The following is a 56781-nucleotide window of genomic DNA, read 5'->3' as shown; positions in this document are numbered from 1 at the left end:
ATGAGGAAGGGCGCAGCGTCAATCTGCGCCTGACCGCGCGGTTCTGAGCGGGGGGCATGTCATGAAATGCTGTCCCGCCCTCATCACCGCCACCCTCGCCGCCCTCGCGATGCTTGCGATGGTGGCCACCCCGCCCACGCTGGCCGCCGGACGACCGGTCACGATCGATGTCGGTGTGGTCGCGGGCGACGCCGCCATCGCCTGCGACGGGCCGGGGGTCGCCGTCGGCACGCCGCCAGTGGCCGTTGCGCTGCGCGACGCGCGGTTCTATCTGCACGACATCGCGATCGTCACCGATGACGGCCGCATCCTGCCGCTCCATATCGACGAGACGGTCTGGCAGCATGATGGTGTCGTGCTGATCGATGCCGAAGATGCCACGGCCGGCTGTCGCGATGGCACGCCCGACACCAACCCCCGCATCACCGGCCGGATCGACGGCGCGGCGGGCCCCGGTCCCTGGCGGCTGGCCTTCACGCTGGGGGTGCCCGAACGGCTGAACCACACCGCCACCGACCTCAGCCCGCCACCGCTCGACCTCGCGGCGCTGGGCTGGGGGTGGCAGGCCGGACGCAAATATCTGAAGCTGGAGGTCATGCCAGAGGGTGGCATCGCCCGCCCGGATGGCGGGCGCGCCGCGACATGGTTCCTGCATCTGGGCGCCACCGGCTGCACCGGCAACCCGGTGACGGGTGAGATCGTCACCTGCGCCCGGCCCAACCGGACGCGGATCGTGACCGCGCCGATCGATCCGGCGCGTCAGCGGCTGGTGCTGGATCTGGACAGGCTGTTCGCCGCCACCAATCTGGCGCGCGACCAGGGGGGTGCCGTCGGCTGCATGAGCGCGCCCGATGATCCCGATTGCCCGGCAGTGTTCGCAACGCTGGGTCTTGATGGCGGCGCGGGCGGGGCCTTCCGGGTGGTGGACAAATGATCCGCGCGGTTCTGGTCGCCGCCGTGCTCGGCCTTGGCGGCATGACTGGCCCGACAACGATGGCCGCCCCGCAGGCCACCGGCGATTGGGTGTGGGATCTGCCGGCCTATGTCCCACCGCCACGGGTGCCGGACGACAATCCGATGACGGTGGCCAAGGTCACGCTGGGCCGCCGCCTGTTTCATGATCCGCGCCTGTCGGGCAATGGCACCCTCGCCTGTTCGGGCTGCCATGTTCAGGCGCTGGGTTTCGCCGATGGCCGTGCCCATCCGGTGGGTGCCACCGGGGCGGTCGTGCGGCGCAACGCGCAAGGATTGGCCAATGTCGCCTGGCGTGCCAGCCTGACCTGGGCCAATCCGGCGCTGGTCACGCTGGAAGCCCAGATGGCCGTGCCGCTTTATGGCACCGATCCGGTCGAGATGGGGGTGACGGACGCCAACCGCGCGGCGGTGCTCGACCGTTTCCGCGCCGATCCCGAGGTGGTGGCGGGCTTTCGCACCGCCTTCCCCGACGATCCCCGGCCGGTCAGCTTCATCTCGATCATCCGGGCGATCGCCGCCTATCAGCGCAGCCTGATCAGCTTCGACAGCCGCTATGACCGCTGGCTTCAGGGGCGGGCAGATCTCACCGCCGCCGAACGTCGGGGCCATGACCTGTTCTTTGGCGAGCGCGCGGAATGCCATCACTGCCACGGCAGCTTCAACTTCGATGATCAGGTGGCGCATATCCTTAGCCGGGTGGTTGAGCGGCAATTTCACAACACAGGATTGTATAACATCGATGGCGAGGGCGCCTATCCAGCCACCGATCGCGGGCTGATCGAACACACCGGCCTTGCCGCCGATATGGGGGCGTTCAGGGCGCCATCACTGCGCAATGTCGCGGTCACCGGCCCCTACATGCATGACGGCGGGATCGACACCCTGGACGCGGTGCTCGACACCTATGCCGCTGGCGGGCGGCTGATCCCCAGCGGCCCTGATGCTGGGGACGGGCGATTGAACCGCTGGAAGAGCGACCTGATCGTGCGCATCGAGCTCTCACCGACCGAGCGGGCCGATATCGTCGCCTTCCTGAAGACCCTCACCGATGAGCGCTTCCTGTCAGGCCCGACGAACTCACCCCACCAGATTAGGTAGAAATAAAATATTCACTGATTTTTGAAGATTCGAATCGACTCATTCCGATTCAAATCATAGAGTCTGGCTGTCATATGGCGGCAGAAATGCCAATATATGGTCCATCAACACCGAATGAATACATCATTCGGAATGGTTTAATTTTGCCAAAAGGAGATAAATACATGTCGATCAAGATTACTAGCCGCAAGATACTTCAGGTTGCCGGCCGCGCTGGCGCGCGTTGCGCCACAGTCTGTGCGGTCGCCGGCTGAGGTTACGTCATCGGACGACGGCGGCCGTTCTGGCCGTCGTCGTCCGGATCAATCCCACCCGGCGCCACGACGTGAGACGGCATGCAGATCGGCTTCAACTTCACCCTGGGTGAGACAGCGCCCATGATCCGCCGCCTGATCGCCGGTGGCCGCATCGATTATGTCGAGCTGCTGATCGACAATTTCCTGGCCATCCCGGCCACGGAGATTGCCCGGGCCTTCGACGCGCCGGTGGGGCTGCATATCATGTTCTCGAAATTCATCGAGCGGCCCGAAGACGAGCTTCAGGCACTGGCCGGCCGGCTGCGGGCGATCATCCGCGCCACCCGGCCGCTCTATGTCTCGGACCACATCGCCCGTTTCACCCATCAGGGCCGGCACCTGCTGCATCTGGCCGAGATCGACTATGTGGCCGACTTCGAGCAGGTGGCCGGGCGGGTCGCGCGCTGGCAGGAGATGCTGGGCTGCCGGATCGCGTTCGAGAACTATCCCTCGATCATGGATGGTGGATGGGACGCGCCCGATTTCTTCCGGCGCCTGACCGCCCGGACCGGCTGCGCCGTGCTGTTCGACGTTTCGAACGCGATCTGCGCCAACCACAATTGCGGCTGTCCCATCACCGACTGGGCGCCGGTGATCCGCGAGGCCCGGCATTTCCATGTCGCCGGTTATCGGCCGTCCATCGGCCAGCCGGCGATCACCCTCGACACCCATGATCAGGCACTGGCCGACGACACCCGCGCCGCCCTCGCCACCTGTCGTGATCTTGGCCCCCCGCCGGATGCGACCATCACCTATGAGCGCGATGACGACATCGATGAAGAACGGATCGCCACCGACCTCGACATGCTGCGGGCGATCTTCCCGCGTGGTGGCCAGCCATGACCACGGATCGCATCATCGACACCGATCTGCTCGACCATCTGACCGTGCCCGCGCGCCATCACGAACTGGGCGAAGGCTCGCGGGCCTGGGTCAGGGTCGATACCAGCCTCAGAATCTATTGGCACACCCTGTTCGACATCTGCCCGGGCCTGCTGATGCTGGATGCGCCCGATGGCCGGCCCTCGGACGGGATGAGCATCTTCCGCCCGTTCATGGCCTTCGCGGCCGAACGCGCGCTTAGTTTCGACTGGAGCTATTATCTCTGGGTCGATGTCTGGCTCAGCGCCTCGCCCTTCCGCGACCGGATGACCATGGATCTGCGCCTGACCCTGATGGGCGCCGCCGCCGCGCGCTGGGCGATCACCGATCGCGGCCCGGATGTCGGCATCGTCCTGGCGGCGCGCGACCCCTATGGCGCTGATCCTCTCGCCCTGCCCCTGGTCGCCGGCTGGAAGCCCGCCAGCATGGAGACCGGCCGCGAGATCGAGACCCTGGACCTGGATGAACCGCTGCCGGCCCCGGCCACGCCCTTCGGCTGGTTCACCACCCGAGGCCGCGATCTCGACAGCTTCCCCGGCTGGGCGGACCTGCCGCTCTGAATCAAGACGGGCGCCGCATTGCCACGGCGCCCGTTGCAGCGATCAGGCGTCTCCGATCATTCGGCCCACGACATCTCGGTCAGCGGCGTGATCAGCTCCGGCGCGTTCTGCCAATAGCCGCGCAGTCGCGCGTCATAGACACCGGCCTGGGCAAGCTGGAACAGGAAGCCGTGGACCGCATCATCGGCCAGCTTGGTCTGCATGGCCTTCAGCTTGTCGGACTGGGCGGCCGGATCGACGGTCTTGCGGAAATCATCATACATCGCGCGGAAATCGGCACTGTCATAGCCATAGAAATAATCAAGGCCACGGATGTAGTTGTTCAGATCACGCGGCGAGACATGCGCGATGATCGTCATGTCATACAGCTTCTTCTTATAAACCTCCGACAGCCAGAACGGGAATTCCACGTTCGAAAGCTCCACGCGGATGCCGCCTTCGGCAAGCTGTTCGCGGATGATCTCGCCCGAGCGGCGGGCATAGGGCGGGGGCGGCAGTTGAAGGGTGGTCTCGAAGCCATCCGGGAAGCCGGCCTCGGCCAGCAATTCCTTCGCCTTGGCCACGTCATGCGGATAACGGCCGGTCAGGTCGACATAGGCCGGGTTGTGGGGCGGGAAATGGCTGCCGATCGGCGTGCCATAGCCGGACATGGCACCGTCGATGATCTCGCGGCGGTCGAGCAGATGGTTGATCGCCCGGCGCACGCGAATGTCATTGAACGGCGGCTTGGCGTTGTTCAGGGCCAGGATCACCTCGCCTTCGGTGGTGCCCGAGACCACGACGAAGCGCTTGTCCTGCTTGAACTGCTCCAGCGTCTCGGGCGCCGGGATCACCGGGAAGGCATCGATGTCGCCTGAAAACAGCGCGGCAGCGGCGGTGTTGGGATCGGGGATCACCCGGAACGATACCTCGCGCAGCGGCGCCTGCGCGGCCAGCCGGTTGGCGTCGTTGCGCTCCAGCACCACCCGGTCGCCCCGCACCCAGCCCTTGACCTTGTAGGGGCCGGAGCCGACTGGATCGGTCTTGTTGGTGGCGGCGCTATCGGGATGCACGATCGAGGCATCGCCCATCGCCAGATTCGACAGGAAATAGGCGTCGGGCTCCTTCAGCCGGATCACCACCGTCAGCGGATCGGGGGTCTCGATGGCGGTGATCAGCGCGAAGATGGTCTTGGTCGGGTTGACGCTGTCGGGCGCCATCGCCCGCTCGAAGGCATACTTCACCACCGAGGCATCCAGCGGCTTGCCGTCGGTGAAGGTCACGCCCTCATGCAGCTTGAAGGTGTAGACGGTGCCATCGGGCGAAATCTCCCAGGACTTCGCCAGCAGCGGCTGCACCGCGCCCGACTGGTCGGCCGTGGTCAGGGTCTCGAACACATTGCGGGTCAGGATGGTGTCGATCGAGGCAGTGGCATCCGCGGTCGGATCCAGCGAGGTCGGTTCCTGCTGAATGCCGATGACCAGGGTATCACGGGGTGCCGCCTGGACGGACATGACTGCGCCAAGGACTGCGAAGGCAGCCAATGCAGCAGCTTTGAGCGCGCGACGATGCATGCGGGTGCGATCCTGTTCCTGTCTTGTGGCGGCGTCCTGTCCGTGGCGCGGGCGCCTGCATACGGAAGCCTGCCTTATGGGTGCGCCGGGGGAGAGGCCGGTGAACGACGAGATGGTAGCGGATCACGACCGAAGTTTTGCAGAAATATGACGGTTGTATGACAACACCCGCATCGATTGAACGATGCGGGTGTCGCGGGCTTTGCGGATCTTGCGTGGCTGCCCGTGGGCAGCCACCCGGACGAGATTGCCCGGCCTAGAGGATGAACTTCGACAGATCCGAATCACGCGAGATGTCGCCGAGACGCGCCTCGACATAGGCGGCATCGATCACCACCGTGTCGCCGGAATGGTCGGTGGCGGCGAAGCTCACCTCGTCGAGCAGCTTCTCCATCACCGTGTGCAGCCGGCGGGCGCCGATATTCTCGACCCCGCGGTTGATCTCCGCGGCGATATCGGCCAGGGCCGCGATGCCGTCGGTGCGGAAATCGAGCGTCACTCCCTCGGTCGACAGCAGGGCCGCGTACTGCTTGACCAGGCTCGCCTCGGGCTCGGTCAGGATCCGGACCAGATCGTCGCGGTTCAGCGCATCCAGTTCCACCCGGATCGGCAGCCGGCCCTGAAGCTCGGGCAGCAGATCCGACGGTTTGGCGACATGGAAGGCGCCCGAGGCGATGAACAGGATATAGTCGGTCTTGACCGCGCCATGCTTGGTGGCGACCGAAGTGCCCTCGATCAGCGGCAGCAGGTCGCGCTGCACGCCCTCGCGGCTGACATCGCCGCCGGTGCGGCCTTCCCGCGCGCAGATCTTGTCGATCTCGTCCAGGAACACGATGCCGTTCTGCTCGACCTGGGCCAGCGCGGTGCGGGTGATGTCTTCCTGATCGAGCAGCTTGTCGCTTTCCTCGGTCAGCAGCAGTTCCATCGCCCGCCTGATCCCGAGCTTGCGGCGCGACTGCCGGCCGCCGAACATCTTCGACATCATCTCCGACAGATTGGCCATGCCGGCCTGGGGCGGCAGGCCCGGCACCTCGAACACCGGTGCGGCGCCGGCGCTTTCGGCAATCTCGATCTCGACCTCGCGGTCGTCGAGCGTGCCCTCACGCAGCATCTTGCGGAATTTCTGGCGGGTGTCGGCATTGGCGTTCTCGCCGACCAGCGCGTTCAGCAGCCGTTCCTCGGCGGCAAGCTCGGCCGGCGCGCGGACGTCGCGGCGGCGCTGTTCGCGCACCTGCACCAGCGCCACTTCCACCAGATCGCGGATGATCTGCTCGACATCGCGGCCGACATAGCCGACCTCGGTGAACTTGGTCGCCTCAACCTTCAGGAACGGCGCGTTGGCAAGCTTCGCCAGCCGCCGTGCGATCTCGGTCTTGCCGACGCCGGTGGGGCCGATCATCAGGATGTTCTTGGGCAGAACCTCCTCGCGCAGCGCCTCGGGCAGTTGCTGGCGGCGCCAGCGGTTGCGCAGTGCAATCGCCACCGCCCGCTTGGCCTGGCTCTGGCCGATGATGAAACGGTCGAGTTCCGAGACGATCTCGCGCGGGGAAAAGGCCGGGGTATCCATCACGCGTTCTCCAGGCTCTCGACGATGACTTCATGGTTGGTGTAGACGCAGATATCGGCCGCGACCTTCATCGCCTTGCGGGCGATCGCCTCGGCGTCCAGCCCCTCGATGTCGGCCAGCGCGCGGGCCGCCGCCAGCGCATAGGTGCCGCCCGATCCGATGCCTATGATGCCGTCCTGCGGCTCCAGCACGTCGCCATTGCCGGTCAGCACCAGCGACACCTTGGCATCGGCCACCGCCATCATCGCCTCCAGCCGGCGCAGATAGCGATCGGTCCGCCAATCCTTGGCAAGCTCGACGCAGGCCCGCGCCAACTGCCGGGGGTGGCGTTCCAGCTTGGCTTCAAGGCGTTCAACCAGCGTAAAGGCATCGGCGGTGGCACCCGCAAACCCCACGATCACGCTGCCGTCGCCGATCCGCCGCACCTTGCGGGCATTGGCCTTCATCACCGTCTGACCGAGCGACACCTGCCCGTCACCCGCGATCACCACCCGGCCGCCGCGGCGCACCGAAAGGATCGTGGTGCCGTGCCATGTCGTCGTCGTCTCACCATTGCTCATCTGTCTGGAGCCCGTCCTCGATAGACACCGGTGGCAAAGGCGGATGCCACCGGAATGCCCGCTCATGTGGTCTGGAACGGCGCGAGGGTCAAGTGCCGGGTGCCCGCACAAGGCCCGGCGGCGCCACATCGGCTCAGTGCGTATGGTCACCGATGGGGGCGGGGCGTCCATGATCGCGCGGATGGGGGGCGCCCAGCAGATGGCGGACGACCGGCGGCTCGGTGCCCCGGTGGAAACCGGCCACCCGCTCCTGATGGGCGACATCACTCAGGGTCACCCGGCGGTGATGGCGCAGATGTTCCAGCCAGGATGCGGCGAAGAAGATCTCCTCGAACCGGCCCGGATCCTCGGCATCCTCCAGCACCCGCCAGCCGAAGGCGCCGTCGCGGCGGCGGATGCGCGCCAGGGGCTGGATGGCGTGCAGAAATGCCTGCCGGTCGGCGGGGTCGATCCGATAGGTGATGGTCACCAGCACCGGCCCGCGATCCCCGGCGACCGGGCCCGCCTGCGCCGGCTCCGGCCAGTGCATCGAGGGCGTGAGGTCAGGCGTGCCGGCGGGCAGGGCAACCAGACGCGCGACGATCAGGGCCGCCAGACCGCCACCGGCGGCGGCGATCAGCAGCGCCACCTGGATCGACAGCGCCTGGGCGACGCTGCCCCAGATCGCCGATCCCGCGGTCATCGCGCCGAAGAACACCATCAGATAGATGGCAAGGCCGCGCGCGCGCACCCAGTTGGGCAGCACCGACTGGGCGGTGACGTTCAGATTGGTCAGAACCGCGATCCAGGCGCCGCCGGCCACGAACAGCAGCAGACCGGCAATCCAGGGCAGTTGCACCAGGGCGAGGGCTGCCGTGGTGGCGGCGGTGGTCAGGCTGCCGGCCAGCACCAGCATGGCACCGGGCAGCCTCAGCCGCGGCATCAGCAGCGCGCCGCTGACAGCACCGGCACCGATCGCCGCCAGCAGGATGCCATAGGTGGTGGCATCGGCATTCAGCCGCTCCCGCGCGATCAATGGCAGCAGCGCCCAATAGGCTGATCCGAACAGGAAGAAGGTGGCGGCGCGCAGCAGCACCCGCTTCAGATCGGCCGATCCGGCAGCATAGCGCAGCCCGGCGCGCATCGCCGGCAGAAAGGCCTCAGGCGGCAGATCGGCGGGGGCGGGCATCCGGCGCCACCAGACGAACACCGCGATCACCACCAGATAGGACAGGGCATCGAACAGATAGGCAGCGGCAACCCCGGCCGTGGCGACGATCAGCCCGCCCAGCGCCGGGCCGATGGCGCGCGACACATTGATGCCCAGCGAATTCAGCGCCACCGCCGGCCGCAGCTCCGCCTTGCCGACGATTTCGGGAATGATCGCCTGAAAGGCCGGCCCGGCCAGGGCGGCGCCGGCGCCGGCAACCAGGATCAGCGCCAGCAGCAGCCAGGGTGTCATCAGCCCCAGATGCGCCGTGGTGGTCAGGGCCAGCGCCACCAGCAGCAGCCCGGCCTGCACGCCGATCAGCAGCCGGCGCCGGTCGACGATGTCGGCGAGCGCGCCGGCCGGCAGCGACAGCAGGAATACCGGCAGCGTCGTCGCCGCCTGCACCATCGACACCAGCAGCGGCGAGGGCGACAGCTCGGTCATCAGCCAGCCGGATGCCACATCGCGCACCCAGGTTCCGGTGTTCGACACCAGCACCGCCAGCCAGATGAACAGGAACACCCGGTTGCGGAACGGCGCCCAGGCGCTGACGGGGGCGGGATCGGGGGCGGTGGATGTGGTCATGGCAATGGCTCACTTGGTCTGGAAGGGGGCCCCGTGTGGCGGTCAGACCGCCCAGCAGGAACAGCCGAACACGCCCCAGAAGCTGCGGTCATTCTCAGCCGGGGTGCGGGCGGCAAGCGCGCGTGCATGATCATGGCCATGCACGCCGCAGCCATTGGCACAGCCGCAGGCATGGGCCATGGCCGGGCTGGCGGCCGGCCCGTCAACCACGGGCCGGCGCTGATAGCCGCCGAACCGCCGGACCGGTGACCAGTCCGGCATCGCCGGCGGCAGGTCGGGGGCAAGCGGCGCGAAGTCATCGCTGGCATGCACCACCCGGCCACCAAGCAGGGTCAGCACGCTTTCGGTGTCTTGCAGCGCGTCGTCGGGCGCGGTCATGATGTCGCGATCCAGCACCGCCAGATCGGCAAGCTGGCCGGGCGTGATCCGGCCCTTCTTGCCCTCTTCGGTCGAAAACCAGGTATTGCCGGCGGTCCACAGATGCAGCGCCTCGTGCCGGTCCAGCCGGTTGGCCCGCGGATAAAGCTGCAAGCCGCCCAGGGTGCGCCCGGTCACCAGCCAGGCGAACGACACCCATGGATTATAGGAGGCCACCCGCGTCGCATCGGTGCCGGCCCCCACCGGCACGCCGGCTTCCAGCATCCGCCGCACCGGCGGGGTCCGCTCGGCCGCCGCGTGGCCATAGCGGTCGACGAAATCCTCGCCCTGGAACATCATCCGGTGCTGAACCGCAATGCCGCCACCCAGCGCCGCGACCCGGTCGATATTGCGGTCGCTGATCGTCTCGCAATGATCCAGCATCCAGTGCAGGCCATCGATCGGCATCTCGCAGTTCACCGCCTCGAAGGCGTCCAGCGCGCGGGTGATGGTCTCGTCATAGGTGGCATGCAGCCGCCAGGGCCAGCGGTTCTCCACCAGCACCCGCACCACGTCTTCAAGCTCGGTTTCCATGGATGGGGCTAAGTCCGGGCGCGGCTCGCGGAAATCCTCGAAATCGGCCGCCGAGAACACCAGCATCTCACCGGCGCCATTATGGCGCAGGCTGTCATCTCCCTCGCCGGGCCGGATCATCCCGCCCCAGCGCACAAAATCCTCGACCTCGCCGCCCGGCTTCTGGGTGAACAGGTTATAGGCGATGCGCAAGGTCAGCAGCCCCTCGGCATGAAGCTGGCGGATGATCGCATAGTCATCGGGATAGTTCTGGAACCCGCCGCCGGCATCGATCACGCCGGTGACCCCCAGCCGGTTCATCTCCCGCATGAAATGGCGGGTGGAATTCGCCTGATACTCCGGCGGCAGCGGCGGTCCCTTGGCCAGGGTCGCATACAGGATCATAGCGTTCGGCCGGGCCAGCAGCAGCCCTGTCGGCTCGCCGCGCGCATCGCGCTGGATCTCGCCGCCGGGCGGATTGGGGGTGTCTTTCGTATAGCCCACCACCCGCAGTGCTGCGCGGTTCAGCAGCGCGCGGTCATACAGATGCAGGATGAACACCGGGGTGTCGGGAGCGACCGCGTTCAACTCGTCCAGGGTCGGCAGACGCTTTTCGGCAAACTGGTGCAGGGTGAAGCCACCCACCACCCGCACCCATTGCGGCGCCGGGGTGTTGTCGACCTGCCGCTTCAGCATCGCCATCGCATCGGCCAGCGAGCGCACGCCGTCCCAGCGCAGTTCCAGATTATAGTTCAACCCGCCGCGAATGATGTGCATGTGACTGTCGATCAGCCCCGGCACCACCCGCCGCCCGCCCAGATCCAGAACCCGGGTATCCGCGCCGGCGCTGGCCATGATCGGCCCGGCATCGCCCACGGCGCTGAACCGGCCATCGGTGATCGCCACCGCCTCCGGGTCCGGCATCGACGGGTCCATGGTGGTGAAGCGGCCATGGGTGAGGATCAGGTCCGGGGCTGTGGTGCCGGTCATGGCGGATCTCCTGATGGATGCGGGCAGGGCGGGCGCGAGGGTCGGTCAGCCGCGAGGGTCGGGGTCGCAGGGCGGAGGTGTCGTGGCGCTGGTCGGGCCACCCGACGTGGTGCGGGCCTGCCGGGGCAGGCCCGGTGACGCGGGGGGGCGGGACGGTTCGGATCAGGCGGCGGCGACCGGGTCCAGGGTCGGCCCGTGGGTCACGCGCTCGGGCGCGCCATGAACCATGGTGTAGGCATAATCGACACCCATGCCATAGGCGCCGGAATGCTCGCGCACGATATCCATCACCGCGTCGTAGCTGTCCTTGCGCGCCCAGTCGCGCTGCCATTCCAGCATCACCTGCTGCCAGGTGACCGGCACCACACCGACCTGGATCATCCGCTGCATGGCATAGTCATGGGCGGTCTTGCTGGTGCCGCCCGAGGCATCCTCGACCATATAGATCTCGTAGCCGCCTTCCAGCATCGCCGACAGCGCGAACGAGTTGTTGCAGACCTCCGTCCACAGGCCCGACACCACCACCTTCTTCCGGCCATTGGCGGCCAGCGCGTCGCGCACCTTCTGGTCGTCCCAGGAATTCATCGAGGTCCGCTCAAGGATCGGAGCCTCGGGAAACACGCCCAGCAGTTCCGGATAGGTGTGGCCCGAAAAGCCCAGGGTCTCGACCGTCGTGATCGTGGTGGGGATGGCGAACACCTTCGCGGCCTTGGCGAGCGCCACGACGTTGTTCTTCAGCACCTGACGATCGATCGACTGCACGCCGAAGGCCATCTGCGGCTGCTGGTCGATGAAGATGATCTGGCAGTTATGGGGGGTGAGCAGTTCCAGCTTGCTGTCGGTCATGATCCTGGTCCCGGGATATCGATGATGATGGAAGACGTCGGGCGTCGAGACAGACGGCTCAGCCGCGCAGGAAGGCGAGCATGTCCTGGTTCAACTGATCGCTGTGGGTGTTGGTCAGGCCGTGGGGGGCGCCGGGATAGACCGTCAGCTCGGCATGCGGCACCAGGCGCTTCGAGGCGCGGCCAGCGGCATCGATCGGCACGATCTGGTCGTCATCGCCATGGACGATCAGGGTCGGCTTGTCGAATTTCGCCAGATCCTGGGTGAAGTCGGTTTCCGAGAAGGCCTTGATCGAGTCGAAGGTGTTCTTGTGACCGCCGGTCATGCCCTGGAACCAGAAGGCATCGATCATGCCCTGCGACGGCGTGGCACCCGGCCGGTTGAAGCCGAAGAACGGGCCTGAGGCGATGTCCTGATACAGCTTGGAGCGGTCGGCGAGGCTGGCGGCGCGGATGCCGTCGAACACCTCGATCGGCAGACCACCGGGATTGGCGTCGGTCTTCAGCATCAGCGGCGGCACCGCCGAAATCAGCCCCAGCCGCGCCACCCGGCCGGTACCGTGGCGGCCGACATAGCGGGTGATCTCGCCGCCGCCGGTTGAGAAGCCGAACAGCGACACATCATGCAGGTCCAGGGCCTGGATCAGTTGCGCCAGATCATCGGCGTAGTGATCCATGTCATTGCCGTCCCAGGGCTGGCTCGACCGGCCATGACCGCGACGGTCATGGGTGATCACCCGGAAGCCGTTATCGGCCAGGAACAGCGCCTGGATCTCCCAACTGTCGACGTTCAGCGGCCAGCCATGGCTGAGAATGACCACCGGCCCGTCCTTCGGCCCCCAATCCTTGTAATACAGCTCGACATTGTCGCGGGTGATGATGCTGGGCATGACATGGGTCTCCCTGGACTGAAGGTCGCACCGGCCCCGTCACCGCCAGACCTGATCCGGCCGGGTGGGGCATAGCGGCGTGGTGATCAATAGGAAAAGTCCAGATCACACAAGTCATGGCCATGTCATATGACCATTCCGACCCGGACGGACTTGAAGATCTGTTCGACATCACGGCAGGAAGATGTCTGTCACATCCGTGTCATCTGCATCCTGCCCGGTCTGTCCTCGTCCTGTGTCTTCAGAATACCGCCGGGTTAAAAAACTGCAAATTGCGTTACTGCAAAAGGATGTTTGCAGAAATGCGGGTGGTGGTGGCACGAACGCAAATGGACCGTAACGCCGGTCAGGGCGTTACGGTCCATCGGGCATGGACAACTGCCGGATCAGAGCAGATGTCGGTACTGCACGAAGCCTGAGCGGCTGGCGATGCGGTCATACAGCTTCATCGCATCGGTGTTGGTCTCGTGGGTCAGCCAGTGGACACGCGAGCAGCCGGCGGCGCGGGCGATGTCATAGACATGGGTGATCAGCCGGCGGCCGATGCCGGCGCCGCGGATGGACGGGTCGACGAACAGATCCTGGAGATAGCAGTAATCGCCGGTCGTCCAGCATGAGCGGTGGCGGACATGGTGGACCATGCCCAGCGCCTCGTTGCCCCGCCAGGCAAGCGCGCCGCCCATCGGCTCGGCCGGGTCAAGCATCCGCGTCCAGGTCACCGCCGAGACCGCGTCGGGGATGTCGACCTTGTAGAAGGCCTGATAGCCGCGCCACAGCGGCAGCCAGGCGTCGTGGTCGGCGGCGGTGAACGGCCGGATGGTGATGGTGGTGTTGAGACTGTCGGTCATGATGCGGGTCCAGATGTCGGAGGCGGGGAGGCAGGGGCCGGGATGGAAGCAGGGGCAGGGCGTGGTGCAGGCCTTGGCCCGGCGGTCGAGCCCAGCGCGCACAGCGCCGCGATGAAGATGAGAGCGAAGCCTGCGAGATCGGCCGCGGTCGGCCGTTCGCCCAGCAGAAGCACCGAGGCCAGCACCCCCACCACCGGCACCAGCAGCGTGCCGAGGCCGGCTGTGGCGGCCGGCAGCCGTGCCACGGTCTGGAACCACAGCAGATAGGCCAGCGCGCTGCCGATCAGGGTGTTATAGGCCAGCCCGATCGCCGGGATCAGGTGCAGGCCCTGGCCGATGCGGGCGCCGTCGATCAGGAAACCGATGGTCACCGCCACGGTGCCGGCGGCAAGCTGCCAGGCGGTGATCGCCAGCGGATGGCCATGGATGCGGGCGCGTTTCAGCCACACCGTGCCCGCCGCCCAGCTCACCGCCGAGCCCAGCGCGAACAGCACGCCCGCCGGCATCCCCTGATCCCACAGCGGCCACAGCAGCACGCCAAGCCCCGCCATGCCCAGAAGCAGGGCGGCACCCCGCCACCGGTCCAGCCGTTCCCCCAGCACGAGGCGGGCAAACAGTGTCGCCCAGATCGGCATGGTATAGGCACAGATCGCCGTGCGGCTGGTCGAGGTGCCAAGCTGCGCGAAGGCCGCCAGGATGCCGAAGCCGCCGGTGCTGAGCAGCCCCGCCACCATCAGGTGATATCGTGGCCGGCCCTTCTCGATATGAAGGCTGATCCCGCCCGCGCGGGCCACCGCCATCAGAATGACGGTCGCACAGCCGAACGACACCACCCGCAGCGCCCAGGGCGACAGATCCTGAAGCGCCGCCCGGCCCGCCGGCCAGTTCAGCCCCCAGATCACTGCCACCAGCAGCAGCGAGGCGCGGGCGGCCAGATCGCCGCGATGGTGGCTGCCGGCGGAAGCAAGGCCGGTCATCAGAAGCGCAGCCGCTGATGCTGGCGGCCGGTCTCGTCGAAGTTCTCCGGCCGCAGCCATGCCTGATAGCCGGCCTTCAGCCGCGGCCATTCGCCATCGGTGATCGAGAACCATGCCGTGTCGCGGTTCTGGCCCTTCACCACCATGTGCTGGCGGAAGATGCCCTCGAAGCTGAAGCCGAAGCGTTCCGCCGCGCGGCGCGAGGGGGCATTCTCCGCGTTGCATTTCCATTCGAACCGGCGATAGCCGCTGGCGAAGGCCAGATCGGCGAACAGGAACAGCGCCTCGGTCGCCACCCGGGTGCGGGCGATCGCCGGCCCCCAAAGGATGCTGCCGATCTCGATCACCCCATGGGTGGTGTCGATGCGCATCAGGGCCTGGCGGCCCTCGGCGCGGCCGGTCGCCTTGTCGATCACCGCGAAGAACAGCGGATCACGACCGGCCGCCGCCTTGTCGAACCAGGCGCCGAACGCGGCTTCATCGTCCGGCGGCGTCTCGAACAGCCAGCGGAAACGGTCGTCGGCGCCGGGTGCCGCCGATGCCTGGAACAGCGCGCGGGCATGGGCCGTGGCATCGAACGGCTCCAGCCGGGTATAGCGGCCATCCAGGGCCGCGCGCGGCGGCGGCGGCGCGCCGGCCCAGGCGGTGAGATCGGAAGATGGTGTGATGGTCATGGGCGTATGTCCTGCGGGTCTGCGGCACGATGGCTGGTGCTTGTCATTTGCGCGCCCGACAGGTCTGATGTAAACGTCCAGTTTCAGGATTATGACCAGACCGGTTTGACAGGGACATCATGCACCCGGCCCCGACATGGCTGATGCCCGACCGCGCGGCCGGGGATCTGGAAGGCCAGATCTATCGTGGCCTGCGCGACCGCATCCTGTCGGGCCAGATGGCGGCGGCGCAGCGCCTGCCGTCGACCCGCGCCATGGCCATGGCGCTGGGGGTGGCGCGATCGACCGTGGTTCATGCCTATGACCGGCTGAAGGCCGAAGGCTATCTGGATGGCCGGCCCGGATCGGCGACCGTGGTCGCGGCAATCGCACCGGCACCAGCGCCACGCCGGGCGCCGGTGCCGGTGGCCGTTGGCGCCGGCAGCGAGGCACCGCCCCGGCTCTATGCCCCCGGCATGCCGGATCTGGCCAGTTTCCCGCATGCCGACTGGGCCGCCTGCCTGAAGGCCGGCGCGCGGTCGTTCCGCACCAGCGATCTGGGCTATGCCGAAACCACCGGCCTCGCGGCGCTACGGCAGGCGATCATCGACCATGTCAGTGTGACACGCGGTGTGTCGGCGACCGCCGATCAGGTTCTGATCCTGCCCTCGACCCGCGCCGCGATCGATCTTCTGGCCACGGTTCTGCTGACCGGCCGGGGTGCCGGCCGCGAGGATGTCGTCTGGCTGGAAGAGCCGGGCTATCCCGCCGCCCGGGCGGTGTTCGCCGCCGCCGGCGCGCGGCTGGCGCCGGTGCCCTGCGATGCCGCCGGGATCGATGTCGCCGCCGCCATCGCCGTCGGCCAGCCGGCCCCGCGGATCATCTACACCACGCCCTCGCATCAATACCCGACCGGGGTGACGATGACGCTGCCACGCAGGCTGGCACTGCTGGAGGTGGCACGTTCGGCCGGCGCGATCGTGATCGAGGATGATTACGACAGCGAGTTCCATTATGGCGCCCATCCCATCGCCGCTCTTCAGGGCATCGACCGGTCGGATGTCGTGGTTTATCTGGGCACCTTCTCGAAGACCCTCGCCCCCGGATTACGGGTCGCCTACATGATCGTGCCGCAACGCCTGTGGGGCCCGGTCTCCACCGCCTTCCGGCGGCGGGGGGCGGCGGTGTCGGGCCATATCCAGGCGGGCCTTGCCCGGTTCATGCGCGATGGCCGGCTGCGCGCCCATCTGCGCCGCATGACGCCGGTTTATGGCGCGCGCATGCGGGCAACGGCCGACGCCCTGCGCCGCCATTGCGGGCCGGTGCTCGATCTTGGCGATGGGAATGACGGCCTGCAACTTGCCACCTGGTTTCGCGATCCCGCCTGCCCGGATATCGCCATCGCCGGCCGGCTGGCGGCACAGGGCTTCGGCATGCAGCCGATGTCGGGCTTCTTTCTGGGGCCGCCGCGCCCCGGGCTGCTGTTCGGGATCGCCGCCGTCGACCCTGCCCGCATCGATGCCGATGCCGCGCGGATCATGGGCTGCTGCGGCCCTCGATGAACGACCGCCGCCTGGCCAGCATGGTGGCGCAGTAATCCAGGAAGGTGTGCACCCGGCCGGATTTGCGCAGGTCCGGATGGGTCAACAGCCACAGCGCATCGGCCAGCGCCGGATCGGCCGGGCCGATGCGGACCAGATCGGCGATCATGTCGCCGGCCATGCAGGGCAGATAGCCGATCGCCACCCCGGCCGAAATCGCCGCCGCCATGCCCTGCACCGAATTGGTCCGGAACACGATCCGCTCGGGCGGCACGGTCGTGTCGATGAGCCGAGTGACCTTCAGTCCGGCCAGTTCGTCGCAGAAGGATGCCCACATTTGATCGGCCAGACGGTCGGGGCCAGGGCGGGCGGGGCCAGGGCGGTCGGGGCCAGGGCGGGCGGGATCAGGGCGGGCGGGATCAGGGCGGCCATCGGCGAAATCGCTCCGCCGGCCATAGGGTGCCCAGCCGATGTCGGCGATGCGCCGGCCGACCATGGTCTCAGGGGGGGTGTCGGTGGCGCGCACCGCGATGTCGGTTTCACCACGCGCCAGGTTCAGCGCGTCATTGCCGATCACCATCTCGATCCGCACCGCCGGATGCAGGCGGGTGAAGCCGGCGATCACCGGCATCAGCAGGAAGGTGGCGAGGGAGTCGCTGGTGGCGATGCGCAATTCGCCGGCCAGTTCCTGATCCAGCCCCGCGAGCCTGCGGGTGACGGCGACGATGTCGATTTCCAGCCGCTGGGCCAGGGCCACCACCTCGGCGCCGACCGGGGTTGCGACATAGCCCTGGCGGCGACGCTCGAACAGCGACAGCTCAAGCAGTTTCTCGATTTCGCCCAGCCGCCTGAACACGGTCGAGGCATTCACCCCGATCTGCGCCGCCGCCGCCGACAGGCTGCCCTGTTCGCCGATCGCCTTCACCACCCGCAGATCGTCCCAGCACAGCTTCTTCAGCGGATCGTTCATGTACAAGGCCCCTTCGCCCGGCGGCCGGCGGCCTGACCGATCATGGTTTCCGCCGGCATGATCGCCCATGGCCGGCGCCGATGTCATCGCGATTTGGCCGGCGCCCGATCCACGGCCGGGGCCGCACCCGACCGGCCGGCCGATTTTCTTTGGGTTTTCCCCCGGAATTTCATACATCTACCCCAGATCCTGATCCACCACCCAAGGCCCGGCAGAACCCGCCAGCGGAGACGAGATGAGCCAGCGCACCGCCACGGTCACGCGCAACACACGCGAGACGCAGATTTCAGTGACCGTCGACCTCGACGGCCAAGGCCGTTATGACGTGAAGACCGGCATCGGATTCCTCGATCACATGCTGGACCAGCTCTCGCGTCACAGCCTGATCGATCTGACCGTGCGTGCCGAAGGCGACCTGCATATCGATTTCCACCACACCACCGAGGATAGCGGCATCGCGATCGGCGAGGCGGTGGCCAAGGCGCTGGGCGACCGGCGCGGCATCACCCGCTATGCCCATGCTTATATCCCGATGGACGAGACCCTGACCCGGGTATCGCTCGACCTGTCCAACCGGCCCTATCTGATCTGGAAGGTGAATTTCACCCGCGACAAGCTGGGGGAGATGGACACCGAGCTGTTCAAGGAATGGTTCCAGGCCTTCGCCCAGGCCGCCGGCGTCACGCTGCACGTTGAAAACCTCTACGGCGAGAACAATCACCACATCGTCGAGTCGTGCTATAAGGGCCTGGCCCGGGCGTTGCGGCAGGCGATCGAGATCGATCCGCGCGCCGCCGGCGCCGTGCCATCGACCAAGGGCGTTCTGGGCGGATCGCTCTGATCGCCCGACCGCCATAGCCCCCGCCACAACCTTCTGCCATCATCACCATCCGGTTCCGGAGCCCATGCGCATCTATTCGGTTCACGTGCCCCCGCTGATCAGCCCCGTCGACCGCGCCCGGGTCGTGGCCGAGGGGTTTTCGTGGGCGGGGTTCGTGCTGGGGGTGCTGTTCGCGCTTTGGCACCGGCAATGGCTGGCCGCCGTGGTGCTGGTGGTGGCCGGCGTGGTGGTCTCGGCGGCGCTGGGCCTCGCCGGCGCCGGCGAGGTCGCGATCACCATCGCCAATCTCGCGGTCAGCGCGGTCTATGGCGTGGTCGCCAACGATCTGCGCCGCCGCCGCTATGCAAGGCTTGGCTGGCGCGAGATCAGCCCGATCGCGGCGGCCGATGGCGACGAGGCCTTGTACCGGGCGGCGATGCTGTATCAGCCGGCGGCCCCCGCTCAGCGACCGATGCACGGCTTCGGCCATGCCGGCAGCCATCTTGGCGGTCTCAACGCTTCTTGAGCCCGCCATCTGAAACCGGCCCCCGCCCTGCTTCCTGATCCGCACGTGAAGGCACCCATGAACATCGTCGTCATCGATTACGGCTCAGGCAATCTGCGCTCCGCCGCCAAGGCCTTCGACCATGGCGCGCGCGAGGCGGGCGTCGCCGCCACTGTCGTGGTCAGCTCCGATCCCGACCAGATCATGCGCGCCGACCGGCTGGTGCTGCCGGGGCAGGGCGCCTTCGCCGATTGCCGCGCCGGGCTGGACCAGATCGACGGGTTGGCCGAGGCGCTGGAGGTGGCGGTGCGCCGCAAGGGCACGCCGTTCTTCGGCATCTGTGTCGGCATGCAGTTGCTTGCCACCAACGGCTTCGAGCATCGCGTCACCGAGGGGCTGGACTGGATCGGCGGCCGGGTCGAGGCGCTGACCCCATCGGACCCGGCGCTGAAGATCCCGCATATGGGCTGGAACGGGTTGGACTTCACCCCCGGCTGCCATCCTGTGCTGGCGGGCATCAATCCGGGCGCCCATGTCTATTTCGTCCATTCCTATGCCATGCAGGTCGATGAGCCGCGCGATCTGCTGGCGACGGCCGATTATGGCGGCCCGGTGACAGCGATCATCGGCCGCGACAACATCATCGGCACCCAGTTCCACCCTGAGAAGAGCCAGCATGTCGGCCAGGCGCTGATCGGCGGCTTCCTGCGCTGGATGCCCTGAGCGCCCGTCTCCCGCCCCCGCACCGCCCTATCGCCGACACCGACCACCGACACACCGACACCGCGTCATACCAGTCGAGGACCGCTGCCCCGTGATCATCTATCCCGCCATCGATTTGAAGGACGGCGCCTGCGTGCGTCTGGTGCAGGGCGACATGGACCGCGCCACGGTGTTCGCCGACGACCCGGCGGCCCAGGCCGCGCGCTTCCAGGCCCAGGGCTTCACCTGGCTGCATGTGGTGGACCTGAACGGCGCCTTCGCCGGCCGGCCGGTCAATGGTGCGGCGGTCGACGCGATCATCAAGGCGGTGGATATGCCGGTGCAGCTCGGCGGCGGCATCCGCGATCTGGCGACGGTTGAAAGCTGGCTGGGCCGTGGCCTGTCGCGGGTGATTCTGGGCACGATCGCGGTGCGCGATCCGGCGCTGGTGCGCGAAGCCTGCCGGCTGTTTCCGGGCAAGGTGGCGGTGGGCATCGATGCCCGCGACGGCATGGTGGCGGTGGAAGGCTGGGCGGAGACCTCGACCATGAGCGCCGCCGATCTGGCGTTGGCCTTCGAAGATGCCGGCGCCGCCGCGATCATCTATACCGATATCGGCCGCGACGGCACCCTGGAAGGCCATGATGCCGAACAGACCGCCCGTCTGGCCGACCGCCTGACCACGCCGGTCATCGCCAGCGGCGGCGTTGCCGCCATCGACGATATCCGGGCGCTGAAGGCGGTGGAGGCACGCGGTGTCGCCGGCGTCGTCACCGGCCGCGCGCTCTATGACGGCCGGCTCGATCCGGCCGAGGCGCTGGCGGTCGCGGCCGGCGCCTGATCCACCCCCCCCCACCTCCGCATCACCGCACCTCCGCATCACCGCACCCACGCATCATCTTCCAGCCAGCGGACGCCCCGGACATGTTGAAGACCCGCATCATCCCCTGCCTGGACGTCAAGGACGGCCGCGTGGTCAAGGGCGTCAATTTCATCGGGCTGCGCGATGCCGGCGATCCGGTGGAGCAGGCGCGGGCTTATGATGCCGCCGGCGCGGATGAGTTGACCTTCCTCGACATCACCGCCTCGCATGAAAATCGCGGCACGATCCTGGATGTGGTGGCACGCACCGCCGAGCACTGCTTCATGCCGCTGACCGTGGGTGGTGGCGTCCGGGCGGTGGAGGACATCCGCGCGCTGCTGCTGGCGGGGGCCGACAAAGTGTCGATCAACTCCGCCGCGGTCAGCCGGCCGGAACTGGTGGCGGAGGCCGCCGGCAAGTTCGGCAGCCAGTGCATCGTGGTCGCGATCGACGCCAAACTGGGCGAGAGCGGCCGGTTCGAGGTCTTCACCCATGGCGGCCGCAAGCCCACCGGCATCGATGCGGTCGACTGGGCGATGCGGATGGCGGAACTTGGCGCCGGTGAATTGCTTGTCACCTCTATGGACCGCGACGGCACCCGCGCCGGCTTCGACCTGCCGCTGACCCGGGCCATGGCCGATGCGGTGACGGTGCCGGTGATCGCCAGCGGCGGCGTCGGCACGCTCGACCATCTGGTCGACGGCGTCCGGCTTGGTCATGCCTCGGCGGTGCTGGCGGCCTCGATCTTCCATTTCGGCCAGCACAGCATCGCCGAGGCCAAGGCCCATATGGCCGCCGCCGGCATCCCGGTGCGGATGCCCGGCCAGTGACGCGCCCCGCCGCCTTGTCCGCTTTATTCGAGGTATAATGCCGATGTGCGCCAGCCATGAGACAGACATGATGGACCCCCGCACCGGTGCCGCCGGTGGCATCGGCCGGTATGATGCGGTGCTCGCCCGGATCGCCTTCAACGCCGATGGTCTGGTGCCGGCGATCGCGCAGGATGAAGCCAGTGGCCAGATCCTGATGATGGCCTGGATGAATGCCGAAGCGGTGATCGAGACATTGGAGACCCGGCGCGGCGTCTATTGGTCCCGCTCACGCAACCGGATCTGGCGCAAGGGCGAAAGTTCCGGCCAGATGCAGCAATTGAAGGCGTTTCGCATCGATTGCGATGGCGATACTGTGCTGTTGCTGGTCGACCAGCAGGGTGTGGCCTGCCACACCGGCCGACGCAGTTGTTTCTATGACGAGGTGAACCCGGAGACCGGCGCCATCACCACCATCATGACCCCAGAGATCGACCCGGAGACGCTTTATGGCCGCTGACACCACGAAAACCGTCCAGACCCCGGCCAGCAGCACCGGTTTCAACGCCGCCGGCCAGACCGATTGGGAGGTTCTGGAACGGCTGGTGACCACCATCCGGTCGCGCAAGGGCGCCGACCCGTCATCCTCCTATGTCGCCAAGCTGCTGGGCAAGGGCCGGCTGAAGATGGCGCAGAAGGTGGGTGAGGAAGCGGTCGAGGTGGCCATCGCCGCCGTCGCCCAGGACAAGGCGGCGCTGGTCGATGAAAGCGCCGATCTGCTGTTTCACCTGATGGTGCTGTGGGCCGATGCCGGGCTGGACCCGGCCGATGTGATGGCGACCCTGGCGCGGCGCGAGGGCCGGTCGGGCATCGAGGAAAAGAAGAACCGCAAGGGCTGATGGCACCGCTGCGCCGCGCATGCGAATGGTTGACGCGGCGGGCAGGGCGCTGGAACATGGCGTCCGCCCTTCGTTCTTCATGCAAACCTCGTCTTTCGCGCAGACCCGGCAGCCGGAGCCAGCCCGCCATGGCCTATGACCAGACCAATATCTTCGCCCGCATCCTGCGCGGCGAGTTGCCCTGCGATACGGTCTATGAGGACGAGCATGTGCTCGCCTTCAACGACATCCGGCCGCTGGCGCCGGTGCATGTGCTGGTGATCCCCAAGGGCCCCTATACCTCACTGGACGATTTCACTGCCAATGCGACGCCTGAGGTGGTGGGCCACTACTTCAAGGTGGTGGGCGAGATCGCTCGCAAGGCCGGCGTGGCCGAAACCGGCTATCGCATCCTGTCGAATATCGGCGGCCACGGTCATCAGGAAGTGCCGCATCTGCATGTCCATGTGCTGGGTGGCCGGCCGCTTGGCCGGATGCTGCCCGACGCCCGTGGCTGACGGCGCAGGCGCGCCGAAGCGGTCGGCTCAGGCTGCCACTTAATCCATATTGCCTGCCGCTTAATCCATATTGACCAGCGGCGCGGGGGCGCTGATTCTGGCCGCGATCTTGGCCCCTCAGAGAAGCACGCCCATGCGCCGCAGCCTTGCCCACGTCCTCGGATCGCGAGGATGGGAATATTTCATCATCGCCGTCATCGTCCTGAACGCCATCACGATGGGGCTGGAAACCGATGCCGGCCTGCGCGCCGCGATCGGCGGCACGCTGGCGGTCATCGACCGGATCATTCTGGCGATCTTCGTGGTCGAAATCGCCCTCAGGCTGTTTGCCCACGGCTTCCGGTTCTTCCGCGACCCGTGGAGCCTGTTCGATTTCGCGATCGTGGCGATTTCGCTGATGCCGGCCAGCGGCCCATTCCAGGTGCTGCGCTCGCTGCGCATCCTGCGGGTGCTCAGGCTGATCTCGGTGGTGCCGTCGCTGCGCCGGGTGGTCGGCGGGCTGGTCGCGGCCCTGCCGGGCATGGCGTCGATCGTGGTTCTGCTGGTGCTGATGTTCTATGTCTTCGCGGTGATGGCGACCGGGCTTTATGGCGCCAGCTTCCCCGACTGGTTCGGCACGCTTGGCGCCTCCACCTATACGCTGTTCCAGGTGATGACCCTGGAAAGCTGGTCGATGGGCATCGTGCGGCCGGTGATGGAGGCCCATCCGCTGGCCTGGACCTTCTTCGTGCCCTTCATCCTGTGCAGCACCTATGCGGTGCTCAACCTGTTCATCGGCGTGATCGTCTCGGCGATGCAGGAACAGCATCAGGCGGCGGTCGATGCCGAACGCGTGGTGCCCGAAATGGATACCGCCGCCCTGGTGGCCGAGGTCCGCGCCCTGCGCAGCGAAATCGCCGAACTGAAGACCGCGATCACACCACCGGCCGCCTGATCGGCATCCGCCGCCCGGTCAGTCGCGCTTCTTGGGCGGCCGGCCCCGGCGGCGGCGCGGCGGCAGCGGCGGGCCGCTGCCCTCGGGCGGCAGGTTCAGGCCCTGGAAGGCGTCGGCGATGTTGCGGATGGCGGTGGCCAGCGCCCGCCGCCGCGCCGGATCGCTGATCCGGGCATAGGCGACCAGCAGATCCTGAAGCTGGCGATCCTCGACCGGCGACACCACCGGAAACGGCGTCGGCGCCTCGGCGGCATGAGGTTGCGACATCCAGTTGTCCAGCCGGGCGCCGGTGGGCAGGCCTTCGAAGAAATACGACACCGGCACCCGCAGGAAGCGCGCGGCCATAAACAGCCGCCCTGCGCTGATCCGGTTCATGCCGCGTTCATATTTCTGGATCTGCTGGAAGGTCAGGCCCAGCGCCTCGCCAAGCTGGTGCTGGCTGATCTCGCGCATCTGGCGCAGTGCCAGGATACGGGTGCCGACATGGGCATCGATCGCCTGGGCGCTGACCACCCGCGGGTCGCTGCCGCCAGCGTCGTCATCGGCTGGCGGCCAGTCGGGCACGCCGCCTTCGGCGACCAGTTCCCCGGCAGCATCCGGCATCGCTGTCGTCTCCTCTGATTGCACCATGTCCGGTTGCCGCCTGCGACCTTTTGACGGGGCCTTGTGGTCTGGGGCGTCGTTCTGGTCGTTGTCTGTCATCGGAAGCGGTCCGTTGGTCACTGGTGATGATGGGGAAGACGGGGCCGGTTTCCGCCCCCATCGGAGGGTGGCACACGCATGCCTGCGGCCAGCCGTGGCGGGCGGCGATAGGCAAGCGCCTCACCCAGCTGCGCCCGCCCTATGGTGTCACGGCCGGCAAGATCGGCGATGGTCAGCGCCACCCGCAACACCCGGGTCATGCCTCTTGCCGACAGACGCAGGCGGTCGGCCGCCGTCAGCATCAGGGCTCGGGCGTCCGGTTCCAGCACCGCGGCCCGGTCCAGCGCCACGCCGTCGAGTTCGGCATTGCACAATGGCCGGCGCAGATGCGCCGGCATCTCGGGCGTGGCCACCAGCGCGTGATTGCGGGCATTGGCGCGGGCGCGGGCGGCCAGTACCCGTTCGCGCACCGGGGCACTGGCCTCACCCGGCCCCTGGGTCAGGATCGCCGCCGGCGGGGTCGGCGCCAGTTCGATGGTCATGTCGAACCGGTCCAGCAGCGGCCCGGACAGCCGGGTCTGGTAATCGGCGGCACAGCGCGGCGCGCGCGGGCAGGCGAGCGCCGGGTCGGCGACATGGCCGCAGCGGCACGGGTTCATCGCCGCGATCACCTGCACCTGCGCTGGATAGGACACATGCAGTGCCGCCCGCGACACCACCGCCTCGCCCTGCTCGATCGGCTGGCGCAGGGCTTCCAGGGTGGCGCGCTGAAACTCGGGCAGTTCGTCCAGGAACAGCACACCGCCATGCGCCAGACTGATCTCGCCGGGGCGCGCCCGGTTGCCGCCGCCGACGAGAGCGGCGGCCGATGCCGAATGATGCGGGTCGCGGAACGGCCGGCGGATACGCGGGCGGATCGCACCACGCCCGGCGACACTTTCGATCAGGCACAGATCCAGCGATTCCGGCGGTGACAACGGCGGCAGCAGGCCGGGCAGCCGCCTCGCCAGCATCGATTTGCCGGCACCGGGCGGCCCGATCATCAGCAGATTGTGCCGGCCGGCCGCCACCACCTCCAGCGCCCGCCGGGCCAGAGGCTGGCCGCGGATATCGGCCAGATCCGGCGCCGGCGGATCGTCGTCCAGCCGGGGTTCGGCCGGCACCGGCAGGGTGCTGCGGCCCGACAGATGGCCCAGAAGCCCCAGCAGATCGGCCGCGGCCACCACCGCATGGCGATCGCCGGCCCAGGCCGCTTCATCGGCATTCGCCGCCGGGCAGATGATCCGCCGGCCGGTTTCGGCGGCCATCACCGCCGCCGGCAGCACGCCCGCCACCGGTGCCAGCGCGCCATCCAGCGACAATTCACCCAGCGCCAGATGGCCGTCGAGCGCGCCGGCCGGCAGGGCACCGATGCCCAGCATCAGGGCCAACGCGATCGGCAGGTCGTAATGCGAGCCTTCCTTGACCAGCCCCGCCGGCGCCAGATTGACCAGGATCCGTTTGGGCGGCAGGGTCAGCCCCAACCGGCCCAGCGCCGCGCGCACCCGTTCACGCGCCTCGGTCACCGCCTTGTCGCCCAAGCCGACCACGGCAAAAGCCGGCAGGCCGGCCGAGATCGCCACCTGAACCTCGACCGGAACCGCCCGGATGCCGATCAACGCCACCGTGTCTACATGTGCCATCACGCGCCAGCCATTTCATGCGCGTGCAGGGCCCGCCGGCCGCTGCCGCCGGTGGGTTTCAACAAACGCCGGACGCACATCACATCGGCACGGCCGCGCGCACCAGCGGGCCGGCCGCTGCCGAAGCACTCAATCCACAACGCCTGCACGCAGGAAACTCCTCCGCCGCACGCCGTGGGCGTGTGGCGTGCTATCTGTGCGCCATACTGTTCTACCTGATCGTTAGTCGACCGCCATGATTTCGTCAATAATCATGGAGTTTAAATCAAGTCCTGCCCGACATTTACAGCTAAAGCGGGTTGTCAGACAAGCTTAAATACCTTGACGGGTAATCAACACGAATAAACTACCGATACGATAGTACTATGGTTAATTCGTTACCTAAAGAAGAAAGCCCAGTGTGAGTGAACAGGCTATACCGCGGATAGGCACGCAACGGTAGTTTTAGATTATCCGAAGAAACCTTAAATCGTGTATCCGCAGACGGATATCACGTCTCTTCATCAAAGATCGCCACGAAAGCGTAGAAGGCAAGGTAAAAATCACCATGTCTCTCCATCTTACCTTGAAAAACTATCCAAAATATCAATCGCTCCGGACCAAATTGCAGTCATAGCTGCCATGATCTGGCCGGTTCCCCCATAGTCAAATGATCCGGGAGTTGGGCTTTAACCATGATGTCATCCAACAGCAGATTATCTCGATTTGTGAAATATTATCCCGCCGGTCAGATTCCACCCTATGGATCTGTCAATGACTCCCGCGCCGCGGCACAGGCTGCGCCGATGCAGATGGCCGCAGAAACAAGATGGCCACAAAGGGCGGTCACGGAAGAAGACGGCGGGCGACGGCCGGGACTGAAAAGCCGTGGTCGTGCCCGGCTCAATCTTCAGCCAGCCACAACGCCGCCTTGACCTCTTTCAGAATAAAGGCCTGATGGGCTTCCAGTTCGGCCGGTGTCGGCGCATGGGGGCGGGGCGGGCGGGCGATGGTGCGGCGGCGGCCATCGGTCTGGCCGCTGGCCCGGCGGTCGGCGGCCAGATCGAAGCCGCGCTGACGGTCGCCCAGCAGGTGCAGATACACTTCCGCCAGAAGCTGGGCGTCGAGCAGCGCGCCATGCAGGTCGCGGCCGCTGTTGTCGACGCCGAACCGGCGGCACAGCGCGTCCAGGCTGGCCGGCGCGCCGGGAAACCGGATCCGGGCCATCTGCACGGTATCGATCGACCGGCTCATCGGGATCGGCGCGCGGCCCAGCCGGGTCAATTCGGCATTGATGAACCGCATGTCGAAACTGGCGTTATGCGCCACCAGCGGGCTGTCGCCGACGAAGTCGAGAAACCGGTCCGCCACCGCCGCGAACACCGGTTCGGGCTTCAGCCGCTCCCAGGTCAGGCCATGCACCGCCACCGCCGCCTCGGGCACGTCGCGTTCCGGGTTGATATAGACATGGAATTCGGCGCCGGTGCGGGCCTGATCCAGAATCTCCACGCAGCCGATCTCGACGATCCGGTCGCCGGTCGCCGGATCAAAACCGGTGGTCTCGGTGTCGAACGAAATCTCGCGCATCGGGCGGGTCTCCGGGTGAACTGGGTGGGTTGGGTGAAAGAGCGTGCGGAACGACTTGATCGAGGTCGGCCTGATCGGGGGGGCGGTGTCAGCCGCCCGGCCGCCGTCTGGCGCCGGATGGTGGCTGGATGCGCGGATGGTGCAGGCGCGGGCGCTGCCAATGGCTCTTCCACATCCGGTGCGGGCGGCCGGCCAGCCGGTCCAGGGCCAGGGTCAGGGCGCGAAAGGCATGGGCGCGGCCAAGCCCGGTCTGGATCACCGCATCGGCGCCGCGGCGCTTCTCGGCATCCGGCACCTGTTTGGCCAGGATGTCGCGGAATTTGGGCCGGGTCATCCCCGGCCGCGCCAGCACGCGGCGCGCCTGCACCCAGTTGGGGGCGCTCACCACCAGCACCGCATCGACCCGCCGGTTGCCGCCGCTTTCAAACAGCAGCGGAATGTCCAGCACCACCAGCGGCGCGCGCCGGCGGGCATGGGTTGCGATGAAATGGTGCTGGGCGTCGCGGACCAGCGGGTGAAGGATCCGCTCCAATGCCCGCAATTCCGCCTTGCGGCCGAAGACCCTGGCGCCCAGCGCCACCCGGTCGATGCGGCCATCGCGCACCGCCTCAGGGAAGCGCTCGGCCACAGGCCCGAAGCCGCGACCGCCGGGCGCCAGCAACTGATGAACCGTGGCGTCGGCATCGAAGACCGGCACTTTCAGCCGCCGCAGCATGGTCGAGGTGGTCGATTTTCCCATGCCGATCGATCCGGTCAGGCCGATGATCTGCATAAATCTCAGTCTCCGATCAGATCGGCCGCGACATGGCGGCGCAGGGCATCGTCGACCACCGGCCGCAGACCGAACCAGTGCTCGAAACCCGGCACCGCCTGATGCAGCAGCATGCCCAGCCCATCCACCGCCACCAGCCCGCGTGCTCGTGCGGCCACCAGCAGGGCTGTGTCCAGCGGATCATAGACGATATCCGACACCACCAGCCCGGGGCCGGCCATATCCAGCGCCATCTCAAGCGGCGGCTGGCCGGCCAGGCCCAGGCTGGTGGTGTTGACCAGGGTGCCGCAGCCGTCCAGCGCGTCCCCTCGCTGCCGCCAATCCACCACCACCAGCCGGCAGCCGGGCAGATGCGGCGCCAGATCGGCCGCCAGCGCCGCCGCCCGCGCCGCGCCGCGGTTGGCGATCCGGATCTCGGCGCATCCGGCGGTGGCGAGGGCATGGACCACCGCGCGCGCGGCACCACCCGCCCCCAGCACCAGCGCCGGCGCCGCCGCGTCACGGCCGGGGCCACCCGCTGCGAGCGCCGCGCCAAAACCATAGCCGTCGGTGTTATAGCCGGCGATGCCATGGGCGTCATCGAAGACCAGCGTGTTCACAGCCCCGATCGCGCGGGCGGCGGGATCGAGATGATCGACCATCGCCATCGCCAGTTGCTTGTGCGGCAGGGTCAGGTTCACACCGCGAAACCCCATCCGGGGCAGAGCATGCAGCACCGCCACCAGATCATCCGGGTTCACCGCCAGCGGCAGATAGGCGCCGTCGATCGCGTGGCGGGCCAGCCAGAAGCTATGCAGCCGGGGCGACCGCGAATGGCTGACCGGGTGGCCGATCACCCCGGCCAGCCGGGCCTTGCCGCTGATCCAGCCGGGGTGCGGCGCGGGCGGCATGTCGGGGGGCTGCGCGCTCATGTCTCGATCACCCCGCGGCCGCGCAGGAAGTCCAGCAGTTCAATCAATGGCAATCCCAGTATCGTGAAGTAATCGCCCTCGACCTTCGAGAACAACTGCGCACCCAGCCCTTCAAGCTGATAGGCCCCCACCGAGGTCAGCACATCGTCTCCGGCCCGGTCGAGATAGTGGTCGATGAACGTGGCCGAAAGCGGCCGCATGGTCAGCCGGGCACGGCCGATGGCATGCCAGACCCGGTTGCCGTCCACCATCACCACCGCCGCCGAGATCAGCTCGTGGCGCCGGCCCGACAGGGCTTCAAGGGTGGCGCGCGCGTCATCGCGGCTGGCAGGCTTGTCGAACCAGCGGCCATCGGCGACCAGCATCTGATCGGCGCCCAGCACGGCCAAGCGGCCGGCACGGGCACTCAGCCGCCGGGCCTTCATCTCGGCCAGCATCACCGCCACGTCCTCAGGCGCCGCCGCTTCGGCCTGCATCGCTTCTTTCACCGCGGTCTCGTCGATCCGCGCGGGCAGGGCGATGAAATTCAGCCCGGCGCCGCGCAGCATCGCCGCCCTCGCCGGGCTTTCCGAGGCCAGGATCAGCCGGGGTTCGGGCATATCGCCGGGCGGCGCCTGATCTTGCGGGTCGTGGTCGGCCATGGTCATCGGGTCTCCGGTGTCCACTGGGTCAATTGTCGCCGATATGGCGCAGATACATCTGATAGATCGCGGCGGCGGTTTCCTCGATCGAGCGGCGGGTGACGTCGATCGACGGCCAGCCCTTGCGCTCGAACAGCCGGCGGGCGGCGATCACCTCGGTGCGCACCGCCTCCAGGTCGATATATTCGCTGTCATCGGGCTGGTTCAGGCTCAACAAACGGTTGCGGCGGATCTGGACCAGCCGCTCCGGGCTGGTGGTCAGGCCGACGATGAATGGCCGGGTTGCCGCCTCCACCTCGTCGGGCAGCGGATGGCCGGGCACCAGCGGCACGTTCGCGGCCTTCACGCCCCGGTTGGCCAGATAGATCGCGGTCGGGGTTTTCGAGCTGCGCGACACGCCGACCAGGATCACATCGGCATCATCGATGTCCCACAGCGACTGGCCGTCATCATGGATCAGGGCGAAATGCATCGCGTCGATCCGGGCGAAATATTCCTGGTCCAGCATGTGCCGGCGGCCGGGCCGCCGCGACACCGCGACGCCCAGATAGCCGCTGACGATGTCGGTGATCGGATCCAGAACCGGCACGCAAGGCACTTTCAGGCGCCGGCAGGCCTCTTCCAGCCGCTCGCGCAATTCGCTCAACGCCAGGGTGTACATCACCAGCCCCGGATGGGCCTCGATCGAATTGATCACCTTTTCAAGCTGGGCGGGGGATCGGACCAGCGACCAGACATGCTCGCGCGCATCGACGCCATCGAACTGGGCCAGCACCGCGCGCGCGACCGTGTTCACGGTCTCGCCGCTTGAATCCGACACCAGATGCAGGTCGAACAGCACCTGCTGGCGGGCGGCATCCACACCATGGGCGCCACCGCGCAGCGGCATCATCGCCGCGTCATTGTCGATTGACTGTGGCATTCCGGCTGCAGGTGGGGTCGCCGGTAAGGTGCCGGTGCCGGCATCGACCGCCGGCGCCGATGCGGCATCAGGCTCGGTTTTCCGGTCAGGCATGGGGGTCTCCGGCAGAGCAGGATGATCGTCGGCACCACAGCGGGCAGCACGGGAACAAAGATCGCGGCAGCGGTCGTGTTCTCATATCGTTCGCTTCTTGTTCACGTCTGTGGATAACCGGGAATCACGGGGGTTAAAGCCGTTTCGGGGCTGGGCGCTCATATTGCGTCACCATGTTTCATCTGTCATCCGCCGAGCCGTCTCCATGTGGGCTTCTTCAGGCCGTGGCCTGCACCAGCCACGGGAGGACGCCGGCCGCATGCAGAGTTTTCCACGTTATCCACGACATTATCCCCTGCGTGAAAACGCCGGACTCCGAAGTTATCCACGCTCACACCCGCAGAGCCCCTTGAGATTGCCCACATGAGGATGGATCTGTGGATGGTTTGTGGACGGGTGGGGATCCCCGTTATCCACAGGCACCCACTATCCTCTACAGCCTTCATCCCAACCTTCACCTTTCATTTGAGAGGAGGCGGTCTTGTCCACAATCCGGGTCTGAGGTCATGATGCATGCCAGATACCCTTCCCCGATCGCATACCGGCCCGATACCAGCCCCTGGTCGAGACCATCGAAGCCGTTGCCGAAACGGCAACGGGCGCCAGGTTCGTCGATCGAAAGCGCTGGCTGGGACATTCGGTCGCGGGCCAAAACGAAAGCCGGCCCGGCAACGGTGCTGGTGTCCCCCGTCGGTGCAGGGCATGATCCGTCGCACCGGGATCAGGGCCGGTCGATGTCATCCATCGACGCGGCCGTTTTGCCTGACAAAGAAGCCTTGAGGACCGCATCGATGACCGAGACCACCAAGCCGCTGCTCGCAGCCCTGAAGGGCGGGCATCCGGACCGGACCCCGATCTGGCTCATGCGTCAGGCCGGCCGCTATCTGCCCGAATATCGTGCGCTGCGGGCCCAGGCGAACGGCTTCCTCGATCTGTGCTACACGCCCGATTTCGCCACCGAAGTGACCCTTCAGCCATTGCGCCGCTTCGACCTGGATGCGGCGATCCTGTTTTCCGACATCCTGGTCGTCCCCCATGGGCTGGGCCAGACGGTGTGGTTTGTCGAAGGCGAGGGGCCGAAGCTCGAACCGCTGACTGGGACGGCCGCACTCGACGCGCTCGATCTGGCCGCGATGGCTGAAAAGCTCAAGCCGGTCTATGAAACCGCGGCCCGGGTGAAGGCCGCGCTGCCGGCGGGCAAGGCGCTGATCGGTTTCGCCGGCGCCCCCTGGACGGTCGCCACCTATATGCTGGAAGGCGGATCGAGCCGGGATTTCCTGAAAGCCAAGCGCTGGGCCTATGGCGATCCGGACGGGTTTCAACGCCTGATCGACCTACTGGTCGATGCCACCGTCCAGCATCTCGAAGCCCAGATCGCAGCCGGTGCCGAGGCGGTGCAGATCTTCGACAGCTGGGCCGGCGCGCTGGATGAAGAGGCCTTCGAGCGTTGGACCGTGGCCCCGATCCGCGCGATCGCCAGCCGGATCCGCGCCAATCATCCCGACGTGCCGATCACAGGCTTTCCGAACCGCGCCGGCACGCTATATGAGAGTTTCGCCCTGCATGCCGGTGTCGATGCGGTCAGCGTCGACCCCACCTGGACCGTCGAGGCCATCGCCCGGCGGCTGCGGCCGCATGTGGCCGTTCAGGGCAATCTCGATCCCGGCCGTCTGGTCGCGGGCGGGCCGGACATGATCCGCCGGGTGCGGGCGATATGTGACCGCCTGGCCCCGATGGGTGGCTTCGTGTTCAATCTCGGCCATGGCGTTCTGCCGTCCACCAATCCTGATCATGTGGCTCAGGTGGTCGAAGCGGTACGGGCCGCCGATGCCGACCGGGTGTAAAGACATGTCATGATACAGGAACGTGATAAGACAGAAACGGGACGAATCGCTATCCTGTTGTTCAATCTGGGCGGGCCGGATGGTCCCGACGCCGTCCGCCCGTTCCTGTTCAACCTGTTCAACGATCCGGCAATCATCGGCGCGCCGGCGCTGATCCGCTGGGCGATCGCCACGCTGATCAGTCGCAGGCGGGCGCCATTCGCCCGCCAGAACTATGCCCTGATGGGCGGTGGTTCCCCTCTGCTGCCGGAAACCCAGGCCCAGGCACGGGCGCTGGAGGCCGATCTGGCCGGCCGGGGCATGATTGTGAAGGCCTGGCCGGTGATGCGCTACTGGCATCCCTTCGCCGACCGGGTCGCCGCCGAGGTCAAGGCCTGGGCGCCTGATCGGATCGTGGCCCTGCCGCTCTATCCGCAATATTCCACCTCGACCAGCGCCTCGTCACTGAAGGACTGGGTCAAGGTCGCGCGCCGTGCGGGCCTTGATGTGCCGACCACCACCCTCTGCTGCTATCCGCGGCAGCCGGGGCTGATCCGCGCCCATGCCGAGTTGATCGCCGAACGCTGGCGTCAGGCCGAGACCGGCGGGGATGGCGGGCCGGCCAGGCCGGTGCGGCTGCTGCTATCGGCCCATGGTCTGCCGAAGAAGATCATCGAGCGCGGCGATCCCTATCAATGGCAGGTGGAACAGAGCTGTGCGGCGATCGTGGCGGCGCTGGCGCCGCTGATCGGCCGTTCAGGGCCCGATGATCTCGACTGGCAGGTCTGCTATCAGAGCCGGGTGGGGCCCCTGGAATGGATCGGCCCGTCCACCGATGCGGAAGTGGAGCGGGCCGGCCGCGATGGCCGGGCGCTGATCGTGGTGCCGGTGGCTTTCGTGTCCGAACATGTCGAGACCCTGGTGGAACTCGACATCGAATATCGCGAGCTGGCCGAGAAAGCCGGCGCCATGCCCTATTACCGGGTGCCGACACCATCGGTGCATCCGGCCTTCATCGGCGGGCTGGGCGATCTGGTGGTGCAGGGGCTGGACCGGCTGACGGCGAGCGGAGGCCGGCCGGTCGCGCCGGATGTGGCCGGCACCGGCTGTCCGGCCAGCTTCAGCCAGTGCGCCTGCCGTGCCGCCCGGCTGAGCCACGCCTGAGCGCGCAGGGCTGCCAGCCACGGCCTGCCACCGCCCAGGCGGTTCTCAACGACCCAAGTCAACGGAGCGACAGCCGATGATCGACAGCCTGGCCGGTGCCTATCCCTGGATCAAGGCGCTGCACGTGATTTCGGTCATCGCCTGGATGGCCGGCATGCTGTATCTGCCGCGCCTGTTCGTGTATCACGCCGATGCCGTCCCCGGTTCCGAGGTGTCGGAACGGTTCAAGGTGATGGAGCGGCGGCTGCTGAAGGCGATCATCAATCCGGCGATGATCGCCACCTGGCTGTTCGGCCTGGGCATTCTGGCCACGGGCGCGGTGTCGCTGTCGGAAGGCTGGCTGCATGCCAAGCTGGCCCTGGTACTGGTGCTGTCGGGCATGCATGGCGCCTTTGTCGGCTGGACCCGGGCCTTTGCCGAGGATCGCAACACCCGGCCGGCACGGTTTTATCGCTGGATGAACGAGGTGCCGACCCTGCTGATGATCGCCATCGTCATTCTGGTGATCGTGAAGCCGTTCTGACCGGCGGATGTGCCGGGATATGCCCCTGAATGGGGGGATGTGTCGGGCCGATCTGATCCCCGTCAGGTGGTTTTCTGCGAAAATCGACCAAAGCAGGGGGTGTTTCTGTCGTATCGGGTTTGACAGCGGCCATCCGAAGCGCTAACTGATTAGGCATCGGTGCGGTCAACGTGCCGATGAAGCCGGTATCGGGACACCCGCTCCTCGGTCGATGGCAGGCCGGAACCTCAGGCCAGCCAAGACGGATCATACGGATGGGCGTCGCGACGCGGCCCGTTTGCCCGGTGATGTCACCCAACCTTGCAGCCTTGTCTGGCTCACGGCCAATTTGGCTGGTTCGGGTGGACTTGTCATCCGGGACCGTGGCTGCCGATACCGGTCAGCGGATTGCCCGGCTGTATACGCCGACGCGGTCCATCACGTCCTTCCTTGTCGATCGAACCTCTTCAGGGCCTGTCATCATGGGTCTGTCATCGGGCGCCGGCGCGAAACGGCGACCGCCGGTTCGGGTTGGTCTCCGGCAATCTCCGGTCACCAGCATCCGCCGGTCCGGGTGACAGCATGATCGTGAACCGTCCGGCAGTCTGCCGGGCGTTCATCCATATGCCTGAGCGCGAAGTGCGATCGATCTATCCCGGCCTGACGTCCGGACGGTCCGGCCGTTTATCGCCCGGCCCGACCAGTGTATGGCATAGGGTCAGCGCAGCCTTGCGGGCTGCCGGCCCCCGATCGGAATCCATCGCATGAACCTGCAGGAACTGAAGACGAAAACCCCGGCGGAACTGTTGCAGTTCGCCGAAACCCTGGGCGTCGAGAACGCCGGCACGTTGCGCAAGCAGGATCTGCTGTTCGCGATCCTGAAGCAGTCGGCCGAACAGAACGTCGCCATCCATGGCGGTGGTGTGCTCGAAGTACTTCAGGACGGGTTCGGCTTCCTGCGGGCCCCGGAAAGCAATTATCTCGCTGGACCGGATGACATTTATGTCAGCCCCCAGCAGATCCGCCGCTTCGGCCTGCGCACCGGCGACACGGTCGACGGCCAGATTCGGGCACCGAAAGAGGGCGAGCGCTATTTCGCGCTGCTCAAGGTCACCACGATCAACTTCGAAGAGCCGGACCATGCCCGGCACAAGATCAATTTCGACGATCTGACCCCGCTCTATCCCGATGAGCGGCTGAACCTGGAACTCTCCGACCCGACGAAGAAGACCGCCACCACGGCGACCCGGGTTATCGATCTGGTGTCGCCCTTCGGCAAGGGCCAGCGCGCCCTGATCGTGGCGCCGCCGCGCACCGGCAAGACCGTGCTGCTGCAGAACATCGCCCATGCGATCGCGACCAACCATCCGGAATGCTATCTGATCGTGCTGCTGATCGACGAGCGGCCGGAAGAGGTGACCGACATGATCCGGTCGGTGAAGGGCGAGGTGATCAGCTCCACCTTCGACGAGCCGGCTTCGCGCCATGTTCAGGTCGCGGAAATGGTGCTCGACAAGGCGAAGCGGCTGGTCGAGCACAAGCGTGACGTGGTTATCCTGCTCGACTCGATCACCCGTCTGGCCCGCGCCTACAACACCGTGGTCCCGTCCTCGGGCAAGGTGCTGACCGGCGGTGTCGATGCCAACGCCCTGCAGCGCCCGAAGCGCTTCTTCGGTGCGGCCCGCAATATCGAAGAGGGCGGTTCTCTGACCATCATTGCCACGGCGCTGATCGACACCGGGTCGCGCATGGACGAGGTCATCTTCGAAGAGTTCAAGGGCACCGGCAATTCGGAACTGATTCTCGACCGCAAGCTCGCCGACAAGCGTACCTTCCCGGCGATCGATATCGGCAAGTCCGGTACCCGCAAGGAAGAGCTGCTGGTCGATCGCGGCACCTTGTCGAAGATGTGGGTGCTGCGTCGCGTGCTGATGCCGATGGGCACGATCGATGCCATGGACTTCCTGGTCGACAAGCTGAAGCATACCAAGAGCAATGCCGACTTCTTCGACTCGATGAACAGCTGACGGCCGCAGGCCCTTCTGATCACGACCGAATGATGTTCCACGTGAAACGGCCGCCGTACCCATCGCGGGTGCGGCGGCCGTTTCACGTGGAACTCAGGATATCATCTGACCGGGCATCATCCGATCAGGGGGGCGGATCAGGGGATCAGAACCGTGGCACCGGTGGTGGCGCGGGCTTCCAGATCGCGATGCGCCTGGGCGGCTTCGGCGAGAGGATAGGTGCGGGCGGCGCCGACCTTGACCTTGCCCGAGGTCACCACGTCGAACAGATCCCGGGCGGTGTCGCGCAGTTCCTGTTTGGTGCCGGTATAATGGATCAGAGAGGGGCGGGTGACGTAGAGGCCACCGCGCTGGTTCAGAACCACCAGATCGACCGGCCCGACCGACCCCGAGGACTGGCCGAAGCTGACCATATAGCCACGGGTCTGCAGGCAGTCGAGCGAGGCCATGAAGGTGTCCTTGCCGACCGAGTCGTAGACGACCGGCACACCCTTGCCATCGGTCAGCGCGCGGACCCGCTCAGCCAGGTTCTCCTCGCGGTACAGAACCGTATGATCGCAGCCATTGGCCCGCGCCAGCTCGGCCTTCTCGGCCGAACCGACCGTGCCGATCACCGTGGCGCCCAGCGCCTTGGCCCATTGGCAGGCAATCTGGCCCACGCCACCGGCCGCGGCATGGATCAGGATGGTCTGGCCGGCCTGGACCGGATAGGTGCGGCGCAGCAGGTATTGTGCGGTCATGCCTTTCAGCATCATCGACGCGGCGGTGACGTCGTCGATCGTATCGGGCACCGGCACCACGCGGTCGGCGGCGATCAGCCGTTCCTCGGCATAGCTGCCGACAGGGCCGCTGGCATAGGCGACCCGGTCGCCCGGCTTCAGGTCGTCGACGCCATCGCCCACGGCCACCACCTCGCCGGCGCCTTCCATGCCGAGGACCGCGGGCAGGGCGGGTAGGGCATACAGGCCGGTGCGGAAATAGACGTCGATGAAGTTCAGGCCCACGGCGGTGTGCCGGATGCGGATCTGGCCGGGGCCGGGCGCCGCGACCTCGACATCGACATAGGCCATGACCTCGGGGCCGCCGGTCTTCTCGATCCTGATCGCCTTCACCATGGGGGTGTCTCCTTGCATTTGCGGGGCGGGTGTCCAGGTTTGGGCCATGATGATCGGCGACGGCGCGTCGTCATGCAATGGCTCTGCCCGGGCCCGGAACGGAACAGCCCGTTTCCCGCGGCCCGCGGCGACGAAAAAGGGGCGGCTCGTCAGAGCCGCCCCGATGGTTCGCATATCTGGTCGCCAGGGTTCCGGCGATGGTCTCGTTCAGGCGATGGTTTCATTCAGGAAGGCGAGGGTGCGCTCATCGGCCTTCAGCGCCGCATCCTGGACGAAATTGCCGCCGCCGGGGCGGGCGAAGGCATGGTTGCAGCCCTCATAGATGTGCAGATCGACCTGAGGATTGCCCGACAGGCCGTCCTTGATCTTGGCTTGGGCCTCTGGCGGCACGAAATCATCCTTCGCGGCAACATGCACCAGCACCTTGCCCGAAATATTGCCGGCCTCACCCAGATGCTCGTCCAGCATCACGCCGTAATAGCTGACCGAGGCATCGATATCGGTGCGGGCGGCGGTCAGGAAGGCCAGACGGCCACCCAGACACCAGCCGATGGCGCCGACCTTGCCGGTGCTGCTTTCGCCGCGGGCATAGGCCACGGTCTGGGCGATGTCGTCGACGCCCTTGTCGACATCGAAGCCCTGAAACAATTCGAAGGCGCGCTGCCAGTCGGCCTCGCTCTGATCGGTCAGCATGATGCCGGGCTCCTGGCGCCAGAACAGGTCCGGCACGACGACCGTGAAGCCCTTGGCGGCGAAGCAATCGGCCTGATAGCGCATCAGGTGATTGACGCCGAAAATCTCCTGGATCAGCACCAGAGCCGGCCCGCTGCCACCGCGCGGCCTGGCCACATATGCCTCGAACGTGCCGCCATCTTTGGCTGTGATCTGAACCATGCTGCCCACTATTCGGTCCCTTCGGCTTTCTGGATCAAGGACATGATATCTGCGTCTGCCGCGATCCCCGCACCAGTTCGGCCCGTATGATGAGACCACAGGCTTCTAGAGGAACTTCCGTGAGCCAAAGCGAACGGAAGTTCCTCTACGCTATTGCTTGGGCGAGCATCTTAACCCGATCCGGTGGTTCCACCGGATCGGGATCTGCTCTAGAGCAGACGCAGGGTTTCGCCCGGCATCCGGGCTCGCTCAAGGTGAAGCAGAAACCGTTTGGTGTCAACGCCACCCCGTGCTGAGAAACCCCCGATTGATGAACCACCCCCCACCACCCGGTGGCAGGGGATGATGATCGGGATCGGGTTGGCCCCGCAGGCGCCGCCGACCGCCCGCGCCACCGATCCCAGTTGCCTGGCGATGGCGCCATAGGTCAGCGTCTCACCATATGGAATATCGAGCATGGATTGCCAGACCGCGCGGCGGAAATCGGTGCCGGCGGGCGCCAATGGCAGGTCGAACTGCATCAGGTCGCCCGCCAGATAGGCGCGCAACTGGGCTTCAGCTTCGTCCAGCAAAGCCGTGACCGCCGGATGAGGGCTTCCGGTGACACGGTCCTGAGCGGCAGGTGCCAGATCTGCCGGATCGCACCAGTCCAGGGCGACCAGAGCATCGGGGCTGGCGGCAATCCGCACCGGTCCCATCGGTGTATCGGTCACCAGCCGGGTGGCGGTGGTCCGGGCCGATGCGGCACGGATCCGGTCCGATGGCGGCGGTGTCGCGATGTGGGTGTCGGTCATGTCGCCTCCGGTCCTGATGCGCCAGCGCCGCCGGCGGATCACAGGGTGCTGCCCTCAAGCGGCTTCGGGCAGAAGTGCTGCCGCCAATGCCGCCGGATCGTGGATCGGCAATCCGCAGCGTGTGCCCTGGCAATGATAGGCGGTGGCGCGGCCATCGACCATGGCTTTGCCAGCGGCCGGGTGCCCGGCGGGCAGGGAGGTTTCGGGGTCGATCCGGCGCAGGTCCAGCAGCGGCCGGCCGCTGGCCGCCGCCGCCCGCCACAGGGCTTCGGTCTCGGCCGCGCCGGCCGGTCCGGCGATGACCACCTGATCGGCCGTGTCGAGCAGCAGGCTTGCCACCAGCAGCGAGGCGATGCCGAACGGGTTCTGGTCGGCATCGGCCGAGAAGGCGGCGATGGTCGCGCGGGCACGGGCGGCATAGGCGTCATCGCCCGTGGCCAGGAACAGCCGGGCCAGCGCCTGGGCCATCAGCCCGTTGCCCGATGGCAGCGCATTGTCGGCGGCGGGGCGGCTGCGCACCGGCAACACCTCGCCATCATCGGCGGTCATATGATAACCGCCGCCCGACGCGGCATGATGGCGCTCCACCGCGTCGGCCCAGCCCCGGGCCAGCGCCAGGCGCCGGCCACCATCATCGTCTTGCGCCGCCTGATCCAGGGCAATGGCCGCCAGGATCATCGCCGCGTAATCATCCACCAGCCCCGGATAGACCAGCCGCCCGGCGCGCGCCGCATGGCCGAGCCTGGGGCCCTGAGCGTCGTCGCGGCCATGACTTGCCACCACCGCATTGAAGGCGCGCGCCGCGCGGGCGATCCAGTCCGGCCGGTCCAGGATCATGCCGGCTTCGGCCAGGCCCGCGATCATCAACCCGTTCCAATCGGCCAGAACCTTGTCGTCGCGCCCGGGATGCACCCGCGCCTCGCGGCGCAGCCGCAGCGTTTCGCGCAGACCCGCCAGCCGCGCTTCCACCTCGTCCGCCAACCGCTCACCGCTGAACAGCCGGTTGGGGATCGATGCGCCCTCGAAATTGCCACCCGGCTCGATGTCGTAAACCCGGTTGAACAGCGTCGCCTCTTCAGGGGTCAGGACATCGGCCACCTGTTCAGGCGTCCAGACATAGAACCGGCCTTCCTCGCCCTCGCTGTCGGCATCCAGGCTGCTGGCAAAGGCACCGCCGCCGGTTTCCATCTCGCGCTCCAGCCAGGCCACGGTTTCGGCCACCCGCTCGGTGAAGACGGACACTGAATGGCCGGCCGCCGCTGCCCGGGCGGCGGCGCGGGCATAGATCGGCAGCAGTTGGGCGTTGTCGTAGAGCATCTTCTCGAAATGCGGCACCAGCCATCCGGCATCCACCGAATAGCGCGCGAAGCCGCCGCCCAGATGGTCATAGATACCACCGGCGGCCATCTGGCGCAGCGTGATGTCCAAAGCCTCGGCGGGTTTGCGGGCGTCGGCGCCACCTCTGGCAGTGGCGGCATCCAACAGCGCCAGGAGTGGGGTGTTGGGGAATTTCGGGGCACCGCGTATGCCGCCCTGCTGCAGATCATAGATCCCGGCCACACGAACCACTGCTGCCATCACCTGTGCCGGCGCGGGCAGGGGGCCTGGCCGGCTCTGGCCCAGAACGGCCAGTTTGGTGCCAATCGCGGATGCGTTGTGACGCACGTCATCGGATTGGTCATGGTATATTCTGGCAATCTGTTCGAGCATGTCACAAAAGGCGGGCAGGCCATGGCGTGGCTCGGGCGGGAAATAGGTGCCCCCCCAGAACGGGGCGCCGTCGGGGGTCAGGAACATGGTCAATGGCCAGCCGCCGGGCTGGCCAAGGGCCTGCAAAGCCGCCATGTATACTTCATCGACGTCGGGCCGTTCCTCGCGATCGACCTTCACGTTGACGAACAGACGGTTCATGACGGCGGCGGTTTCGGGCTTTTCGAAGCTCTCATGTGCCATCACATGGCACCAGTGACAGGCGGCATAGCCGATCGACAGCAGGATCGGCCTGTTCTCCGCCCTGGCACGCGCGAAGGCCTCCGGGCCCCAGGGCTGCCAGTCCACCGGATTGTCCTTATGCTGAAGGAGGTAGGGGCTGACTTCCCTGTGAAGTGAGTTACCGGACATCATTTAAACCTACGAGTGTGTTGGCGCTTGCATTCTCGGCAGCGATCACGGACTGTCCTAACCAAGTGGCGTCCATGACCGTGTGTGGCAAGCGCGGACGAGCGAAGCAAATCAGGGAACCTGCCCGATGAAGATCTCTGTTGATCTCGATTGCACGCCCGAAGAGGCCCGCCGCGCGGTGGGTCTGCCAGACCTGACGCCACTCCATGACATGTTCCTTGCCGAAATGCAGAAACATATGTCGTCGGCGATCAAGAACATGGACAGCGACCACATGATCCGAAGCTGGATGCCGGGAGGGCAGGGCTGGGACCAGATGCAGAAATTCTGGACCGGTCTTGCCGCTGCCGGTACCACCGGAGGCGTCAAGAAGGACGGTTGACGTGAGCGGGGAACGTCTCGACCCGCCGCTCTATTACGAGCGGCACATTTTCGTGTGCACCAACGAACGCCCGGCCGGGCACCCGCGCGGCTGCTGCGAGGCGGGGGCCGCCACGAAGCTGCGCAATTATATGAAGGCCCGCGCCAAGGAACTCGGCATCCCATCCGCACGGGTCAACAATGCCGGCTGCCTGGATCGCTGCGAGTTGGGGCCGACACTGGTGGTCTATCCCGAAGGGGTCTGGTACGGCTATCGGACCACCGAGGATATGGACGAGATCCTGACGGTTCACATAGCCGGCGGCGGTCGGGTCGAGCGGCTGATGCTGAAGCCGGGCGATGACGATCGGGCCAAGGCCGCACTGGCCGAGGCACGGGCGGCGGCAAAGGCGGCGGCCGCAGCCGGTTGATCCATCATCCCGGTCTTGTCACCGGCGGCTGACCCCCGCATCCTGTGGCCAATGGGGCCGGCGCTGTTCGCGGTGCCGGCCCTTTTGCATGCGCGGCCGTGCCTCTGATCAGGGTCAGGGGCACTGTGCCGATGCCTCCCGTCATCCAGGGCCGCTATCTGTCGTGACCATTGCTTCCCATCCATCTTCGCCGATGCCTGCCATGCCCTCGCCGGCAAGTGGCCGGCCAGCCACCATCTTCGCACGGGCGACGCCGCCGGGGCGGGGGGCGGTGGCGATCATTCGCCTGTCGGGTCCGGCCACTGACGCGGCACTGACGGCGTTGACCGGCGGGCGCGATCTGCCGTTGGCCCGGATGGCGGTGGTGCGGCGGCTGGTCGATCCGGCCGATCGCCGGATGCTCGATCAGGCGCTGATGCTGCGCTTCGAAGGCCCCGCCAGCTATACCGGCGAGGATGCGGCCGAGCTTCATCTTCATGGTGGGCCGGCGGTGGTGGCGGGTGTGCTCGATGCGCTGGGCAGGCTGCCGGGTCTGGTGCCGGCGGGGCCGGGGGACTTTACCCGGCGGGCGGTGCTCAACGGCCGGCTCGATCTCACCGCGGCCGAAGCCGTCGCCGATCTGGTCGCCGCCGATACCGCCGCTCAGGCGGGCCAGGCGCTGGCGCAGCTCGGCGGCCGGCTGGGGAGGATGGTCGAGGACTGGCGCGCGCGGCTGATCCGGGTCGCGGCCATGGTCGAGGCCGAGATCGATTTTCCCGATGAGGATGTGCCCGATGGTATCGCCCGCAGCGTCGCGCCGGCGATCCTGAAGCTGGCGGCCGAATTGCGGCTGGCGCTGGCCGATGACCGTTCGGGGGAACGGCTGCGTGACGGCGTGGTTGCCGCGGTGATCGGACGGCCGAATGCCGGCAAGTCGAGTCTGGTCAATGCGCTTGCCGGACGTGACATTGCCATCGTCACCGACCGGCCCGGCACCACCCGCGATCTGATCGAGGTGGCGCTTGATCTGGACGGTGTCGCCGTCACCCTGATCGATACCGCGGGCCTGCGCGACAGTGACGACCCGATTGAGCTTGAAGGTGTGCGGCGCGCCCGCGCCCGCGCGGCTACGGCCGATATCCGGGTGGTCGTGGTCGATCCGGCCGGCATCGCGGCGGCTGGAGGCTTGGGTGTTCTGCTGGCGGAAGCCGGTGCGCGGCCAGGCGATCCGGTGGTGCTGACCCGCCGCGATCAGCTCGGCGATCAGGCGGTCACGGCGTTGGCCGCAACCCTGCCACCCGGTCATCAGGTGTCGGCGGTGTCTTGCGTTTCAGGGCTGGGCATGGAAGATTTCGCCCGACGACTCAGCGGGCTTGCGGCCGACCTCACCGGCGGCCGCGAGGGGGCGATGATCACCAGGGCGCGGCATCGCGCGGCATTGGAGGCGGCGGCCGACGGTTTGATGGCGGCGGTGGCCGGCCTCGATCGTCCGGTGCCGATGCTGGAACTGGTGGCCGAGGATCTGCGGATGGCCGCCGATGCTCTGGGCCGGATCACCGGCCGGATCGATGTCGAAGACCTGCTGGATGCGATTTTCCGAGAGTTCTGCATCGGCAAATGATATTCAGACGGAACATGAAGCACCGGCGGAAAACGACGCCGGATGAGGCCCTTGGCCGATGATGTTCCACGTGAAACAATGGGGGACCGAGGTGATGTCCGATACCGCCCAGACCAGCGCGTCGCGGCCGGTGGCCCGTGCCGGGGGCGTCGACGTCATCGTCATCGGTGGCGGGCATGCCGGGGTCGAGGCCGCAGCCGCTGCGGCCCGCATCGGGGCGCGGACCGTTCTGGTCACCCATCACCGTGCCACCATCGGCGCCATGTCGTGTAATCCGGCGATCGGTGGCATCGGCAAGGGGACGCTGGTGCGGGAGGTCGATGCCCTTGACGGGCTGATGGCGCGGGCCATCGACCGGTCGGGTATTCAGTTCCGAATGCTCAATGCCAGCCGTGGGCCGGCCGTGCAGGGGCCGCGGGCGCAGGCAGACCGTAAGCTCTATGCCGCGGCCATGCTCGATCTGGTCACCCAGACCGCCGGGCTCGACATCGTCGAAGGCGCGGTCGATGATCTGATCGTCGATGATGCCGGGCGGGCGGTGGGCGTCGTTCTGGCCGACGGTCGGCGGTTGACCGCGGCTGCGGTGGTGCTCACCACCGGCACCTTCCTGCGCGGGGTGATCCATCTGGGCGATCGTCGCATCCCGGCCGGCCGGGTTGGGGAGGCGCCGGCGGCGGCACTCGGTGCGTGGCTCGAAGCGCTCGGCCTGCCGATGGGGCGGCTGAAGACCGGCACGCCGCCGCGGCTCGATGGCCGGACGATCGATTGGGCGTCGCTGACCATCCAGCATGGCGATAGCCCGCCACGGCCGTTCTCGGTGATGACCGACCGGATCACCGTGCCTCAGATCGCCTGTTACATCACCCAGACCACGCCGGCGGCTCATGACGTGATCCGGGCCCATCTGCACGAAAGTGCCGTCTATTCCGGGCGGATCGCCGGGCGGGGGCCGCGCTATTGTCCGTCGATCGAGGACAAGGTGGTCCGCTTCGCCGATCGTGACAGTCACCAGATCTTCCTTGAGCCCGAGGGGCTGGACGACGACACCGTCTATCCCAACGGCATTTCCACCAGCCTGTCGGAAGCGGCACAGGCGCTGATGCTGCGCCAGATCCCCGGGCTCGACGCGGTGCGGATCATCCGGCCGGGCTATGCGATCGAATATGACTATGTCGATCCGCGCTCACTGTTGCCGACGCTTGAAAGCCGGGTGATGCCTGGGCTGTATCTTGCCGGCCAGATCAACGGCACCACCGGTTATGAGGAAGCGGCGGCCCAGGGCCTCACCGCCGGCGCCAATGCGGCGCTGGCGGCGAGCGAAGGTGGCGCCGCCCACAGCGGCGGCCGGCGGCTTCTGCCCGATCGGGGCCGGTCGCTGACCGGGGTGATGATCGACGACCTCACCACCCGGGGCGCCGACGAGCCCTATCGGATGTTCACCTCGCGCGCCGAGTACCGGCTGTTGCTGCGCGCCGACAATGCCGATCTGCGGCTGACCGACGAGGGTATGGCCCTGGGGCTGATCGGGCCGGAGCGGCGTTCGGCCCATGCGGCCAAGATGGCGGCGCTGGGCGAGGCCCGGCAGATGGCCCGGTCGCTTACCCTCACGGCCGAACAGGCCCGTGGACATGGCATTCCGGTCAACCGCGATGGCCGGCCGCGCAGCCTGTCGCAATTGCTGGTTCATCCGGAAGCCGGCCGGGATCTGCTCGCCGGCATCTGGCCGGCCTTTGGCGCTCTTCGCCCCGACATTCTTGAGCAGATCGAAATCGAGGCCCGCTATGACGGCTATCTCGGTAGGCAGGAGGCCGACGTCGCCGCCTGGCGGCGCGAGGGCGGGCTGGCGATTCCCGACGGGTTCGATTATCGCCAGGTTGGCGGATTGTCGTCGGAGATGCGCGAGAAGCTCGATCGGCATCGTCCCGCCACCATTGCCGCCGCTCAGGCGATTGCCGGGGTGACGCCGGCGGCGCTGACCCTGGTCATCGGGGCGATCCGGCGTGGCCACGCCGCGACCGTGGCGGCGGCGGAGTAGGCATCATGGCGCGCAAGCCCGCACCGGGCAAACGACCGGGCAAACCAGATCCCGACAACAGCCGCCGGTCGACGGCTGCCGACAGCGTCGCTGTACCCGGTGCCGACCACGACCGGGTCTGGCCGCGCATCCTTGATCTTCTGCCTGAGGTTCCACGTGAAACAATCGGCCGGCTGGAGGTTTACGCCCGGAGCCTCATCCGCTGGCAGGGTGCGATCAATCTGGTCGGGCCGGCAACTCTGCCTGACTTGTGGCGTCGCCATATGCTCGATTCGGTGCAGCTTCTGCCGTTGATCGGTCCGGGCCGTGGTCGGCGGCTGGTCGACCTGGGATCGGGGGCCGGCTTTCCCGGGCTGGTGATCGCGGCCTTGGGCGATTTCGACGTTCATCTGGTCGAAAGCGATACCCGCAAGGCGATTTTCCTGCGCGAGACGGCACGGGCGATGGGGATCACGGTCACGGTCCATGCCCAGCGGATCGAACGGCTGAAATCGCTCGGCGCCGACGTCGTCACCGCCCGTGCGCTGGCACCACTCGACCGGTTGTTCGACATGGCTGTACCACTTGCCGGGCCCGATGCCGTATTCTGGTTCCTGAAAGGCGCGCAGGCGCCGGCCGAGCTGGCATCTGCCCGTGCATGCTGGACAATGCAGGTGGTATGCCATAGAAGTATGACCGACGAGGATGGCGTCATCCTTGAAGCGAAGGGGCTGTCTCGTGTCCAAGACCGTGACCAATCCCGCTGATGCGGCGCCTGCGGGCCCCGGTCGCGTGCTGGCCATCGCAAACCAGAAGGGCGGCGTGGGTAAGACCACCACCGCGATCAACCTTGCCACCGCGCTTGCCGCCGCGCGCAAGCGGGTTCTGGTGATCGATCTCGATCCGCAAGGCAATGCGTCCACCGGCCTGGGCATCGATGCCTCGCGGCGCAATCCCTCAAGCTATGATGTTCTGATGGGTGATGCCTCGCTGAAGGACGCCATCGTCAAGACCGAAGTGCCGGGGCTGGATGTGGTGCCGTCGGTGGTCGACCTGACCGGCGCCGAAATCGAGCTGATCGAACGGCCGGCCCGCGAACGGCGGCTGCGGATGGCGTTGGGGGCCGAGGGACTACCGCGGTATGACTATCTGTTCATCGACTGCCCGCCATCGCTCGGCATCCTTACCCTGAACGCGCTGGTCGCGGCCGATGCGGTGCTGGTGCCGCTGCAGTGCGAGTTCTTCGCACTGGAAGGCGTCAGCCAGTTGGTGCGGACGGTCGATCGGGTCAGGCGGTCGCTGAACCCCCGGCTCGACATTCAGGGCGTGGTGCTGACCATGTTCGACAACCGCAACAACCTGTCCAATCAGGTGGCCGCGGATGTGCGCAATTTCTTTGGCGACAAGGTCTACAAGACCGTGATCCCCCGCAATGTCCGGGTCTCGGAAGCGCCGAGCCATGGCAAGCCCGTGCTGCTCTATGACCATCGCTGTGCCGGTGCTCGTGCCTATATCCATCTGGCGGGCGAGGTGTTGAAGCGTGAACGGGGGGTGGCTGCGTGAGTGCGGAGGAAACCGGCGGCCGCAAGCGCGGCCTGGCCCGTGGCCTGTCGGCGCTTCTGGGCGATACCGTGATTGAAGACGCAGCCCCGGCCGCCGCCGTGGGCGACATCCGGATGATGCCGATCGAGCGGCTGCATCCCGGCCGCTATCAGCCGCGCCGCCATTTCGATGAAGAGGCATTGGCCCAGCTTGCCGCCAGCCTGCGCGAGCGCGGCGTGGTGCAGCCGATCCTGGTCCGGCCGGTCGACGATGGCCGCTTCGAGATCGTCGCCGGCGAACGCCGCTGGCGGGCGGCCCAGATTGCCCGGCTGCATGAAGTGCCGGTCATCGTCCGCCATATGGCGGATCATGACGCGCTGGAAATCGCGCTGGTCGAGAACATCCAGCGCCAGGATCTGACGCCGCTGGAAGAGGCCGAGGGTTATCGCCGGCTGATGGGCGAGTTCTCCTATACACAGGAAGAGCTGGGCCGGGTGATCGGCAAGAGCCGTGCCCATGTCGCGAACATGCTGCGGTTGCTGAACCTGCCCGACGCGGTCAAGGAGATGCTCGACGATGGCCGGCTGACCATGGGCCATGCCCGGGCCATTGCCACCGCCGAGGATCCGGCGTCCCTGGCCCGGCGGATCGTCGATCGTGGATTGACCGTGCGCAATGCCGAGGATCTGGCTCGCGGCGACGCCGAAAAGCGCGCCGGCCGCGATGGCGGCCGCAAACCGGCCGGCGGCCGGCCGCGCAAAGCGGCGGGCGATGCCGCCCCAGCCGCTGCCGCCGGTGCCAAGGATGCCGATACACTGCGATTGGAAGAAGATCTGAGCGAAACGCTGGGCCTGAAGGTGACCATCACCCCCAGTTCACCGCAGGCAGGCATGCTCTCGGTCAGTTATGGCTCGCTCGAAGACCTGGATGACCTGCTGGCCCGGCTGACGTCCCGCGGGTAATACCACGACCACCGGTGTGACGAGTATGACCAGCACGAAGGACGTGCCGGTATGGCCGTCAGCGCCGACGGCGCCGGGCGGCCGCTTCGGCGGCAATACCCATAAGCGCCTGCCCGACAACGGTTTCCTGCGGTAGTCCCTGCTTCGAGCGCGCTTCCGCCTCGGCCAGCCGGCCCAGCGCCCGCGCCAATGCCGCTGCCGGCCATACCGCCAGGGTCTGCTTGAAGGCCGGGATCTGCTTGAAGAAGACCGGCGGCTTCAGCACCCGCATCGCCGCCTCGATATCCTGGCCGGCATCCAGCTCGGCCCGTGCCTGCAGCAGCCGGCCGAAATGGCGGGACACGACACGGAGCAACGCGATCGCCGAAATGCCTTCGGCAAAGGCACGCTCCAGCGCACGGTCGAGGGCGGCGGCATCGCCGCCGGCACTGGCCGTCGCCACCTCGTCGAGCGCCACACTGCCGGCATCCCCGATCATCGCCTCGACATCGTCGAGCGTGATGCGTTGCCGGCCATGGGCATAGAGCGTCAGCTTGTCGAGTTCCATCCGGGTCAGCGCGCGATCGGCGCCAAGAACCGCGGCCAGGGCCAGCAAAGCATCGGCATCGGCCATGAAACCGGCCTCGCTCAGATGGCTGCGGATCACCTCGGCAAGATCGCGGCCTTCATCACCATAACAGGCGATGGCGGCGGCGTTGGCAGCGGATTCAAACAGTTTGCGCAGCTTCGATGCCGGCCCGAGTTCGCCCGCATCCACCACCACCAGCGCATCGCCAGCCGGATCGGCCAGGAACGCCGCCAGCGCCGATGCCACAGTGTCGGTTCCCTCACGCAGCCGCACCACCCGCCGCCCACCGCCAAAGGCGATGGCTGCCGCCTCGTCGGCCAGTCGTGCCGGATCCTCGGCCAGACTCCGGGGATCGAGCGTGGCGATGCGGAACGGATCAGTCAGATCCGGCACCACCGATTGCGCCAGACGATCGGCGCGTTCCTTGATCAGCCCGCGATCCGGGCCATAGAGCAGCACGGCGCGCCAGGCTGAATCCGGCCGGCTGGTGCGGGCCTCGGCGTCGCGGGGGGCGATCTTGACCATCGACGGCGGCCGTCAGGCCGGGTTCTGGTCGAAATAGATCGCCAGCCGGATCTGGACCTCACGGGCCGCTTCCTCAAGCGCGCGCTCGATCGCATCCTGCCGCGACACCAGGGTGACATAGGGCGCGGTGATCTGATTGTAGCTGTTGATCTGGCTGACCGTGCCGTCGGAGAGCAGCAGATCGGCGTTGTTCTCGCCCGCCCGCACGGCCACCAGCCGATAGACCACCTTGACCGTCACGTTATAACGGCTGGCGGTGGCGTCCTCGTTGATCGCAAGCCCGGTTTCACTGATCTCTATACCGCTGTCGAGCCGATAGCGGTTCGGCTCGACATCACCCTTGCCGGCCAGCAGCCGCTCCAGGGTGTTGCGATAGATCTGGCCGGCGCGGTCGGGTACCGGTGACACCGATACCGCGGCCAGGGCCCCGGTCACATCGGCGTTCGAGGCCGGCGCATAGAGCGGCCGGAAGCCGCAGGCGCCGAGTGCCAACGCCGCGACCAGCGCGAGCACCGCCGGGATACCCGCCCGGTGGCGTCGCGCCAGGGCACCGCGTCGGCGGTCAGCCGACAATGTTGAGGATGCGGTTCGGGACATAGATCACCTTCCGCGGGCTGCGGCCGTCGAGAGCGACCTTGACCTTGTGATCGGCCAGGGCCTGTTGGACTGCCGCGTCCTGATCGAGATCGGGCACGACATCGAGCTTGCTGCGGACCTTGCCATTGACCTGAACCGGCAGGGTGATGGTATCCACCGTCACCAGCGCCGGATCGAAATCGGGCCAGGCCTGATTGGCGAGCAGGCCGTCATGTCCGGCCAGTGCCCACAATTCCTCACCCAGATGCGGGGTCATCGGCCCGATCAGGCCGATCACCGCATCCAGAACCTCGCGCGCCACCGCCGCGTCGGTGGCATTGTCGGCCAGCGGCGTGAAATCGAACAGCGTGTTCGACAAGGCGCGCAACCGGGCCACCGCCTTGTTGAAGTGGAACCGCTCCAGATCGTCGGACAGATCGCGGATGGTCCGGTGCAGCGCCCGGCGGATCTCCAGCGCCGGGCCCTCGGCTGCGGCCAGCGCCGCCGTGATGTCGGCACCGGCGGGGGCGGCCGGCACCTGCCATTCCTCGACCAGACGATACAGCCGCGACAGATAGCGATGCGCGCCTTCGGCACCGGCATCGGTCCATTCCAGATCGCGTTCGGGCGGGCTGTCCGACAGCATGAACAGCCGCGCGGTATCGGCGCCATAAGCCTCGATGATCGCCATCGGGTCGACGACATTGCGCTTCGACTTGCTCATCTTCTCGATGCGGCCGCGGGTGATCCTGCCCCCGGTCTCGGCATGGATCAGCTGGCCGTCGGCATCCTTCGTGACCTCTTCCGGATAGACCCAGCGGCCCTGGTCGTCCTTATAGGTCTCGTGCACCACCATGCCCTGGGTCAGCAGCCCGGCGAAGGGCTCCTTGATGTCCAGCAGCCCGACCTCGCGCATCGCGCGGGTGAAGAAGCGGGAATAGAGCAGGTGCAGCACGGCATGCTCGACGCCGCCGATATACTGGTCGACCGGCAGCCATTTGTCGGCGGCGGCGCGCGGGAAGGGCGCATCGCTGGTCAACCCGGTATAGCGGGCGAAATACCAGCTGCTTTCGAAGAAGGTGTCGAAGGTGTCGGTTTCGCGCCGCGCCGGCCTGCCGCAGCTCGGGCAGTCGACATGCGCCCAACTGGGATGGCGATCCAGCGGGTTGCCGGCACCGTCGAACACCACGTCGTCCGGCAGGGTCACCGGCAGTTGGTCATCAGGCACCGGCACCGGCCCGCAATCGGGGCAGTGGATGATCGGGATCGGGCAGCCCCAATAGCGCTGGCGCGACACGCCCCAGTCGCGCAGACGGAAGGTGGTCTCGCCCTGGCCCGCGCCCAGGCGTTCCAGTTCCTCGATCGCACGGCGCTTGGCATCGGCCACGCTCAAGCCGTCGAGGAACCGCGAATTCATGATCGTGCCGTCGCCGGTCAGCGCCTCCTGGCCAATCTCCACCGGCGCATCGCGGTCGATGCCCGCCGGCCGCACAACCGCCTTGACCGGCAGATCGTATTTGCGGGCGAAATCCAGGTCGCGCTGGTCATGCGCCGGGCAGCCGAACACGGCGCCCGAGCCATACTCCATCAGCACGAAATTGGCGACATAGACCGGCAGCATCCAGCCGGGCACGAAGGGATGCGCCGCCTGGACATCCAGCCGGAACCCCTTCTTCTCGGCGGTCTCGACCGCTTCCTCGCTGGTGCCGGTGCGGTTGCACTCTTCGATGAAGGCCGCGAGGTCGGGGTTGGTGGCGGCTGCCGCCTCGGCCAGCGGATGATTGGGCGCAATGGCGCAGAACGACGCACCGAACAGGGTGTCGGGGCGGGTGGTGAAGACCTCCAGCCCGTCGAAGGCCGCGCCGTCGGCACCGCGCGGGGCGTTCGAAAGGGCGAAACGCAGCCGCGCGCCTTTCGAACGGCCGATCCAGCGCGCCTGCATGGCCTTCACCCGCTCAGGCCAGCGGTCCAGACCGTCGAGGCTGTCGAGCAGATCGTCGCCGAAGGCGGTGATGCGCAGGAACCATTGCGACAGCTTGCGCCGTTCGACCAGCGCGCCCGACCGCCAGCCACGGCCGTCGATCACCTGTTCATTGGCCAGCACGGTCTGGTCGACCGGATCCCAGTTGACCCAGCTTTCCTTGCGATAGGCGAGACCGGCCTTCATGAAGGCCAGGAACATGCGCTGTTCATGGACATAATAATCGGGCGAGCAGGTGAAGATCTCGCGCGCCCAGTCGTAGGACAGGCCCATGGACTTCAACTGGCCACGCATGGCGGCAATGTTGTCATAGGTCCAGGTGCCGGGGTGAATGCCGCGTTCGATGGCGGCGTTTTCGGCCGGCATGCCGAAGGCGTCCCAGCCCATCGGGTGCAGCACGTTGTAACCACGTGCCCGGCGATAGCGCGCCGTCACGTCGCCCAGGGTATAGACCCGGACATGTCCGATATGGATCCGGCCGGACGGGTAGGGGAACATCTCCAGCACATAGTATTTCGGCTTCGACGACGTTTCATCGGTCGTGAAGGTGCCGTTCTGGTCCCACACCTGCTGCCATTTGGGCTCGATCGCCTTGGGATTATACCGGGCCATTTTTCCGTAACGCACTGCGCGGGCGCAAGAGGCCGGCATCGCCCCGATCGGGGATAAAGATGCCGGCATCGGGTGCCCGGTTGAAGACGACGGGGCCGGGGAACCTTGCCACACCACTGCGTTGGCGGCAGGCCCCGGCACCGGGAGGGGGCGGCGTCAGCGCGCGGTGCTGACCACGCGAAGCTGACGGGCGCGGGTGAGGATCGCGTCCTCGATCCGGGTGGTGACGCCGGGCTCAAGCGCCATATCGACCCAGGCACCGGTCTCGTCGCGGCGCTGTTTGAAGGCGGCGACGCGCAGGCCGTCGGCACGAAGCTGGCGATCGAGGATATAGACCGTCAGCTTCATGCGCTCGGCCGGGGTTTCCGGCGCGCTGTACCAGTCGGTGATGATCACGCCGCCGAACGGGTCGGCCGAGGCCAGCGGCATGAAGCTGATCGTGTCGAGCGAGGCGCGCCACAGGAAGCTGTTGACGCCGATCGGCGAGGCGCCGCCGGTGCCGTCGCTGGCCTTGCCGGTATCGAGGATGTTCAGCCCGCCATCGCCGAAGATGGTCTGGCGCTCGGTCTGATAACTGCCGCCGCTCTGGCCGGGCACCGATCTCGGATAGCTCGCCTCGGTCGGCACACCGCCGCAGCCCGCGAGCAGCGCAAGCGCGCCCGCGAGCGCCGCGAACCGCAACTGATCCTTGCCCGTGACTGCCATGGCCGTTCCAAACCTCTCTGGTTTCAAGTCCGGCATCCTGCCGGCAGTGGTCCTGTGGCCGCACCCCGCGTGACATGGCCGGACCTTTGGTCGCCGAACTATATGGCAAGCTGTCCGCCGCCTCAACCGAAGCCGACATGGCGCGGGACGGCGATGGCAAGCATTGCGTCGATCCGGCCGTCCCCGCTTGCCGCAGATGCCCATCTGCGCGGACCTCCAGGCAATCGAGCAACCTGTGGGTGATCGTGATGATCCTGTGATCTTCCTGTTGCCTTTTTGCTACATTGTGACGGAAATCACTGACTCGATCCATTGCGGTGCGTTGACGGCGCGTGCAGTGCAGAAGAACATGGATCTCGACGGACAGGGCGGTTCCCCGCGCATCAACGCCCATCAGGTTCCGCGACCAGAAGAAGATTGAGTGGCCGGCATCAGGCCCGATCGAAAACATGACGGCCTTGTCCATGCCGGGCTTCCGGACAGCCAAGGTCATACCGGCTTCAGATCCGGCACCTGACCGGACGCTTTTGACACGTTCTCCAAGGGGACCCGACCCGATGAAGAAGATCCTGCTCGGCAGCACCGCGCTCGCCGCCGCCGCCGCCCTCGCGGCTCCCGCTTCGGCAGCCGAAAAGATCAAGCTCGGCCTGGGCGGCTATTATCAGACCGCGTTCGTGCTGATCGACGAAGACGTCGCCAACACCCGCACCGACAGCCTGAAGCAGGAAGGCGAGCTCTATTTCACCGGCGAGACCACGCTCGACACCGGCGTCACCGTCGGCGTGATGGTCCAGCTTGAGGCCTATACCGATGGTGACCAGGTCGACGAGCATTATGTCTATTTCGATGGCGGCTTCGGTCGCGTCCAGTTGGGTGCCGCCGACTCGGCCGCCTATCTGATGCATTATTCGGCCCCGACCGCGATCGCCGGCCACGGCGTCGACAGCCCGAACTTCTTCCATGCCACGCCGCCCGGCACCCATGGCATCGCGTCGAACTACACCTTCCTGAACACTACCGGCGACGCCAACAAGCTGAGCTATTTCACCCCGCGCTTCGCGGGCTTCCAGCTGGGCCTGTCATATACCCCCAGCCTGGCCGGTGGCCTGGGCGGCAGCTCCGGTGCCTATGGCAACCTGCCCGACAACACCGTCGGCGCGCAGGAGAAGATCGTCGAGATTGGCGCCAACTACGTCAACACCTTCGGCGGCGTCGATGTCGCGATCTCGGCCGGTTATCTGACCGGCACGCTGGAGCAGGACGCGGCAGGCTTCGACGACCAGGAAGTCTTCACGATCGGCACGCAGATCGGCTTTGCCGGCTTCACCTTCGGCGGCGGCTACCAGAAGAACAATCTGGGCGTGGCGTTGGACGAAGACCTTGAGCAGTGGAATGTGGGCCTGACCTATGGCTTCGGTCCGTTCACGGTCGGCGCCGGTTATGGCTATGGCAGCCAGACCTATGTCGGCGGCGTCGAAGACGAGCTCAGCACCATCGAGGTCGGTGGCACCTACGAGATGGGCCCGGGCATCAGCCTGATGGCCGGCTATTTCAACTACGAGTTCGACTCGACCATTCCTGCGAACCGCAACACCTCGGACGCCTTCATGATCGGCACCTCGTTCGATTTCTGATCGGGCGAACCGCCCTCGGTCCGGCAAGCGGGGCCGGGGGCGGCATACCGATCGGTTAGCTGCGATTACCCCCCGAAGCCGGCCTCCGCTCTTTGTTCAGCTGATGATGACCTGATCCTGGCCATCCTCATGTCTGTTGTTTCTGTGCCACAGTGTGGCGGGAAGCGCGCCATGCAGGGTGAGTGTTGCTTGACCACCGATAGCCTCGGATGGAACATGGCGACGCACAGCGCTTTGGATACGGCTTCGACGGCACCCTATTACGGGCTGTATCCCCTGGCGCGCGATGCCGCGTCGGGCCATTCGTGCTTGGAGAAGATATCCGAGACGACGGGCCTGGCTCCCACCGGTTCTAGGGGAACTGACCGATGAAGAAGATTCTGCTTGGCACGTCCGCCATCGTCGCCGCCGGCCTGCTGGCCGCGCCCGCCAATGCCGCTGAGAAGATCAAGCTGGGCCTGGGTGGCTATTACCAGACTGCCTTCGTGCTGATCGACGAAGATGTCGAGAACACCCGCACCGACAGCCTCGCCCAGGAAGGTGAAATTCACTTCCTGGGCGAGACCGTGCTCGACAACGGGATCAAGGTCGGCGTGAACGTCCAGCTGGAGGCCTACACCAAAGGCGACCAGATTGACGAGCATTACGTCTATTTCGAGGGCGGCTTCGGTCGGGTCGTTCTCGGCGCCGAGAACTCGGCCCCGTATCTGATGCACTACAGCGCCCCCTCGGCGGTTGCCGGCCATGGCGTCGAGAGCCCGAACTTCTTCCATGCGTCGCGTCCGGTGAATGCGCTTGGTGACGAGCATGCAGTGGCCACGCCCGTCACCCTCCTGAACACCACCAGCGATGCCAACAAGCTGACCTACTTCACCCCGCGCTTCTCGGGCTTCCAGCTGGGTCTGTCCTACACCCCCAGCCTGGCCGGTGGCCGTGACGGTTCGTCGGGTGCCTATGGCAACCTGTCGGATAACGTCGCGGGTCGTCAGGAGAAGATCGTCGAGGTCGGCGCCAACTACGTCAACACCTTCGGCGCCTTCAATGTGGCGGCCTCGGCCGGCTACACCGGCGGCTCGCAGGAAGTCGACATGGTCGGCGGCGACGATATCGAGGCCTGGAGCCTGGGTGCGAATGTCGGCTATGCCGGCTTCACCTTCGGCGGCGCCTACATGACCAGCAACCAGGGCCTTCAGCTCGACGAAGACCTGGAGCAGTGGAATGCCGGTCTGACCTATGGCTTCGGCCCCTACAAGGTCGGCGTCGCCTATGGCTTCGGCAGCCAGACCCTGACCGGTGGTCGTGAGGACGAACTGGCGGTCCTGGAAGTTGGCGGCACCTATGCGATGGGTCCGGGCGTCAACCTGATGGCCGGCTACTACAACATCGACTTCGATTCGACCGACAGCACCCTGCGCAACACCGCGGACGTGTTCATGATCGGCACGGAGCTGTCGTTCTGAGCCTGATTTCGCCTCAGTAAGACATGCCTCACTGAAAATGGCCGCTTCCGAGAGATCGGAAGCGGCCATTCTTTATTCTGCTGATGGACGGGGCACTGTCTTCGACTCCAGGGCAGTGGTCCTCTCAGAGCCCAACCGAAAATTATGTTGAGTGATTTCAGCGGCTTGTGATTCTCTGTGGTTTGCGAAGACGACGGAGGATCGT

At 66.8% G+C, this 56781-nt stretch carries 56 protein-coding genes (1 of these 56 only partly in view); 30 read left to right on the top strand and 26 right to left on the bottom strand.

Annotation, left to right across the window (positions count from 1 at the left end; all coding sequences use genetic code 11):
• The 6 genes from IEW15_RS14890 to mbnC all read left to right on the top strand — a co-directional run.
• Positions 1-47: the end of a TonB-dependent hemoglobin/transferrin/lactoferrin family receptor gene (locus tag IEW15_RS14890; protein WP_188579295.1), read on the top strand. 2005 nt of this gene lie to the left of the window's left edge; only the last 47 of its 2052 coding nucleotides appear in the window; its start codon lies beyond the left edge, outside the window; the stop codon is at positions 45-47.
• Between the two features lie 14 nt (positions 48-61).
• The gene (locus tag IEW15_RS14885) at positions 62-934 is read left to right on the top strand and encodes an MbnP family copper-binding protein (RefSeq protein WP_188579293.1); all 873 of its coding nucleotides are present in this window, start codon (positions 62-64) and stop codon (positions 932-934) included.
• Positions 931-2073: a methanobactin export MATE transporter MbnM gene (locus IEW15_RS14880; protein WP_188579291.1), complete on the top strand. Its 1143-nt coding sequence runs from the start codon at positions 931-933 to the stop codon at positions 2071-2073. Before IEW15_RS14885 ends, IEW15_RS14880 begins: the two co-directional genes overlap by 4 nt.
• Before the next feature lie 164 nt (positions 2074-2237).
• Complete coding sequence (gene mbnA / locus IEW15_RS26770) at positions 2238-2327, top strand: methanobactin (RefSeq protein ID WP_188579289.1); 90 nt, start codon at positions 2238-2240, stop codon at positions 2325-2327.
• Between the two features lie 81 nt (positions 2328-2408).
• Complete coding sequence (gene mbnB / locus IEW15_RS14870; RefSeq protein ID WP_188579287.1) at positions 2409-3212, top strand: methanobactin biosynthesis protein MbnB; 804 nt, start codon at positions 2409-2411, stop codon at positions 3210-3212.
• A complete protein-coding gene (gene mbnC, locus IEW15_RS14865; protein WP_188579285.1) occupies positions 3209-3811 on the top strand; it encodes a methanobactin biosynthesis protein MbnC in 603 nt (200 codons plus the stop codon). Before mbnB ends, mbnC begins: the two co-directional genes overlap by 4 nt.
• Before the next feature lie 56 nt (positions 3812-3867).
• Here the strand turns inward: mbnC and IEW15_RS14860 are convergent, their stop codons facing one another.
• From IEW15_RS14860 to IEW15_RS14815, 10 genes are all read right to left on the bottom strand, one after another.
• Complete coding sequence (locus IEW15_RS14860) at positions 3868-5304, bottom strand: ABC transporter substrate-binding protein (RefSeq protein WP_229708126.1); 1437 nt, start codon at positions 5302-5304, stop codon at positions 3868-3870.
• 316 nt (positions 5305-5620) lie between these two features.
• Positions 5621-6931 carry an ATP-dependent protease ATPase subunit HslU gene (hslU, locus tag IEW15_RS14855; RefSeq protein ID WP_188579281.1) on the bottom strand — a complete coding sequence of 437 codons (1311 nt, stop codon included), beginning with the start codon at positions 6929-6931 and terminating at the stop codon, positions 5621-5623.
• Positions 6931-7491 (bottom strand): ATP-dependent protease subunit HslV, encoded by a 561-nt coding sequence (gene hslV / locus IEW15_RS14850; RefSeq protein ID WP_188579279.1) that lies wholly within the window; start codon positions 7489-7491, stop codon positions 6931-6933. The genes hslU and hslV overlap by 1 nt, the downstream gene beginning before the upstream one ends.
• A 133-nt stretch (positions 7492-7624) precedes the next feature.
• Positions 7625-9265 carry an MFS transporter gene (locus IEW15_RS14845; RefSeq protein WP_188579277.1) on the bottom strand — a complete coding sequence of 547 codons (1641 nt, stop codon included), beginning with the start codon at positions 9263-9265 and terminating at the stop codon, positions 7625-7627.
• A gap of 42 nt (positions 9266-9307) precedes the next feature.
• Positions 9308-11185, bottom strand: a complete 1878-nt coding sequence (locus IEW15_RS14840) for an amidohydrolase (RefSeq protein WP_188579275.1) — start codon at positions 11183-11185, stop codon at positions 9308-9310.
• Positions 11186-11347: 162 nt separating this feature from the next.
• Positions 11348-12031, bottom strand: a complete 684-nt coding sequence (locus tag IEW15_RS14835) for a hydrolase (RefSeq protein ID WP_188579273.1) — start codon at positions 12029-12031, stop codon at positions 11348-11350.
• Between the two features lie 58 nt (positions 12032-12089).
• Entirely contained in the window at positions 12090-12920 is an 831-nt protein-coding gene (locus IEW15_RS14830) for an alpha/beta fold hydrolase (protein WP_188579272.1), read from the bottom strand.
• 386 nt (positions 12921-13306) lie between these two features.
• The gene (locus tag IEW15_RS14825) at positions 13307-13768 is read right to left on the bottom strand and encodes a GNAT family N-acetyltransferase (protein WP_188579269.1); all 462 of its coding nucleotides are present in this window, start codon (positions 13766-13768) and stop codon (positions 13307-13309) included.
• Positions 13765-14745, bottom strand: coding sequence for a DMT family transporter (locus IEW15_RS14820; protein ID WP_188579267.1), 981 nt, complete (start codon positions 14743-14745; stop codon positions 13765-13767). The genes IEW15_RS14825 and IEW15_RS14820 overlap by 4 nt, the downstream gene beginning before the upstream one ends.
• Positions 14745-15419 (bottom strand): GNAT family N-acetyltransferase, encoded by a 675-nt coding sequence (locus tag IEW15_RS14815; protein ID WP_188579265.1) that lies wholly within the window; start codon positions 15417-15419, stop codon positions 14745-14747. Before IEW15_RS14815 ends, IEW15_RS14820 begins: the two co-directional genes overlap by 1 nt.
• A 143-nt stretch (positions 15420-15562) precedes the next feature.
• On the opposite strand from IEW15_RS14815, the gene pdxR reads away from it, so the two are divergent.
• Positions 15563-16960: a MocR-like pyridoxine biosynthesis transcription factor PdxR gene (pdxR, locus tag IEW15_RS14810; protein WP_229708125.1), complete on the top strand. Its 1398-nt coding sequence runs from the start codon at positions 15563-15565 to the stop codon at positions 16958-16960.
• Here pdxR and IEW15_RS14805 read toward each other — a convergent pair.
• The gene (locus IEW15_RS14805) at positions 16935-17909 is read right to left on the bottom strand and encodes a LysR family transcriptional regulator (protein ID WP_188579261.1); all 975 of its coding nucleotides are present in this window, start codon (positions 17907-17909) and stop codon (positions 16935-16937) included. The genes pdxR and IEW15_RS14805 overlap by 26 nt on opposite strands.
• A 235-nt stretch (positions 17910-18144) precedes the next feature.
• Between IEW15_RS14805 and hisB the strand changes: the two genes are divergently transcribed.
• The 9 genes from hisB (at position 18145) to IEW15_RS14760 (ending at position 23937) form a co-directional block, all read left to right on the top strand.
• Positions 18145-18750 (top strand): imidazoleglycerol-phosphate dehydratase HisB, encoded by a 606-nt coding sequence (gene hisB, locus IEW15_RS14800; protein ID WP_188579259.1) that lies wholly within the window; start codon positions 18145-18147, stop codon positions 18748-18750.
• 64 nt (positions 18751-18814) lie between these two features.
• On the top strand, positions 18815-19255 hold the full coding sequence (locus tag IEW15_RS14795) for a DUF2628 domain-containing protein (RefSeq protein ID WP_188579256.1): 441 nt from the start codon (positions 18815-18817) through the stop codon (positions 19253-19255).
• A gap of 57 nt (positions 19256-19312) precedes the next feature.
• Positions 19313-19957 carry an imidazole glycerol phosphate synthase subunit HisH gene (hisH, locus tag IEW15_RS14790; RefSeq protein WP_188579254.1) on the top strand — a complete coding sequence of 215 codons (645 nt, stop codon included), beginning with the start codon at positions 19313-19315 and terminating at the stop codon, positions 19955-19957.
• 91 nt (positions 19958-20048) lie between these two features.
• Positions 20049-20777: a 1-(5-phosphoribosyl)-5-[(5-phosphoribosylamino)methylideneamino]imidazole-4-carboxamide isomerase gene (gene hisA / locus IEW15_RS14785; RefSeq protein WP_188579252.1), complete on the top strand. Its 729-nt coding sequence runs from the start codon at positions 20049-20051 to the stop codon at positions 20775-20777.
• A gap of 83 nt (positions 20778-20860) precedes the next feature.
• Positions 20861-21628, top strand: a complete 768-nt coding sequence (hisF, locus tag IEW15_RS14780) for an imidazole glycerol phosphate synthase subunit HisF (protein WP_188579250.1) — start codon at positions 20861-20863, stop codon at positions 21626-21628.
• Between the two features lie 70 nt (positions 21629-21698).
• Complete coding sequence (gene hisI / locus IEW15_RS14775) at positions 21699-22127, top strand: phosphoribosyl-AMP cyclohydrolase (RefSeq protein ID WP_229708130.1); 429 nt, start codon at positions 21699-21701, stop codon at positions 22125-22127.
• Positions 22117-22506: a phosphoribosyl-ATP diphosphatase gene (locus IEW15_RS14770; RefSeq protein ID WP_188579247.1), complete on the top strand. Its 390-nt coding sequence runs from the start codon at positions 22117-22119 to the stop codon at positions 22504-22506. Before hisI ends, IEW15_RS14770 begins: the two co-directional genes overlap by 11 nt.
• Positions 22507-22634: 128 nt before the next feature.
• Complete coding sequence (locus tag IEW15_RS14765) at positions 22635-23003, top strand: histidine triad nucleotide-binding protein (protein WP_188579245.1); 369 nt, start codon at positions 22635-22637, stop codon at positions 23001-23003.
• Between the two features lie 133 nt (positions 23004-23136).
• Positions 23137-23937, top strand: a complete 801-nt coding sequence (locus IEW15_RS14760; protein WP_188579243.1) for an ion transporter — start codon at positions 23137-23139, stop codon at positions 23935-23937.
• Between the two features lie 18 nt (positions 23938-23955).
• On the opposite strand, the gene IEW15_RS14755 is transcribed toward IEW15_RS14760, so the two are convergent.
• The 7 genes from IEW15_RS14755 to IEW15_RS14725 form a co-directional block, all read right to left on the bottom strand.
• The gene (locus tag IEW15_RS14755; RefSeq protein WP_188579241.1) at positions 23956-24540 is read right to left on the bottom strand and encodes a helix-turn-helix domain-containing protein; all 585 of its coding nucleotides are present in this window, start codon (positions 24538-24540) and stop codon (positions 23956-23958) included.
• A gap of 116 nt (positions 24541-24656) precedes the next feature.
• The gene (locus IEW15_RS14750; protein ID WP_372402873.1) at positions 24657-26261 is read right to left on the bottom strand and encodes a YifB family Mg chelatase-like AAA ATPase; all 1605 of its coding nucleotides are present in this window, start codon (positions 26259-26261) and stop codon (positions 24657-24659) included.
• Between the two features lie 882 nt (positions 26262-27143).
• Positions 27144-27827 carry a DNA polymerase III subunit epsilon gene (gene dnaQ, locus IEW15_RS14745; RefSeq protein ID WP_188579237.1) on the bottom strand — a complete coding sequence of 228 codons (684 nt, stop codon included), beginning with the start codon at positions 27825-27827 and terminating at the stop codon, positions 27144-27146.
• Between the two features lie 88 nt (positions 27828-27915).
• Positions 27916-28599 (bottom strand): dephospho-CoA kinase, encoded by a 684-nt coding sequence (gene coaE, locus IEW15_RS14740; RefSeq protein WP_188579236.1) that lies wholly within the window; start codon positions 28597-28599, stop codon positions 27916-27918.
• Positions 28600-28604: 5 nt separating this feature from the next.
• Positions 28605-29510 (bottom strand): shikimate dehydrogenase, encoded by a 906-nt coding sequence (locus IEW15_RS14735; RefSeq protein ID WP_229708124.1) that lies wholly within the window; start codon positions 29508-29510, stop codon positions 28605-28607.
• Entirely contained in the window at positions 29507-30151 is a 645-nt protein-coding gene (locus tag IEW15_RS14730) for a Maf family protein (protein ID WP_229708129.1), read from the bottom strand. The genes IEW15_RS14735 and IEW15_RS14730 overlap by 4 nt, the downstream gene beginning before the upstream one ends.
• Positions 30152-30179: 28 nt before the next feature.
• The gene (locus tag IEW15_RS14725; RefSeq protein ID WP_188579306.1) at positions 30180-31040 is read right to left on the bottom strand and encodes a pyruvate, water dikinase regulatory protein; all 861 of its coding nucleotides are present in this window, start codon (positions 31038-31040) and stop codon (positions 30180-30182) included.
• A gap of 917 nt (positions 31041-31957) precedes the next feature.
• On the opposite strand from IEW15_RS14725, the gene hemE reads away from it, so the two are divergent.
• The 4 genes from hemE (at position 31958) to rho (ending at position 36682) form a co-directional block, all read left to right on the top strand.
• On the top strand, positions 31958-33010 hold the full coding sequence (gene hemE, locus IEW15_RS14720; RefSeq protein WP_188579234.1) for a uroporphyrinogen decarboxylase: 1053 nt from the start codon (positions 31958-31960) through the stop codon (positions 33008-33010).
• A gap of 9 nt (positions 33011-33019) precedes the next feature.
• Positions 33020-34153 (top strand): ferrochelatase, encoded by a 1134-nt coding sequence (hemH, locus tag IEW15_RS14715; RefSeq protein ID WP_188579232.1) that lies wholly within the window; start codon positions 33020-33022, stop codon positions 34151-34153.
• Between the two features lie 76 nt (positions 34154-34229).
• Positions 34230-34676 (top strand): protoporphyrinogen oxidase HemJ, encoded by a 447-nt coding sequence (gene hemJ, locus IEW15_RS14710; RefSeq protein WP_188579230.1) that lies wholly within the window; start codon positions 34230-34232, stop codon positions 34674-34676.
• A gap of 743 nt (positions 34677-35419) precedes the next feature.
• Positions 35420-36682: a transcription termination factor Rho gene (rho, locus tag IEW15_RS14705; protein WP_188579228.1), complete on the top strand. Its 1263-nt coding sequence runs from the start codon at positions 35420-35422 to the stop codon at positions 36680-36682.
• Positions 36683-36819: 137 nt separating this feature from the next.
• Here rho and IEW15_RS14700 read toward each other — a convergent pair whose 3' ends face one another.
• The 4 genes from IEW15_RS14700 to IEW15_RS14685 all read right to left on the bottom strand — a co-directional run bounded on the left by IEW15_RS14700 (position 36820) and on the right by IEW15_RS14685 (position 41606).
• On the bottom strand, positions 36820-37797 hold the full coding sequence (locus tag IEW15_RS14700; RefSeq protein WP_188579226.1) for a quinone oxidoreductase family protein: 978 nt from the start codon (positions 37795-37797) through the stop codon (positions 36820-36822).
• A gap of 207 nt (positions 37798-38004) precedes the next feature.
• Positions 38005-38700 carry a dienelactone hydrolase family protein gene (locus IEW15_RS14695; RefSeq protein WP_188579224.1) on the bottom strand — a complete coding sequence of 232 codons (696 nt, stop codon included), beginning with the start codon at positions 38698-38700 and terminating at the stop codon, positions 38005-38007.
• A 200-nt stretch (positions 38701-38900) separates the two neighbouring features.
• Positions 38901-39485, bottom strand: coding sequence for a methylated-DNA--[protein]-cysteine S-methyltransferase (locus IEW15_RS14690; protein WP_188579222.1), 585 nt, complete (start codon positions 39483-39485; stop codon positions 38901-38903).
• A 54-nt stretch (positions 39486-39539) separates the two neighbouring features.
• The gene (locus IEW15_RS14685) at positions 39540-41606 is read right to left on the bottom strand and encodes a thioredoxin domain-containing protein (RefSeq protein WP_188579220.1); all 2067 of its coding nucleotides are present in this window, start codon (positions 41604-41606) and stop codon (positions 39540-39542) included.
• Between the two features lie 127 nt (positions 41607-41733).
• Between IEW15_RS14685 and IEW15_RS14680 the strand changes: the two genes are divergently transcribed.
• The 7 genes from IEW15_RS14680 to IEW15_RS14650 all read left to right on the top strand — a co-directional run bounded on the left by IEW15_RS14680 (position 41734) and on the right by IEW15_RS14650 (position 48515).
• Entirely contained in the window at positions 41734-41988 is a 255-nt protein-coding gene (locus IEW15_RS14680; RefSeq protein ID WP_188579218.1) for a DUF6489 family protein, read from the top strand.
• A gap of 1 nt (position 41989) precedes the next feature.
• Entirely contained in the window at positions 41990-42397 is a 408-nt protein-coding gene (locus IEW15_RS14675; protein WP_188579216.1) for a (2Fe-2S) ferredoxin domain-containing protein, read from the top strand.
• 202 nt (positions 42398-42599) lie between these two features.
• Positions 42600-43997 (top strand): tRNA uridine-5-carboxymethylaminomethyl(34) synthesis GTPase MnmE, encoded by a 1398-nt coding sequence (gene mnmE / locus IEW15_RS14670; protein WP_188579214.1) that lies wholly within the window; start codon positions 42600-42602, stop codon positions 43995-43997.
• A 94-nt stretch (positions 43998-44091) separates the two neighbouring features.
• Positions 44092-46032: a tRNA uridine-5-carboxymethylaminomethyl(34) synthesis enzyme MnmG gene (mnmG, locus tag IEW15_RS14665; protein WP_188579212.1), complete on the top strand. Its 1941-nt coding sequence runs from the start codon at positions 44092-44094 to the stop codon at positions 46030-46032.
• A 5-nt stretch (positions 46033-46037) separates the two neighbouring features.
• The gene (rsmG, locus tag IEW15_RS14660; protein WP_188579211.1) at positions 46038-46778 is read left to right on the top strand and encodes a 16S rRNA (guanine(527)-N(7))-methyltransferase RsmG; all 741 of its coding nucleotides are present in this window, start codon (positions 46038-46040) and stop codon (positions 46776-46778) included.
• On the top strand, positions 46750-47574 hold the full coding sequence (locus tag IEW15_RS14655; protein WP_188579209.1) for a ParA family protein: 825 nt from the start codon (positions 46750-46752) through the stop codon (positions 47572-47574). The genes rsmG and IEW15_RS14655 overlap by 29 nt, the downstream gene beginning before the upstream one ends.
• Entirely contained in the window at positions 47571-48515 is a 945-nt protein-coding gene (locus IEW15_RS14650; RefSeq protein ID WP_188579207.1) for a ParB/RepB/Spo0J family partition protein, read from the top strand. Before IEW15_RS14655 ends, IEW15_RS14650 begins: the two co-directional genes overlap by 4 nt.
• A 58-nt stretch (positions 48516-48573) precedes the next feature.
• On the opposite strand, the gene holA is transcribed toward IEW15_RS14650, so the two are convergent.
• The 4 genes from holA to IEW15_RS14630 all read right to left on the bottom strand — a co-directional run bounded on the left by holA (position 48574) and on the right by IEW15_RS14630 (position 53482).
• Complete coding sequence (holA, locus tag IEW15_RS14645) at positions 48574-49608, bottom strand: DNA polymerase III subunit delta (RefSeq protein WP_188579205.1); 1035 nt, start codon at positions 49606-49608, stop codon at positions 48574-48576.
• A 12-nt stretch (positions 49609-49620) separates the two neighbouring features.
• Positions 49621-50121: an LPS assembly lipoprotein LptE gene (gene lptE, locus IEW15_RS14640; RefSeq protein ID WP_188579204.1), complete on the bottom strand. Its 501-nt coding sequence runs from the start codon at positions 50119-50121 to the stop codon at positions 49621-49623.
• A gap of 49 nt (positions 50122-50170) precedes the next feature.
• Positions 50171-52777, bottom strand: coding sequence for a leucine--tRNA ligase (gene leuS / locus IEW15_RS14635; protein WP_188579202.1), 2607 nt, complete (start codon positions 52775-52777; stop codon positions 50171-50173).
• Between the two features lie 156 nt (positions 52778-52933).
• On the bottom strand, positions 52934-53482 hold the full coding sequence (locus IEW15_RS14630; RefSeq protein ID WP_188579200.1) for a DUF3576 domain-containing protein: 549 nt from the start codon (positions 53480-53482) through the stop codon (positions 52934-52936).
• A 187-nt stretch (positions 53483-53669) separates the two neighbouring features.
• On the opposite strand from IEW15_RS14630, the gene IEW15_RS14625 reads away from it, so the two are divergent.
• The 3 genes from IEW15_RS14625 (at position 53670) to IEW15_RS14615 (ending at position 56576) form a co-directional block, all read left to right on the top strand.
• The gene (locus tag IEW15_RS14625) at positions 53670-53903 is read left to right on the top strand and encodes a hypothetical protein (protein ID WP_188579198.1); all 234 of its coding nucleotides are present in this window, start codon (positions 53670-53672) and stop codon (positions 53901-53903) included.
• Positions 53904-54039: 136 nt separating this feature from the next.
• Positions 54040-55116: a porin gene (locus tag IEW15_RS14620; RefSeq protein WP_188579197.1), complete on the top strand. Its 1077-nt coding sequence runs from the start codon at positions 54040-54042 to the stop codon at positions 55114-55116.
• Positions 55117-55484: 368 nt separating this feature from the next.
• On the top strand, positions 55485-56576 hold the full coding sequence (locus IEW15_RS14615) for a porin (RefSeq protein ID WP_188579195.1): 1092 nt from the start codon (positions 55485-55487) through the stop codon (positions 56574-56576).
• Positions 56577-56781 lie beyond the last annotated feature (205 nt).

The organism is Tistrella bauzanensis (genome assembly GCF_014636235.1).
Classification (GTDB): Bacteria; Pseudomonadota; Alphaproteobacteria; order Tistrellales; family Tistrellaceae; genus Tistrella; species Tistrella bauzanensis.
The sequence above is the reverse complement of the archived record's forward strand: the minus strand, read 5'-3'. Positions and strand labels throughout refer to the sequence as shown.

Excerpts from the sequence above, each read along its gene's own strand:
- IEW15_RS14885 (WP_188579293.1), top strand. The coding sequence starts at position 62 with ATGAAATGCTGTCCCGCCCTCATCACCGCCACCCTCGCCGCCCTCGCG.
- IEW15_RS14880 (WP_188579291.1), top strand. The coding sequence starts at position 931 with ATGATCCGCGCGGTTCTGGTCGCCGCCGTGCTCGGCCTTGGCGGCATG.
- mbnA (WP_188579289.1), top strand. The coding sequence starts at position 2,238 with ATGTCGATCAAGATTACTAGCCGCAAGATACTTCAGGTTGCCGGCCGC.
- mbnB (WP_188579287.1), top strand. The coding sequence starts at position 2,409 with ATGCAGATCGGCTTCAACTTCACCCTGGGTGAGACAGCGCCCATGATC.
- mbnC (WP_188579285.1), top strand. The coding sequence starts at position 3,209 with ATGACCACGGATCGCATCATCGACACCGATCTGCTCGACCATCTGACC.
- IEW15_RS14860 (WP_229708126.1), bottom strand. The coding sequence starts at position 5,304 with ATGTCCGTCCAGGCGGCACCCCGTGATACCCTGGTCATCGGCATTCAG.
- hslU (WP_188579281.1), bottom strand. The coding sequence starts at position 6,931 with ATGGATACCCCGGCCTTTTCCCCGCGCGAGATCGTCTCGGAACTCGAC.
- hslV (WP_188579279.1), bottom strand. The coding sequence starts at position 7,491 with ATGAGCAATGGTGAGACGACGACGACATGGCACGGCACCACGATCCTT.
- IEW15_RS14845 (WP_188579277.1), bottom strand. The coding sequence starts at position 9,265 with ATGACCACATCCACCGCCCCCGATCCCGCCCCCGTCAGCGCCTGGGCG.
- IEW15_RS14840 (WP_188579275.1), bottom strand. The coding sequence starts at position 11,185 with ATGACCGGCACCACAGCCCCGGACCTGATCCTCACCCATGGCCGCTTC.
- IEW15_RS14835 (WP_188579273.1), bottom strand. The coding sequence starts at position 12,031 with ATGACCGACAGCAAGCTGGAACTGCTCACCCCCCATAACTGCCAGATC.
- IEW15_RS14830 (WP_188579272.1), bottom strand. The coding sequence starts at position 12,920 with ATGCCCAGCATCATCACCCGCGACAATGTCGAGCTGTATTACAAGGAT.
- IEW15_RS14825 (WP_188579269.1), bottom strand. The coding sequence starts at position 13,768 with ATGACCGACAGTCTCAACACCACCATCACCATCCGGCCGTTCACCGCC.
- IEW15_RS14820 (WP_188579267.1), bottom strand. The coding sequence starts at position 14,745 with ATGACCGGCCTTGCTTCCGCCGGCAGCCACCATCGCGGCGATCTGGCC.
- IEW15_RS14815 (WP_188579265.1), bottom strand. The coding sequence starts at position 15,419 with ATGACCATCACACCATCTTCCGATCTCACCGCCTGGGCCGGCGCGCCG.
- pdxR (WP_229708125.1), top strand. The coding sequence starts at position 15,563 with ATGCCCGACCGCGCGGCCGGGGATCTGGAAGGCCAGATCTATCGTGGC.
- IEW15_RS14805 (WP_188579261.1), bottom strand. The coding sequence starts at position 17,909 with ATGAACGATCCGCTGAAGAAGCTGTGCTGGGACGATCTGCGGGTGGTG.
- hisB (WP_188579259.1), top strand. The coding sequence starts at position 18,145 with ATGAGCCAGCGCACCGCCACGGTCACGCGCAACACACGCGAGACGCAG.
- IEW15_RS14795 (WP_188579256.1), top strand. The coding sequence starts at position 18,815 with ATGCGCATCTATTCGGTTCACGTGCCCCCGCTGATCAGCCCCGTCGAC.
- hisH (WP_188579254.1), top strand. The coding sequence starts at position 19,313 with ATGAACATCGTCGTCATCGATTACGGCTCAGGCAATCTGCGCTCCGCC.
- hisF (WP_188579250.1), top strand. The coding sequence starts at position 20,861 with ATGTTGAAGACCCGCATCATCCCCTGCCTGGACGTCAAGGACGGCCGC.
- hisI (WP_229708130.1), top strand. The coding sequence starts at position 21,699 with ATGGACCCCCGCACCGGTGCCGCCGGTGGCATCGGCCGGTATGATGCG.
- IEW15_RS14770 (WP_188579247.1), top strand. The coding sequence starts at position 22,117 with ATGGCCGCTGACACCACGAAAACCGTCCAGACCCCGGCCAGCAGCACC.
- IEW15_RS14765 (WP_188579245.1), top strand. The coding sequence starts at position 22,635 with ATGGCCTATGACCAGACCAATATCTTCGCCCGCATCCTGCGCGGCGAG.
- IEW15_RS14760 (WP_188579243.1), top strand. The coding sequence starts at position 23,137 with ATGCGCCGCAGCCTTGCCCACGTCCTCGGATCGCGAGGATGGGAATAT.
- IEW15_RS14755 (WP_188579241.1), bottom strand. The coding sequence starts at position 24,540 with ATGCCGGATGCTGCCGGGGAACTGGTCGCCGAAGGCGGCGTGCCCGAC.
- IEW15_RS14750 (WP_372402873.1), bottom strand. The coding sequence starts at position 26,261 with ATGGCACATGTAGACACGGTGGCGTTGATCGGCATCCGGGCGGTTCCG.
- dnaQ (WP_188579237.1), bottom strand. The coding sequence starts at position 27,827 with ATGCGCGAGATTTCGTTCGACACCGAGACCACCGGTTTTGATCCGGCG.
- coaE (WP_188579236.1), bottom strand. The coding sequence starts at position 28,599 with ATGCAGATCATCGGCCTGACCGGATCGATCGGCATGGGAAAATCGACC.
- IEW15_RS14735 (WP_229708124.1), bottom strand. The coding sequence starts at position 29,510 with ATGAGCGCGCAGCCCCCCGACATGCCGCCCGCGCCGCACCCCGGCTGG.
- IEW15_RS14730 (WP_229708129.1), bottom strand. The coding sequence starts at position 30,151 with ATGGCCGACCACGACCCGCAAGATCAGGCGCCGCCCGGCGATATGCCC.
- IEW15_RS14725 (WP_188579306.1), bottom strand. The coding sequence starts at position 31,040 with ATGCCGCTGCGCGGTGGCGCCCATGGTGTGGATGCCGCCCGCCAGCAG.
- hemE (WP_188579234.1), top strand. The coding sequence starts at position 31,958 with ATGACCGAGACCACCAAGCCGCTGCTCGCAGCCCTGAAGGGCGGGCAT.
- hemH (WP_188579232.1), top strand. The coding sequence starts at position 33,020 with ATGATACAGGAACGTGATAAGACAGAAACGGGACGAATCGCTATCCTG.
- hemJ (WP_188579230.1), top strand. The coding sequence starts at position 34,230 with ATGATCGACAGCCTGGCCGGTGCCTATCCCTGGATCAAGGCGCTGCAC.
- rho (WP_188579228.1), top strand. The coding sequence starts at position 35,420 with ATGAACCTGCAGGAACTGAAGACGAAAACCCCGGCGGAACTGTTGCAG.
- IEW15_RS14700 (WP_188579226.1), bottom strand. The coding sequence starts at position 37,797 with ATGGTGAAGGCGATCAGGATCGAGAAGACCGGCGGCCCCGAGGTCATG.
- IEW15_RS14690 (WP_188579222.1), bottom strand. The coding sequence starts at position 39,485 with ATGACCGACACCCACATCGCGACACCGCCGCCATCGGACCGGATCCGT.
- IEW15_RS14685 (WP_188579220.1), bottom strand. The coding sequence starts at position 41,606 with ATGTCCGGTAACTCACTTCACAGGGAAGTCAGCCCCTACCTCCTTCAG.
- IEW15_RS14680 (WP_188579218.1), top strand. The coding sequence starts at position 41,734 with ATGAAGATCTCTGTTGATCTCGATTGCACGCCCGAAGAGGCCCGCCGC.
- mnmE (WP_188579214.1), top strand. The coding sequence starts at position 42,600 with ATGCCCTCGCCGGCAAGTGGCCGGCCAGCCACCATCTTCGCACGGGCG.
- mnmG (WP_188579212.1), top strand. The coding sequence starts at position 44,092 with ATGTCCGATACCGCCCAGACCAGCGCGTCGCGGCCGGTGGCCCGTGCC.
- rsmG (WP_188579211.1), top strand. The coding sequence starts at position 46,038 with ATGGCGCGCAAGCCCGCACCGGGCAAACGACCGGGCAAACCAGATCCC.
- holA (WP_188579205.1), bottom strand. The coding sequence starts at position 49,608 with ATGGTCAAGATCGCCCCCCGCGACGCCGAGGCCCGCACCAGCCGGCCG.
- leuS (WP_188579202.1), bottom strand. The coding sequence starts at position 52,777 with ATGGCCCGGTATAATCCCAAGGCGATCGAGCCCAAATGGCAGCAGGTG.
- IEW15_RS14630 (WP_188579200.1), bottom strand. The coding sequence starts at position 53,482 with ATGGCAGTCACGGGCAAGGATCAGTTGCGGTTCGCGGCGCTCGCGGGC.
- IEW15_RS14620 (WP_188579197.1), top strand. The coding sequence starts at position 54,040 with ATGAAGAAGATCCTGCTCGGCAGCACCGCGCTCGCCGCCGCCGCCGCC.
- IEW15_RS14615 (WP_188579195.1), top strand. The coding sequence starts at position 55,485 with ATGAAGAAGATTCTGCTTGGCACGTCCGCCATCGTCGCCGCCGGCCTG.